This is a genomic window from Rothia uropygioeca (genome assembly GCF_004136585.1).
Lineage (GTDB): Bacteria > Actinomycetota > Actinomycetes > Actinomycetales > Micrococcaceae > Rothia.
The window spans coordinates 172,878-230,548 of sequence record NZ_NOIR01000004.1; the positions used below are offsets into that span (position 1 = coordinate 172,878).

Consider the following 57,671-nt stretch of genomic DNA (forward strand, 5'->3'; position numbering starts at 1 on the left):
CGGGTGAACTCCCTCGACGTGGACCGAAACCAACCCCGCTCTTTCGCGTCCAGGCGCAGGACCGAGCAGGCGAACGCCATCGATCTCGGAGACCCCTTGGGCGAGGCGACGGCCGAGCTGAGCTTCCCACGCGTGAACGTTCTCCATCCCGATCCCATCGAGATATCGCACCGCCTCAGCGAGAGCGACCGTTTGGGATACACGTTGCGTTCCGGCTTCGAAACGCATGGGTGGTTCCATGAACTGTGCCGCGTCCATGGTGACCTTGGTGATCATGGAACCACCGGTGAGGAACGGCGGCATGGCTTTGAGGAGTTCGTGGCGCCCGTAGAGCGCCCCGATGCCGGTTGGTCCCAGCATCTTGTGACCCGAGAAGGCCGCAAAATCGACGCCCAATTCCACAAAGTCAACGGGCATGTGAGGAACCGACTGACAAGCGTCCAGAACGGTCACCGCGTCGTGCTTCTTTGCCAGGGCGACTAACCGCGGCACATCCGTGATAGACCCCAACACATTGGACACGTGAGTGAAAACAAGGACCCGCGTTTTGGGCCCGACGATGCTTTCCGCGGCTTCTTCGTCGAGCAGCCCCTGGTCGTTGAGCGGGATATAGCGCAGCGTTGCACCGGTCCGGGCGGCCAGTTGCTGCCAAGGAATGAGGTTCGCGTGATGTTCGATCTCGGTCGTCACGATCTCGTCCCCAGGCCCCAGCGCAAAGCGCTCCGACTCAGGCTTTCCCAGCCCAGCCGAGGCGTTGGAGAAAGAGTAGGCGACGAGGTTGAGCGCCTCGGTCGCGTTGGAGGTCCATACCAATTCGTTCTCGTCCGCACCAACGAATTGGGCGACGACGCGTCGCGATTCCTCGAAAGCATCGGTCGCGCTGACGGCGAGGCTGTGGGCCCCACGGTGCACGGCCGAGTTCTGCTGCTCGTAGTAGTCCCGCTCCGCATCAAGCACCTGAACCGGATTCTGGCTCGTCGCCCCCGTGTCGAGGTAAACCAGGTGGTTCCCGTCCACTTCGTGGGAGAGAATGGGAAAGTCTCGGATCAATCGCTCGACTTTGGCATCATCGAGTGGACCTGTGGCTGCAGGAGAATTCCGATGGGTCGAATTACTCATGATTTCCATCCTAGGACCCGCCGACCCGCATATCAGCGGGGCTGCCTTTCGGCTTAACGTGCATGGAATTTCTGTTGCGCTTCGGCAAGCCCCTGCGTCATGACCATTTCGACGGCATCCGCCGAATCTTCCAGGAGCAGCGGGAGTTGCTTGGTCTCGGAGGAGGCGAAATGCTTCAAAACATAGTCGGCCGTGTCCATGCGTCCGGGTGGCCGGCCGACGCCGACCCTCACCCGCACATAATCCTTGGTCCCCAACGCCTTGGTGATGTCGCGCAGCCCGTTGTGGCCGCCTTCTCCCCCGCCCTTTTTCAATTTGATGGTGTCGAACGGAATATCGATCTCATCATGCACGGCGATCACGTGATCCGGATCGACGTCGTAGAATTTCGCGAGCGCAGAGGTCGGGCCACCGGAGGTATTCATGTAGCCCGTGGACTTGGCCAGCACCACACGCGGTCCGCCGATTCCCAAACGTCCTTCGACCACCACGGCGGATGCTTTGTGTCTCTTGAAAGTCGCTCCCATGCTTCGGGCGAGGGTGTCCACGACCATTTGACCGACATTGTGACGCGTGTTGGCGTATTGGGGACCGGGATTTCCGAGTCCCACGACCAACCAAGTTTCAGCCACGCTATTCCTCCTTCAGTCCGAACCACCCGGCGTCGACGATTCTCTTTCCATTCTTACCCGCCCGAGCACCTCTTCGTACCGGCAGGCAAGGGAAAGGCCCGCCGATTTCAATCGACGGGCCTTTCCTTTCGACAGGACGAGTATTACTCGCTGTCCTCCTCGGAGGATTCCTCTTCGGAGGAACCTTCGCCTTCTTCGGCTTCGGCCCCTTCCTCGGGCTCTTCGCCAAGGTCCTGCTCGACCTCTTCGGAGATGTTCACAATGATGAGGTCTTCCTCTGACACAAGGTTGACGCCCTCGGGTAGCTCGAGGTCCGCTGCAGTGACGTGCTCGCCATCGCCACGGCCGGCGAGGTCAACGAGGACTTCCTCGGGAACGTCCAAAGCGTCGGCGTCGACGACGACGACCTGCTCGGGCTGGGTCCACAGGTTACCGGGGGCAACCTCACCCTCGACGGTAACCGGGATTTCAACCTCGACGCGCTCGCCGCGGCGAACCGTCAAGAGGTCAACGTGGTAGATCTCGGGACGGATCGAGTGACGCTGGATGTCCTTGATCATGGCCAAGTGGCTCTTGCCTTCGATGTCCAGGGACAAAACAGCATTGGGGTTACGAGCGGCCATCATGGTGGCGTGACCCGGGAGAACGATGTGGATGGGATCTTCGCCGTGTCCGTAGATCACGGCGGGAATCTTGTCCGCGCGACGGATGCGGCGGGCCGCGCCCTTACCGAATTCGTCGCGGGATTCCGCGGAGATCTTTGTGCGGTCAGCCATGCTGAACCACCTTTCGTATCGGAACTAGTTCTTCAGTGCGCCAAGTTGATTCGAACTGGCGCGGTTCCATACGGGCAATTGCCCACGGTGTTTCGCTGACCAGCCATCGTCGATTACGGAGGATTGCCCCTCCCTCGCCTTGGCATACCTATCTATTATGCGGTGCCCGAACGCCTGGTGCAACCTCATCGCGACCCTCCTCACCGCGGCCGAGGTACTCCCGGAGGGCTAAGCGGTGATCGCGGGGCGAGTACCCGGTCGCTTCGAGGACCGAGAGATCCAATGCCGAATTCCCGGGACGCGGTGCATGCGTTGGCTCCTCAGCGAAGTAGGCGGCCGTGGTCGTGGGAGCGACCTGACCTCGATCATGTCCCGTCAGCTCAAAGACGTCTGCGGCGAGATCGGCCCAGCTGATCGCATCGCCGGAATTGGAGAAGTGGTAAACGCCGTACTCGGCATCGATGTCCAGCAGATGCAGGATCCCCTCGGCCAGATCCGCGGCGAACGTCGGTCTTCCATATTGGTCTGCGACAACGTTCGGGCCGATACCCCGCTCGGCCAAGGAGCGCATGGTTTCGACAAAATTCTTGCCTTCTCCGATGACCCAGCTCGTTCGCACAATGTAATGCCGGGGGGCCGTCGCTGCGGCCACTTCTCCAGCCGCTTTCGATTGCCCATAGACGGACAGCGGAGCCAAAGGGTCCGCCGTCCGGTAGACCTCTCCTCGAGGCTTGCTACCGTCGAAGACGTAGTCCGTAGACACCTGCACGAACGGAATGTCTGCTTCCCCGGCCACGCGCGCGAGGGCTCCGACGCCGGAAGCGTTGGTGGCCCATGCCTGGGTCCGGCCTTCCGGGGTTTCGGCGGCATCGACCGCGGTGTAAGCCGCCGCGTTGATGATTCCCCGATATCCCCGCCAATGGAAGACGTCGACCCATTGATCAGGCCGTGCGAGGTCGAGCCGGTCCCGTCCAACCGCCTCATATGCAATGCCACGGTCATTCATGATCTTTTGGAGCGCACGGCCCAGTTGCCCCGTGGCACCCGTTATCAGGTACGGCGCGGGCCCCACCGGGGTGATCTCTCCGAGACGCGGATGCGCGCGGTCCTTGCCCGAAAGCTCGGCCTGGTCCAATGGGATCGGCCAATCGATCGCGGCGGTCTCATCGGCCGCATTGAGGAAAGAGTATTCTTCCTGAGACTCAGCCGACCAGTGATCGTTGACCAGATACGTGTAGGCCGTGTTCTCCAGCAGAGATTGGAAAGCATTCCCAACACCTCGTGGCACGAATACCGCTCTCGAGGGATCCAATTCGATGGTGAACGTCATTCCGAACGAGGGGCCCTCGCGCAGGTCTACCCAGGCGCCGAAAATCGATCCCGTTGCCACCGAGACGAATTTGTCCCAAGGCTCTGCGTGGATTCCACGGGTCGTTCCGCGGGCAGCGTTGAAGGAGATGTTGTTCTGGACCGGCCCGAAGTCGGGCAGACCTGCTGCGATCATTTTCTGCCGCTGCCAGTTTTCCTTGAACCAGCCCCGGGCGTCCCCGTGGACCGGAAGATCGACGAGGAGCAATCCAGGAATCGGTGTCTTCGTCACGCTGAGGTCTTTGGGCTGATTCACGGTCCCGCCTCGGCATACTGACGCTCAACGGTCTCTTTGTCGTCAATCCACCAGGTCCGATTCTCCTCGTACCAGCGGATCGTGTCCGCAAGGCCCGACTCGAAATCCGCGTATTGGGGCGACCATCCCAGCTCCTGTCGTAGGGGCGATCCGTCGATCGCGTACCGGAGGTCGTGACCTGCCCTGTCTCTGACATGGTCGAATTCGTCTTCGGGTCGGCCGAGGAGTCTCAAGATGGTCCGCATGACCGTCAGGTTGCTCCGCTCTCCATCAGCACCGATGAGGTAGGTCCGGCCAATTTCCCCTTTGTTCAGGATCAACTCCACAGCCGAGGAATGATCCGACGAATGTATCCAATCGCGGACGTTGAGGCCCTCGCCATAAAGCTTTGGCCGACGCCCGGACAGAATGCTCGTGATTTGACGTGGGATGAACTTCTCGATGTGCTGATACGGCCCGTAGTTATTGGAACAGTTGCTGATCGTGGCTTCGATGCCGAAGGATCTCACCCAGGCCCTGACCAATAGGTCCGAACCGGCTTTGGTCGATGAATACGGAGACGAAGGATTGTACGGAGTCGATTCCGTGAATTTGGCGGGATCGTCCAATTCGAGATCACCGAAGACCTCGTCGGTTGAAATGTGGTGGAATCGCACGCGGTGACGGCGTACTGCCTCCAGGAGCGTGAAGGTCCCGAGCACATTCGTTCGGACAAAAGGCATCGGGTCTTTCAAGGAATTGTCGTTGTGGGATTCCGCGGCATAATGCACCACGGCGTCGACGGCCCCGACGAGGTCCCCCACAACCTCGGCGTCGGCGATATCTCCACGCACGAGTTCTACGCGGTCTTCAGGCAAACCGGAAAGCGAAGCCTCGTTGGCCGCATACGTCATCTTGTCCAGGACTATAACGCTGTGGTCAGTGCATTTGACCAAATGATGAACGAAATTCGAGCCGATGAAACCGGCTCCCCCAGTGACCAGAATTTTTCCCATGGGCAAGATTCTAAGACAGAACGTGGTTTGTCCTTATCAGCTGCGGATATGTTGTCTTCGGTTGACGAGAACTCGCTGGGAAACGAGCCCCGCGCCTGCCGCAGCTGACGAAGGGACACCGTGAAAGGCATTATTCGTGCCGGAAGACGGGAAGCTGGCTTCACCCGATCCCACTCGGTATCAGCAAGCAGCTGACTCCCGTGCATGACAAGCCGATGAGCTATTCCCCGTTGTCCACGCTCATGCTTGCGGGCATCCGTGACGTTCTGATCATCAGCACGCCGCTTGAAACGGAGCCATTCCGCCGGCTCTTGGGGACGGCGAGCGCTTCGGCATCGAACGCAGATACGGAAACTATCTCCTCGAGTTTCTCGGTCCGTAGCTTTCGGCGGCCCCGTCCGCCGGACCGGACCTCTGCGCTTGAATCGTCTCGGGATTCCTTGCCCAAAGCTTGTGGATTAACCAGACGAGCGCCAGACCCACCGCGGTTCCAAGAATTCCGCCCACCGAGTTGAACACTGCGTCGATGGGGTCGAATTTACGACCTGGCAGAAATGCATACTGAAAGACTTCGATGAAGCTTGATCCGAAAATTGCGACAATCCACCAGACCCATATTCTGATTCTGGGAAATGCTAATACGAGGCACGCCGTCAAAGGGACAAACACTATGGCGTTCATTCCCTGCTCCACACTCGCCGGTGAAATGTGCTCACGGAGCCACGGTGTCGGGGTGAGGAACAGCCAGATGTTGATCAGGATCTGACCAATATGTGCACCGTTCGGCCAGAAGAAGCACACTGCCGCGATCAGCACCAGCACAGCGAACACGGTGACCGCCAACCTCCGGAGCGGACGCATCAATCCAGTGTGCCGAAGGCCCTGACGAATTCCGGGCAAGAAGACTGGTTCAGACATGTATCTTCCTTCATCAGTGTTAGATTAGTGACTGCCAATTTGCGGGTCTGGGGTCTATTCATGATGTTACGCGACCGGCCTTCGTAGAATTAGCGCACGAAATCACTTTCAGGGCGACTACTGGGGCTACTCTCAAGGAATCTTATGACGTTACTGGACTTTATTAGGATGACTAGGGCAAACCTTCGGTTCTGAGGCAGGATCCGATGGCACAAACTCTCGAGACTCTACATATTGAGCGAAAACACGAAGGGGGACTCGTGGACGCTTATGAACTGGGCGACCGCATCAAGCTCGCCCACGCCAGCCTCCAAGCCGTTGCGGACTCATGCGGTATCGACATACTGCATGTCAAAGGTTATGCGGCCTTGGACGGTTTTTACCCGGCGTCGCGTTTCAGCACCGATGCGGATATTCTGGTTCGTCCGAGCCAAGTCGACGACTTGATCGGCCACTTGGTCAGACGAAAGTGGGAAAGGGTAGCGGACTTCACCTCAGGTTCCGCTTTCCAGCATGCCGCTACCTACCGTCATTCCTGGTGGGGAGCGGTGGATATTCACCGGAATTTTCCGGGAATTCAACGTGCCCCGGAAGACGGATTCGACCTTTTGTGGGCCGGCCGGCAGACGGCGCCTATTGCCCATTTTCCGTGCACCGTGCCTGCCTACCTTGACCAATTGCTGATCATCCTTCTGCATGCGGGCAGGGACGGTTACCGAGGCACGCAGGACGCCGCTTATATCCGCAGCATCCTCTCAGACGCTGACATGGAAGATATTCGGCGGCGTGCTGTACAGCTCCGCGGGGAGGTCGCTCTGGCGGCGTCTCTAGGAGAGCTCGAGGAGTACCGGAGCCACCCCGACTACCTGCTATGGAAGTTCATGTCCCAAGGCGGGTCCCGGCTCGACGAATGGGTTGCCCGCTGGACTGCGGCAAGGACCATGCGCGGCAAGATTGCGGTTGTGACATCGGCACTCATGGTGAACAAAGACCATTTGGCGATACGACTCGGGCACAAACCTTCCAGACTGGACATCGCTTCGGAATGGATGGCCAGGAACCGTCATGCGGGGAACGAGGCTGTGCAACGCCTTGTGAAGATGTGGGGACAGCGATCGGGGGATGAGGACAATGGTCAGAATCGCGGCTGACGTAGCTTGGGTACGATCTACCGGACCGGCTGACGATTACTGCCTATTGGCCCGCGTCCCGGAACAGAAACCGATCCAGCTTTCCGGTTCCGCCGTAGACCTGTGGCTGTGCTGGGCTGATGGGCAGAGCCTGGACCAGGCGGTCGACTTCCTGTCATCCATTTATTCCGTGCCCGCCGCACAGATACGCTCCGAAGCCGGCAAACTCTTTCGGAAGCTGGTGGATGAAGGTTACCTGGAGACCCAACACCCTGTGACCAGGGGCTAGAAATCCTCGCCGAACCTGTCGAGAAGTTCCCTGAGTTGCCTCTCGAACCTGGACAGACCGAAGGATCTGGCATGTTGCTGGATACGAGTCGGCTCGAAATCGGAGGGTGAGAATTTGTCCATTGCCCGCCGGATCGCTTCGGGCTCTGGTGTGTCAATGAATTGACCTGTGACGCCGGGTTCGATCGTGTCCAGAAAACCACCGGCCCGCAGTGCGAGAGTCGGTTTTCCGTAGGCCGCACCCTCCAACGGAGTGATGCCGAAATCCTCATAAGAGACCGCGAGAACGGCTGAGCAGTGCGAGTACGCCCACCGCATCTGGGCGTCATCGAGATTGCTTGTCAGGCGAACGTTTTCGGGAGCCGTTGCACGCAGTTGGCTTTCCATCGGACCTGCGCCGATCACGACCAGCCGGTGCCGTGTTCCACGGACTGCCTCGATGGCGTGCTGGACGTTCTTGTAAGGAAGCAACCTCGAGACCACGAGGAAGAATTCATCGCTCCCCCAGTCGATACCGGGAATGCTTGTGCGGATGGCGTTCGTGTCCACGCTGTGGGGCGGGTAGATGATGGGAGCTTCCAGACCGTAGACGGACCGGATCCTTTCCTGAACCACGGTGGAATTGGCAATATACGGATGACCATCCGAGGTGGCGGCCCACTGGTCCCACCTCGTGAGGGCAGGCTTCAAGAGGTCCAGAACCCGGGCCGTCAGAGTACCTGCGGCTCTGTCTCCCATGTACTGGTCACTCCGATAAAGCCAACGTGCCGGGCTATGGCAGTAAACCACCTTCTCTCCGGACACGTTGAAACCGTGCGCCCAGCCGGTCGATGACGCGATGGTCAGCTTGGCGGGCACCCGGAACAGCGTGGCGGCGAGGGGAAGAAACGGTAGTGCGATCCTGTGCCTTCTTCGAAGGAAGCTGATTCTGTTCAGAGGGGATGTGCGGACGTCGGCTTCTTTGAATTCCGGAAACGTGGCTTCGGGATCGTACAGCGTTGTGTATATGGGTGCTTCCGGAAAGATTTTGTGCAATGCCAGGACTACACGCTCTGCTCCCCCACGCTGCGTCAGGTAGTCGTGGGCTATGGCGATCGGAAAGTCCCGGGCCGAGCTCCTGGTTGTCAGACAATGGGCCACTTGGGCGATGATCTTGTACACCGGTCCCCTAGAAGATCTCTCTTGCGCGTTCAGGATACCGAATCCGGGAGAGGCCCGCGGTCTCGACGCACAATGTCACCAGTATTCTTCCCGCCGCCCGGGGTACGAACGGGAGGACCCGGTCGACCGCGCCGCCAGCCACGAGGCGTTCGCGCGTGACCCCCGTCAGGCGAAACCCTAGAGCTAAGGCTTCCCGGCCATACCGGCGACAGCGCTCGTCATATCCTCCGACAAGGTCGTAAGCCTCACGTGCAGCCGAGCAATTGGCCACCCAACATTTCCACCGCTCCGACGCGGGAAGCTGAAGCGCTGATTCCCGCGACTTCGCGTCGGCGTCCCTCCCGTATGCGGCCGCGGAGGGGCTATCCGGACAATGATCGGCAGTCAGGCCGGCTGCGGAGGGAATTCTCAGATCCCCATGCGCAGCCACGTGCCGTTCAATGAAATCTATCCGGGGTTCGAGGTCTTCGTCGCAACGGATGATGATTCTTCCTGGTGCCGGTTCAATTCCCTTGTTGAGGGCTTTCGACCGTCCCTGGTTAGTTTTGAAGATGTGATACTTGAGGTTGTCGAATCCGTTCTGGATGTATTTTTGAAGAATTTCTTCCGTGGCGTCGATATCACCATCGAGGATCACGATGACTGCGAAATCCGAATAGGCCTGATTCTTCAAGGCATCCAAGGCGTGATGCAGGCGGTCTTTTCCACCCTGGGTTGGAATAACGACCGAAGCGGCGAGAGAAGAGCTCATAGGTTCTCCTTGTAAGGGCATTTCAATCGATGGAGTCAATCGTCTCGAGGACCTCGCGGGTTCTTGCCAAACCTGTCGCTGGCGAATAGAGCCTCTGCCAACGGTTATGGGCCGTTGCGGTCAAGGAGTCGACGCACTCCGGGGATTCGGTGAGCGCCGTGATTGCTCGACGAAGCATCGCTTCCAATGCGTCGACGTCACCGGAGGGGAAAGTCCATGGGTAGTCCGGCCCCACGACCTCCGGCAATCCGCCGTCGTCGCTGACCACAAGCGGCACGCGCGCGCTCATCGCTTCGGCGGCGACGAGCCCGAAGACTTCGCCCCACTGAGAAGGAACCACGAGTACATCGATCATGCTCAAGAAGGTCTCGACCGGCAGGACACCATGCCGGAACAGACGGGATTCGGGAAACTTGCTCAGGGCGAGCTCGACCTGGTCCGTATTGTCCCGAGCCACATGGTCGCGGCCGCCGCCCAAATGAAGTTCGAGGTCAGTTCCGTCTGCCAAGAGACGTCGACACGCGTTTCCCAGAGTCACGACACCTTTGAGCGGAGACATACGGCCGATGAAGCCGACCCGAACCGGTCCAGAAAGGCGAAGCGTTCGTTTACCGGTTTGAATCTCCGGTACCCAATTGTGGAAAGCGCACGTGCCCGCTACGCGATCCGCGGCGAACTGGGAGGGAACCAATCGGGAGGCAGCCGCTCGCAGGGCAATACGGGCCAGAAACGCGTTGACTCCCACGGGTATTTGGTGGAGATGCACAACTTTGCGCCGATGGGCGCCGAGGGCGAATGAAGGTACCAGCCCGTTGCACCAGATCCATTCGGAACGATGTTTCATTCCGAAATAGGCCAGCCCAAGAACATACTGCCATCGGGAGCGGGCCTGGATCTCCTGGCGCATGAAGCCTTCTTCGAACGCCCGTTCCAGAACGTCCCCTGGTTCTGTGGGCGCCACGATGACGACTTCGCGCCCCATGCTGCGGACGGCGCTAGCCACGGAAAACATCATATTCTCCCCGCCGGAAATATCGCCATTGTTGGTCGCTATCAAGAGACGAGAAACCGTCATTGAGGACCCACCTCTCTTATGCCGAAGCGGCGGTCGATTCTGGCTCGAAGGCACAAAAGCAGTTCCTTGGTCTGACGGCTTCCCCTCGTTTCTGCCGTGTAGTGCAGCACCGCCGCGTTCAAGCCAACCACCACGAAGGCAATACACATTGCCAGTGGACGGCCAACGGAATCGACGGTCCAGTGGATCACCAGATTTCCCAGGATCACGTGGCCGATGTACAAGGAATAACTGATCGTGCCGAACCATTGCACGGGGCCCAAAAGGAGAACCCTCGTCTTCCGGCGGGCGACAACGGCCAGGAATATCAGTACCACACCGAGCACCCACACACTCTCGGTCCAACCGTGCAGGGTGGCGTGCATGAGTACCGCGAACGCTCCGCCCAAACAGCTGAGAGCCCAAAATTTGCCGGCATCGGGACCGGAACTGTATCTCGCCCGGAAGGCGAACATTCCGGTGATAAAAAACGGTGCCCACTGGACTACAAAGACGTTGAGGAGCATCTTGACCGGCACCCAGACGAGCTGGGGGTCGAGGCCTCGCGAGTATCCCCCGAAGACGAGGGCAATGCAGAATGCAACCAACAGCCAGATACCAGAAATCCAGTAGAGCAGTTTGTCGGTCAACCTGCACCGAGTGATCCAGAGAATCACGAATACCAAGATGTAGAACTGCATCTCAATAGCCAGCGTCCAATAGACCTCGTCCACGTTCGGGACCAGAAATAGACGCTGAACCATCGCAAAATTCAGTATTCGGTTGACCCAACCGATGTCGGTATGGGGAACGGCGAATGCCACTGACAAAACAATTGACTCGCAGAGCGCGAGCCAGTAGGCCGGGTACAGCCTCGCGGCTCTCGATATGACGAAATCGCTAGGCCGACGAGATGTGCATCCGCTCATGAGGATCACAAATCCACTGATCAGGAAGAAAAGCTGAACCCCATAAGCGCCCCAGTACATATCAAAGCGAAATGGCTCACTCGCGACGTACTTGGAATCGTACCCGCCCGTGAAATGACTGAATACAACGAATAGCGCCGCTATGCCCCGCAGACCGTCAAGTTCCTTGAATCTATCCCGCACGGTGGAGTCCCCTATTTCTCGAAGGGCTCGGTATCCAGGCGGCCTCTTTCCGCTGGATAACCCCTGTCGGGGCACCTGCATAGGTGACCGGCATGGCAACCGGCGATCCAGGAACGACGGTTCCGACGCGAACCATCAGCACACCCATGAGGAATTCGAATAAATGCAACCTGCCGGCCGATGCTGTAGCCCGGTCTGTCTGCCGGACGATGCCCGCCTCGAATGGAACCACCACTTCCGGCGACTTCTTAGATCCGGTCATTTGTTCGCCTCATTGAGTCACTCGGCGGATAGAGCTTCGTGATGGAAGCGGTCATAGTCTTGAGGTTAGGCAATGGCCGTGCGCCGGAGTCAGGCGTGGAGCCAATGACCGGGTAACAGCCTCTCATTTTCTCCACAAGATCATCAGTCGATACGGGTGAAGCAAGAGTGTCTCCGCCCACGATCTCCCGGTTCCCACCGACATCATTGGTCACCACAGGAACTCCGGCTGCGACGGCGTCCAAGAGAGTGTACGAGTAGTTCTCCCACTCGGAGATCTGCACCAGAACGTCCGCCTGAGCTAAGGCCTGGTACGGTTCCACGAAACCGGGAAACGTGACAGCCTCCTCCAGTTCCATTTCGCTCGCCAGGGCCTCGAGGTCGGCTTTCAGAGGCCCCTCCCCTCCGACAACGAGCGTTGCTTCACGATCAACCTCGTGAACCGCGGCGAACGCACGGATCACCGTATCGATGTGCTTCTCAGGCGCCAACCGGGAGAGCGTCAGAAATCGCGTTCCCTCGCTTGATTCGTGCTTCTCCCTGTGGTGCCCGACGGCCTTCTGGACCGCGTCGACGTCGACCCCGTTGCGGACCACGTGGACATCACGGGCATGCCATTTCGTCTCCATGACGCACTTGGTCGATTCGCACACGGCGATTGCCCGGTCAGTGATTCTGAGCCGGCTCGAGTGAACGATGTTCATGACTTTCGCCCGCACCGGCGAGGGTTGGTATGTGGAATCCTCTGGTGCGATTCCGTGTTCCGTCGTAACCAACAACGGTGCTGCGGAGGTCCCCGGCAAACGACCCATCACCTGACGGAGACCCACAACCGTTGCGGACACGACGTCCGCGAAGGCCAAATGAGAATGTACGACGTCAGGTCGAAGCCGCCTGATAGCACGTTCGAGCGTCCGGGCCGATCTGAGAAGGCCGAATTCGGTTCCGAACTCATCGGTCTCCACGTGCGAGCCTTGGGCACGAAGTCGCCGGGCCAGCTCACCGGCGGGGCAGAGAACGTGAAGATCCCAGCCCGGCAGACCCGCCCGTGCCACGTCAAGGACGTGGCGGGCCACTCCCCCGATATCCGGGACGGGGACGAGCCACAATGCTCGCGGCCGAGAATCTACTAAAGCCACTTTTCCAAGCGCTCCCATGTAGCAGTGGAGCAGCTTTCCCCATTGTTCACATGCCCCTGCCATATTTCCGGAATCAACGAGGCGGCCCGCATTCCAGTACTCGCTGCGGAGCCGAACCGACCGTTGGAGTCACGCCGAATCACTGTGCACTCGGGTATTGCGCGCGGACATGCTTCAGGAGAATGATCATCGACCACAATGATCTCGGGGGGCTGCTTAGCCGAAGGCCTCATCAGACGAAAGAAACCGCTCCAATGCCAATGTCGGTTGTGGATTTCCGCAATGAGGAATAACTATCGAAAATGAATTCACAGAAACCTCGTTCCGAGGTTGAATTCATGGATTCCCCGGGCCGCTGAGCCAACGGTAACGGGCTCGTCAGCCGTCCGTGTCCCCCACACGGGCAGAGTTATCATCGCTTTGTATCTCCCCCAAATGATCCAGCTCTTCTTCGGCGGCCCAGACCGATAGACCGGGCCACCGGATGAAGTTTAGCCCACGCCGCCGAAGAGGCTCGTGACCGAACCGTCTTCGAAGACCTCCTTGATGGCCCGGGCAATCAACGGCGCAATCGAAAGCACCGTGAGATTCTCGAACTGGTGCTCCTCCGGGACCGGAAGCGTGTTGGTCACGATGACCTCGTTAGCACCGGACTTTTCCAATCGCTCACAGGCAGGTCCAGAGAAAACCGGGTGCGTAGCGGCGATGATCACGTCTTTCGCCCCTGCCTCCTGCAGGACCTTGACAGCTCCGGAGATCGTGCCGCCAGTGTCGATCATATCGTCAATCAGCACGCAGGAGCGGCCTTCGATATCCCCCACGACCGTCTTGGAAATAGCCTGATTGGGGACCGAAATGTCGCGCGTCTTGTGCACGAATGCCAAGGGTGCGCCCCCGAGCAATTCCGACCATTGTTCCGCCACGCGGACACGGCCGGTATCCGGGGACACGACGGTCACGTTATTCAGATCCACGCGAGTCTTCACGTAGCCAACAAGCAGCGGGATAGCCATCAGGTGATCGACCGGGCCGTCGAAAAAGCCCTGGATCTGCGCCGTGTGGAGATCAACGCTCATAATGCGATCCGCACCAGCGGTTTTGTACAGATCCGCGATCAAGCGAGCCGAAATGGGCTCACGGCCCTTATGCTTCTTGTCCTGCCGCGCATAAGGATAAAACGGTGCAATAACGGTAATCCGGCGAGCCGAGGCGCGCTTGAGAGCATCGATCATGATGATCTGCTCCATGAGCCACTGGTTGATCGGCGCTGGGTGGGACTGCATCACGAAGCAGTCAGCACCACGCACGGAATCCTCGAACCGCACATAGGTCTCACCGTTGGCGAAGTCGTAGGCCGAGGCGGGGAGCAAATCGCACTCCAGCTCCTCGGCCACGGACTCCGCGAGCTCGGGGTGGGCCCGTCCTGTCACCAGGACCAGCTTCTTCTCCCCTGGGTTGGTCATGGTCTGGGTCATGGACTAGCCTTCCTCGCCGCTGTTTTCAGCATCTACACCGCGTGACTTCCGGGCGGCTTCCGCCGCTGCCGTGCCCGCACGTTTCTTTTCGACCCAGCCCTCAAGATTGCGCTGGGGAGCTTCGTTAATAGCCAACGCGCCCGCCGGAACGTCCTTGCGGATCACCGTTCCGGCGCCCGAATAGGCTCCGTCGCCCACCTGAACGGGGGCGACGTACATGTTGTCGGAGCCCATGCGGACGTTTGAGCCGATTACGCTGCGGTGCTTGTTGACGCCGTCGTAATTGACGAACACCGAAGCCGCCCCAATATTGGAATTCTCGCCGATTTCCACATCACCGGCATAGGTGAGGTGTGGAATTTTTGAGCCGGCACCAATATCAGCGTTCTTGGTCTCGCAGAAAGTGCCGATCTTGCCGTCCTCGCCGAGAACGGTCCCGGGCCGGAGGTAAGCGAACGGTCCCACGATTGATCGGGGCCCAACGCGAGCACCCGAGCCATGCGTGCGAATGACGGTTGCGTCTTCACCGATTTCGACGTCGGTGAGCGTGGTATCCGGCCCTACGGTCACGCCGGTCTCGATCACGGTCTTGCCGTGCAACTGGGTACCGGGAAGAATCGTGACGTCGTTGGCGATGCGCACCGTGGTATCAATCCACGTCGTTGCAGGGTCCACGATGGTTACGCCGTTACGCATATGATCTTCGGCGATGCGCTGGTTGAGAACCTTTCCGAGCTCAGAGAGCTGGATTCGGTCATTCGCCCCTTCGACTTCCCATCGGTCGTCGATCGTCAATGCGGAGATTCGACGACCGTTTTCCCGGGCAATGGACAAAACGTCCGTGAGGTATTTCTCACCCTGAGCATTTTCCGTGGTCACGGCGCGCAGGGACTCGCGGAGAGCTTCGGCATCGAAAGCATAGATTCCCGAGTTGACCTCGGTCAGAGCAAGTTGTTCGGGGCTGGCATCCTTGGCCTCGACGATGGCGGTGACCTCTCCGCCTTCATTGCGAATGATGCGTCCGTACCCACCCGGTTCGTCCAGGTTGGTCGTCAGGACAGTGGCAGCATTGCCCTGCTCCCGGTGATACCTGGTCAGATCACTGATCGTGGAAGATGTCAGGAGAGGAACATCACCATATGTGACGATCACGGTACCCTGGATGTGCCCGTTGCCGAGGTTATCCAGTGCTTGCACCGCGACTTCGACGGCCCGGCCAGTACCCGGGACGTCATCCTGGTCGACGATCAGCGCTTGGTCATCAAAGGCGCTGACGTGCTCGACCACACGTTCCCTCTGATGGCGGACCACAACGGCCAAATATTCGGGTGAGAGTTCGCGAGCGGTCGAGATCGCATGTTCAACCATCGACCGGCCACCGATCGAGTGCATCACCTTGGGCAACGAGGACTTCATGCGGGTTCCGGCGCCCGCGGCCAAGACGATGACCGCTGAGGGCGCTTCCTGAATACCAGAGGTCAAGAGAGTAAGACTCCTTGCTGTGGATGCTGCCAGCGCGGGTGCGCCAACTCGTTCCGCCTCTAGGATTCGAACCTAGACAAGCGGCTCCAAAGGCCGCTGTGCTGCCATTACACCAAGGCGGATCACCCGTCGGGGTCACATGCCCCACGAACGGTTACCTATCGTATCAAAGCATGCGACCGGTTCTGTCCGCGAGTCGGTAACACGTAGGCTAATGCTCGTGGCACATCTACTCGGCGGCGAATCGCTCTATATTCAGTTTCCTACCCGCACCGTATTCGAGGGAGTCACGGTCGGCGTTTCCGAGGGAAATCGCATCGGAATCGTCGGCAGGAACGGTGATGGCAAGTCGACTCTCTTGTCATTGCTTGCCCAGCGGATCACACCCGATGCAGGACGCGTCACTATTCGTTCCGGCGTCCGCGTCGGGTATTTGGACCAATCCGACGTCCTCAACGATGACCATTCCGTCGGGTACGCGTTGGTCGGAGACACTCCGGAGTACGAATGGGCGTCCGATCCAAAGATCCGAGACATTATTTCCGGTCTGGTTCAGGACCTCGACTGGTCGGCTCCGGTCAATTCGCTCTCAGGCGGACAACGACGACGGGTCGCCCTCGCGGAACTCCTCGTGGGCGATTGGGATGTCCTCATGCTGGATGAGCCGACCAACCACCTCGACGTCGGGGCGATCACCTGGCTCGCACAACACCTCAAGAACAGGTGGCCGAAATCTCAAGGCGGACTCCTCACGGTCACGCACGATCGCTGGTTCCTGGACGAAATCTGCACCGACACCTGGGAAGTGCATGACGGCATGGTGGATCCCTTCGAGGGAGGCTACGCCGCCTACGTCCTGCAACGAGTCGAACGCGACCGCCAAGCAGCCGCCGCCGAAGCCAAAAGACAAAACCTCATGCGCAAGGAGCTCGCGTGGCTCCGACGAGGCGCGCCGGCCCGCACGTCCAAGCCGAAGTTCCGCATCGATGCCGCCAATGAGCTCATCGACGACGTCCCACCGGTTCGTGACAAGGTCGAGCTCTCGCAAATGGCCGTTTCACGACTGGGCAAGGACGTCGTCGACATCGAGGACGTCTCCGTCTCCTATCCCCTGCCCTCCGGCGGGGAGAAGTCCGTGCTGAACCACGTGACGTGGCGAATCGCACCAGGTGAGCGCACGGGGATCCTCGGAGTCAACGGGGCCGGTAAATCGACATTGCTGGGACTCGTCACCGGCGACGTCACACCTTCGGACGGTCGGGTCAAACGCGGCAAGACGGTGCGGGTTGCGACGTTGACGCAGCAACTGGACGAGCTGAAGGACGTTCTGCACGAGCGGGTCTCGGAAGTCATCGGCCGCAAGCGGACCAGCTATATCGCCGATGGCAAGGAGATGACGCCCGTTCAGCTCCTCGAACGTCTGGGCTTCACGAACGCGCATCTGTCGACCCCCGTTCGCGACCTTTCGGGCGGTCAAAAGCGCCGTTTGCAGCTCCTGCTGATCCTGTTGGACGAGCCGAACGTGCTGATTCTGGACGAGCCTTCCAACGACTTGGACACGGACATGCTGGCGGCCATGGAGGATCTGCTGGATACATGGCCCGGCACCCTCCTGGTGGTCTCCCACGACCGTTACCTCATGGAGCGAGTGACGGACCAGCAGTATGCCGTCATGAACGGTTCTTTCCAGCATATGCCCGGTGGCGTCGACCAATACCTCGAGCTGCAGGGCCGAGCCGAAACCGTGAGTCGGGAGAAGCGGGCAACTGCCGCGTCCGAGGCCACCGCCGCCTCACGCACGGACGCTACTCATTCCGGAGCCGAAATCCGCGAGGCCCAGAAGGAGATCAAAGCGATCGACCGCAAGCTCTCAAGGCTGAGCGAGACCAAACAGAAGCTCCACGAAGAAATGGCCGCGCACGACCAGTCCGATTACGAGGGCCTGGCCGAATTCGGCCGCAAGGTCCAAGAGATTCAGAACGAAGTCGACGAGCTCGAAATGCGCTGGTTGGAGCTGTCCGAGATCGCAGGGTAGACGACGCAGAACCGGAGAAGAGGCAGCAAGCCAGCGTTGACCGTAGACCCGGATACCCGAATTCCAGTCAATAAGAGCTTCCTTGCCGCCACATCCAGGCGTCTTGCGACAATCGGTGCGGGGTGCGCATAACCCGGTAGCCTCTCCCCTGCGAACCAGCACCGTCGGTAGGCGAGTTCTAAGACCTATACCGTCCGAAATCTCCACCCGGCCGAGCTAGCGCTCCACGCTGGGTTATTCCGCGCACCCTCATCCTCGGTCTTCTCGGTCCACGGGCGCGCCACAGGCCTGCTCGAACCATGAGCGGAAAGGTCTGTTCGGCTCATCGGCGGGATCTCGTGGCTCGTCCGTGCTGTGCCAATCTTTTCCTCAATCGGCAATCCAATGTCACCCTGGCCTCCGAATACCTTGTGTAACCCGGCCATGAAGCCCTTTCGACGAATCGATCAGGCCAATGGCACTCACACAATTTATGGAGCACAACATGCCGTTAACCGCCCTGTTCACAGCTGCCGGTAACGTCCTGCAAACCGCCTTGGACCACCTAGCGCTCACACCATTGACGCTCGTCAACGGCCCGTTAGTGGATTTTGGGGGCCTCCTGAACGGCCTACAAATAGGGCAGTTCCAGTAATAGTGCCTCGACCTGCAACCGAATAACCGATTTTGGAGTATATCCGTATGTCACCTGGGACGGCTCAAGCCAATTTTCCGCTCACCAACCATGAGCGGATGAAATTGACGCCCGCTCAGTACGGTATTTGGTATGCGCAGCAATTGGACACCCAAAATCCTCATTACCAGATCGGGCAGTACCTCGATCTGGACGGAACCCCGGATCCCAGCGTTCTCGACATCGCCATAGCGCGATCCATGCGAGACATCGACGCGCTGTCCATGCGTTTCCACGAGGACGACCGTGGTCCTTTCGCGACTATAGAGCGGCCAGAACCGCTGGCCGAGGTTCTCGACGTCGTCGACTTGCGCCACATGGGTCAGTCAAACGCGATAGAGCGAGCCAAAGAGCGCATGGACCAAGAAATGAACACCCCCAGGGATATGACCGGCCCCGATCTCTTTGGAACCACCGTGTTCGAATTGCCCAACGGCCGATCCATGTTTTTCCTCCGCGTACACCACATCATGGCCGACGGTTATTCAGCCGTGATGATCCTGAAGCACCTCGCTCAGGTCTATTCGGAGATTTCCCAGAAATTCTCATCCGGGCAAATCGATGAGAAAACCCTGAGGGACGACTCCCGTGCGGCAGGAGAAAATCAGCGCGTATTCCCGAGCCATGACGATTTATTGGAGTCTCTGGACGAATACCAGAATTCCGACCAATACGAAGAAGACAGGGATTTCTGGCGCGAAGAATCGAGCAGAGACGTTATTGCGGAGGGACTGGAAGGCACAGTCAATGGTGTCGCTCATGAGGTCACCCGAGCGACGATTCCGCTGTCCTCTGAAGAGAGCCAACAGCTCCGAGACCTCGGCAGGGATCTGCCCAAAACCATCATCAGTATTATTGCGTTGTATATTTCGCAGCACACCGGACAGGGACGCGTCTGCCTAGGCTTGCCCGTGACGGCGCGTTCGGGACGAGTGACCAAATCCACCCCGGCGATGCTCTCCAACGTCCTGCCGCTCTTCGTGGACGCTTCAGCCTCATTGACTCTCGAACAACTCTTTGCGACCACGGGAACGGTCCTGCGCAAAGTGCTCAAGCACCAACGTTTCAGGTTGGAATCGTTGGATTCCGCGCCCCCTCGTACCGGCCCGTCGGTGAACCTTCTCCCCATGATCGGTGATCTGCGTTTCGGTCAGATCACAGGTTTGGTTCATATCCTCTCGACGGGGCCCGTCAACGACCTTTCAATAGTTCTTGCGGGGTTGGACAGCGCAGCAGCGGAACCAGCGCTGATTCTCGAAGGCGATGCGCAGTTGTACTCGCCCGAGCTCCTGGCCGAGCACGGATCAGCCTTGCGTGATTTCATTGCCCTCGCCCTGCGCACTGCCCAGGACGACGTCGTCGGGCGGATGCGAAGCACCGATCCCCAAGGGACCAGCGAACTGTTGTCACAGGGTCAAGGACCGGCCCAGCGGGTGGAACCACGGCCCGTCATGGACTCGTTTGCAGAAGCAGCCAGGGCACAACCACGCCGAACCGCGGTTACCAGCCCGGCAGGCTCGCTGACCTTCGGTGAGCTGGAATCGAAGTCCACCCAATTGGCACACTATCTGCGCAGTTCGGGTCTTCACACGGGCCAACCCGTGGCGGTGCGTATTGAACGCGGTGTACTGCTGCCCTTACTCATCCTTGCTGTTCTGAAAGCCGGCGGTGCCTATGTGCCGATGGACCCGGAGTACCCCACTGAACGGGTCCACGGAATGCTTGAGGACGCGAACCCAGCCCTCCTTCTGACCAGCCAAGAACAGGCCTCTGCGGATCATGAGTCCGGCGCTCCCTGGGATCTGCCGACCGTGATCGTGGACTCCGACATTTCATGGAAAGACCAAAGCGCCGATGCTCGCGGTCTGCCTCGGGTATCTGCCGACGATTTGGCCTATGTCATCTTCACTTCGGGCAGTTCCGGTCACCCCAAGGGCGTCGGAGTCGGGCACCGGTCCCTAGCAAACCTGCTCTTACAGCACCGTACCGAGTTGTTCGACCCGACTGCGCACAAACTTCACCGGCATGCCCGGATAGCCCACACTGCCGGCTTGTCCTTCGACGCCGCATGGGACCCGATGTTGTGGTTGTTCGCGGGGCACGAGTTGGTCATGGTCGATAACGAAACCCGCAGGGACCCGCAGCGGCTGGCACAGCACCTTCACGATCTGCGCATCGACTTCATTGAAACCACGCCCACCTTCGTCCAGGCCCTGTTGGATACGGGACTCTTCGAAAGCGACGGGCACCCGACAACGGTGGCCGTCGGCGGCGAAGAGATCAGTGCCTCACTGTGGGACCGCTTGGCCGCTTTGAACAACACCACGGCTTTGAATCTGTACGGCCCCACCGAAGCAACGGTTGACAGTATGCTGACCGTCATCTCCCCGGGGGAAGAACCCCATCTTGGCACGTCGGTAGGCAACTCCAGGCATTACATCCTGGATGCCAACATGAACCTCTCTCGACCTCACGCAACAGGCGAACTGTATCTGGCCGGCCTCAACCTGGCCCAGGGATACGTGGGGCAAACCGGGCTGAGCGCCTCCCGTTTTGTGGCGGACCCCTTCTGGGCGGATGGTTCCAGGATGTACCGTACGGGCGACCTCGTCCGACGTCGCCCCAACGGCACAATACAGTTCTTGGGGCGAGCCGACGATCAGATCAAGATCCGGGGGTACCGGGTCGAGACCGGAGAGATAGAAGAAGCGCTTCAGAATGTCCCCGGAGTCGCCCAGTCAGTCGTGCTGGTCAGCAACTACGGCGAAGACGTTCGGCTGGTCGGATATCTGGCGACCGGGCCCAGAAGCGATACCAAGATGTCGCTGGATGTCCGAACCGTCAAAAATCACCTTCATTCGACTCTGCCCGGGTACATGGTCCCAGCCCAGATCGTCATCGTGGACGCCCTCCCCCTGACCTCCAATGGCAAGCTCGACCGTCAGGCCCTGCCCTCCCCGGAAGCAACGGAACCAGCCTCGACTCGGGAGGCACGGACTGCTTCAGAAATGGAACTGGCAGAAGCGTTCGGACAGATCCTGGGCCTCCCGGCCGAGTCTGTCGGAGTGGACGAGGATTTCTTTGCCGCCGGCGGACATTCATTGTTGGCAACTCAGCTGGCGGCACTGATTTCGGACCGGACCCAGGTTCCGGTCGCGGTACGAGACATTTTCGAGAACCCGACTGTTCGGCGCTTGGCGGCACAGATCGAGGGTGCCGAAGCTAGCACTGGCACGCCGGCTTTGCAACGAGAGGAGCACCCAGAGACTATCCCGGTTGCACCGGCCCAGCGACGCCTGTGGTTCCTCAGCCAGCTCGAACCCTCGTCAGCGGCATACAACGTTCCCGTTATTCTGCATTTGACAGGTCCCGTCAACGTCAGGGCTCTCAAGGAGGCCTTGTCGGACGTCGTCGTCAAGCATGAGCCGTTGCGCACTGTATTTCCCTCGCCCGAGGGCGAGCCGATCCAGCATGTGCTCGACGGAGAATCAGGACGGCCCCGGCTCACGAGCGTAGAGATCCCGCCTCAACAGCTCGACCACGTCATACACGAAGAATCAACGAGGCCCTTCGACATCGCCAACGAAGTTCCGTTGCGGGCCGTGTTGGCAAAAACTGGAGAAAATCGCCATACGCTGATGGTGGTCATGCACCACATCGTCACGGACGGGTGGTCCCTCGCACCATTCGCCCGAGATTTGTCCACCGCATATTTCACGCGGAATTCCGGGAAGAATGACCCGCTCGTTTCGCCCACAATCAGCTACTCGGATTTCAGCTTGTGGCAGCGGAAACAGTTGGGTGACCCCGCCGATCCTGAGAGCACGGCTCACGAGCTGGTGCGGTTCTGGGTATCCGAGTTGCGCGACATGCCTGAGGAAATGGCTCTCCCCCGGGATCGGCCCCGGGCCCCGGGCCTGACAGGTTCTGCGGCCAGTGCGGCCGACCACGATGCCGAAAACCAGAGCACCTCGAACGGCGTCGGGGAGTTGCTGTTGCGAATTGATGCCCAGCGGCATCACAACCTACGAAAAATCGCCGCCGAGAATCAGAGCAGCCTGTTCATGGTCCTGCAAACGGCCGTCGCGGTCGCGCTGAGACAATACGGGGCCGGCGACGACATCGTTTTGGGCACCCCGGTCGCCGGACGCACCGATCCGCAGGTCGAGGACCTCGTGGGGTTCTTCGTTAACACGATAGCTTTGCGCACGAGATTTGATCGGGACCCGAGTCTTTCCGAGGCACTCCAACGTGTCCGGGAGACGGATATCGCCGCGTACGCCCATCAAGACCTCCCGTTCGACACCGTGGTCGATGCGGTCAATCCGCGGAGGGACCCGCAACGGCACCCGATTTTTCAGGTGCTGCTCACGATGCAGAACACTCCGGCTGCCGCAGTGGACCTTCAAGATATCGAAGTGACCGTACCACCCCAACGCGTCAGCGCTGGAGTCAAAGCGGATTTGCTCTTTGATTTCAGCACCCCGGATGGAGAGTCCGGAGACATACATGCCGTCCTGGGGTTTGACGAATCGCTGTTCGACGAGTCCACGGCCCAACGCATCATGGATGCCGTGGATCTGGTGTTGGCCACGCTCGTCGAGCATTCGCACTACCGGCTCTCCGAGCTCACGGCTCTTGACGCCGAAACCACGAGTTGGATGGAGAATCTCTCACACGGTCTGAGAACGCCCGCTCATGAATCTGTCTTCGAGTTATTCGAAAACACCGCACGGCAATACCCAGGGCATCTTGCGGTGGCGGATCGCTCCGAACACATCACCTATGTCCGGCTGGCCGGGGAAATCCGCCGTGTAGCGGCTGCACTGACGGCCCACGGTATTCAACGCGGTGACGCAGTGTTGATCGCTCTCCCACGCGGCGTCGGTTCCATCATTGCTCTGCTCGGTGTCGTGCGGTCCGGTGGCGTGGCGGTCCCTATAGACGTTACCTACCCCGCGGCACGCATTGCTCGAATCGAAGAGGCCTCAAAGCCTCGGCTCATCATCACCGAAAGCAATGACGCTGCTCCGCTCGTGCCGGAGGCGGGCAGTTCCAGTCTGACGGTTCCATCACGGCAGGTAACCATAGGTGACCTGCGCGACAGTGACGAGACGACTTTGCCTCCCATGCCTTCGCCCGAGGACGTGGCATACCAGGTGTTTACCTCGGGGACCACCGGGACTCCGAAAGGGATCCAAGTCCCACATCGGGCCCTGAATAATCTACTGACCCAACATCACAAGGGCCTCGTCGGAGCTCACCAGCGCGCGGTGGCTCCACGATTGCCTCGCGTCTTGCACGCCACGGGTATGGGATTCGACGCGGCCTGGGACCCTGTTATTTGGCTCATCTGCGGGGCTACCCTGCTGATTCCGACCGAGGCCCAGCGAGTGGATGCAGAAATGATCCTGGATGCGCTCGCTCGAGATTCGGCAGCACCGGCTACCCCTCGCCGTGCAGAGGCTGATGCGAAACATCGAGCTGAGGATACGAGCGAGGTCTTCGACAAGGTCGGTGGCGCGGACATTCTGGAAACTACGCCTTCCTATGCGCAACAATTACTTGCGCTCGGCCTGGAAGCTTCCGTGGAGGCCCAAGGGAAGCAGGTGACTCTCGCTCTCGGGGGCGAGGCCGTATCCGATTCCTTGTGGGCACAAATCGCCGAGGCTCCGTCCATCCACGGCTGGAATCTCTACGGGCCCAGCGAGTTCACGGTTGACGCGTTGCTGGGAGAAATCGCTGGTCCCCACCCGCATCTGGGCAAGCCCATCAACAACGTGAGCTATTCCGTGCTCGACCATACGTTGGCACCTGTTCCTCCGGGCGTCGAAGGAGAACTGTATCTCCACGGGGATTCAGAAGCTCACGGATACGTGGATCGGCCGTCCGAGACCGCCTCGCGTTACGTTGCGGATCCCCGAAGCAACGGCACACGGATGTACCGCACCGGCGACGTGGTGCGGCGAAAGGCCAGCGGAGCTTTGGAGTTCCTGCGACGCGAGGATGATCAAGTCAAGCTCCGTGGTTACCGAGTCGAAGTAACCGAGGTGGAATCCGTGCTCCAAGACACGGAGGGCGTCCAGGCCGCGGTCGTACGCCTTGTCACTCCGGGGGATTCCGAAACCGCTCAATTGGCAGCGTGGATAGTGGGCGAAGGGGACCCTGAGGATATTCGCCAGCGGATTCTGGCTCAACTGCCCAACTACATGGTTCCCACACGGATCCAAAATATCGCGTCAATTCCACTGACCTCTCACGGAAAAGTAGACGTCGCTCGTCTCCCCCGGCCCCAGACCCATCACGGGGCTTCCCTTCCACAAACGACAAGGGAACAAGCCGTATGTGCCCTCACGGCACAGGTACTCGGCGTGGATGCCGTCAGCCTCGACGACGATTTCTTTGCCATGGGCGGTCATTCACTGTTGGCTGTGACCCTGGTCGGTCGACTCAAAGACGAACTCGGCCTGCAGATCCCCCTGAGGGAGGTCTTCGAAGCGCCGACGCCCTCGCAATGGCTGACTTCTAACGGACCAGCCTCACCCCACGCAGCCATTCGGGAAGGCAACATACCCGCCGAGAGCGGGTCAGCGAACATCCACCAGTCGGCTGGATTGGGTGCTTGGGTCGATGCCCACCCGCGGGATCATGCGACGGAGGTGCCGCTGACTCTGGGGCAATCGCGATTGTGGTTCCTCAACCAACTGCACCCTGAGTCTCCGGAATACAACGTCCTCCTGCGTGTCAGGCTCGAGGGCGACTTGGATACCGCAGCACTCACCGGAGCGATCAGCGATGTCGTTCAACGTCATGAGATTCTTCGAACCACATATCCGAAGGTCGCGGGCAACCCCGTTCAACGCGTGCACCAAGTGCCCGAGGATCTGGTCAGCGACCGGCCGCTGGACTACGGCTCAGGCTTCGACCTGGCAAGCGAGCTTCCGATCCGTGCCGCTGTCGTGCCCACCGGAATGAACACCTGGCGCTTGGAACTGATCATCCACCACATCGCAACCGATGGGGCTTCCCTGCGACCGTTGACCGATGATCTTTCTCGGAGCTACAGAGCCCGGGAAAGCGGAACGGCCGGCGTGCAGTCTCGGAAGGACCTCCAGTTCTCCGACGTTGCACGCCGTGAGGCCTCTGATCAGGCACAGCTTACCCGCAACGGCAGGCTGCAGCTTCCGGACCTGAGGCGTTGGGTCGAGCGCTTGGCCGGAGCGCCCGCCGAACTGTCCCTCCCGTCTTCGGGCGCTCGCCGCAACAGTGCCGAGCAACCAGCGGACCAACTCCATTTCGAGATGCCGGCCACGCTGGCTACCAGCCTCGCCGAGGTGTCCACCGCCCAGTCTGCGAGCGATTTCCACGCATGGCTTGCCGCTTTGGCCACCTACCTGCAACGGATAGGCGCCGGCGACGACGTCGTGATCGGAGCGCCATCAGCCGGCCGCACAGACCCTGACGTCGCGGACCTCATGGGGTTTTTCGTCAATACGCTTCCCTTGCGGATCAGGACCGACCCTGAGGAGACCACGTTTGCGGACGCCGTCGCCGCGGCGAGAGAAGTGACGCTGGAGGCTCTGGAGACAGAGGACGTGCCGTTTGAGCAAATCGTTGAGGCGCACAACCCGGAGCGCCAGCTCGGACGTCATCCCTTGTTCCAGACCATGCTTTCGGTCGAGCAACCGGGTGAGGTGACGCTGGATCTTCCCGGCGTTACCGCAACCGCCCTGGAATCAGAAACCACTGGCAGCGCCAAGGTCGATTTGTCGTTTACTCTCCGGCCCCGAGCTGACAGGACCGCGGTAGACGGAGTGTTGGAGTACAACAGCGCGATGTTCACGCCCAATGCGGCTCGACGGTTAATAGATCAATGGAGGACCTACCTGGAGGAAGTCACCACGGACCCGGACAGGAAAATCAACGCCGTGTCGTTGGACGGAACCGCGACGGCCTTGGCCCCCTGGCCAACCGACGAATCCGCAGTTTCCGTGGTGGAAACGTTCGCGGAGACCGTCCGAAGATTACCGCAAGACACGGCGATCGTAGCCGGATCGAGGTCGATGACTTATGCGGACTTGGACGAACACGTCCGCAGCCTCCGGAAAGGCTTGCAAGCCCACGGTGTGACTCCCGGGGATGTCGTCGCGATATGCCTTCCCCGGTCGATCGATACCGTGGCCGTCCTGCTGGCCATCTGGCAAGCCGGCGCGAGCGCATTGCCCGTGGACATCACCATGCCGGATGCGCGCATAGCGGAAATGCTCACCCGTTCCGGGAGCAGTCTGGTCCTCCGCACCACGGACTCGTCCCACGAGGACGCCGCATCATCCGGAAGAGGTCTCGGCAGTGTCTTTGACGCCGGCTCGACGTCGTCCTCGACAGACGCTGCAGAGCGTACCTCGCCCCGGTTGATTGACGTGGCAGAGCTTCTTGACCTTCGGCATCGAGTCCCGGTCTCTGAGCCCCGCAACCTTTCGAGTCAGGACCGGACTGCTTATACGGTCTTTACCTCCGGAACCACGGGCAAACCCAAGGGAGTACAAGTTCCACAGTCGGCCCTCTCCCGCCTGCTTGCTTCACATCGCTCTACCGTCTTGCCACGGCAGGGTTCCGGGAGAAAACGGATGGCGCACACGACCGGAGTAGGGTTCGATGCCGCCATGGATCCGGTGCTCTGGATGGTTTCGGGCCATGAGTTGCACATGATTGACGATTCCACGCGCCGCAACCCACAGTCATTGCTCGAATATTTCGCCCAACACCACATTACGGCTTGGGAAAGCACTCCCAGCTACATCACCGCTCTCACCGGGGATCAAGACCTGCAAAAATACCTCGACGGGCACGGGCTCGACGACCCGTTCGTCTTGTTGCTCGGTGGTGAACCTATAGACCCGGGACTGTGGACGTGGCTGAGGGAGCGTCCCTCCACTCATGCGTGGAATCTCTATGGTCCTACTGAAGCTACTGTCGATTGCCTGGTCGGCGCCATCACGGAGGCGCCCTGTCCATATCTGGGTCCGCCGACAGGTGCCACTGCGGCGTATGTCCTTGACGAACGCCTGCGGCCCGTTCCGGACGGTGCTGTAGGCGAGCTGTGGATCGCCGGTGCACAGCTGGCTCATGGATATCTTGGTGATCCCCAAGCAACCTCCGCGGCTTTCGTTGCCGACCCGTTCACATCCGATGGCAGCCGTATGTACCGGACAGGAGACCTGGTAACCGTGCGTGAGTCGACCGAGGATGATCAACCGCGCATCAGGGTCCGCGGTCGCTCGGACAGCCAAGTCAAGATCAGAGGCTATCGTGTGGAACCGACGGAAATTGAATACGTGCTACGGTCCAGTCCGTTGGTCTCACACGCGGTCGTCCGGGCTCGATCTTCGGCCCGGGGCACGGTTCTTCTCGCTTGGGTTGTTCCGGATGCCGGCAAGCGCCCAGAGCGCACCGATTCCCAGCTCGAAGTCGAGCTGATCGCTGAGCTCCGTCGCCAGGTACCTGACTACATGGTTCCCGGCGCCGTGAAAGCGATCGACGAAATTCCGTTGACCCCCAACGGCAAAATCCATGATCAGGCGCTGCCGGAGCCTCGTACCCGCGCTAGCGTGGGGCGTGCTCCTTGGGGGCACGCTGAACGGGTCGTTGCGGCAGCCTTCGGCCACGTCCTTGGCACAGAACATATTGCTGCAGACGACTCGTTCTTCGAGCTCGGAGGGCATTCTTTCGTCGCTCAGGCGGCAGTCGATGCAGTGAACAAAGCCCTACGGACTGAGCTTCCAGTTCAGGCTCTCTTCCAAGCACCGACCGTAGAATCCCTGGCAGCTCTCGCGGACTCGGGCGAAACCTCTTTGCAGAAGAGTCTCGGTCCGGTCCTGCCGCTACGGGATTACGGTGTAGGCGAACCGCTCTTCGCGGTGCATCCGGCCAGCGGCTTGAGTTGGTCTTACTCGTCCTTGATGACGCATTTGAGAATGAAGAGACCGATTCTGGGTCTGCAGATGCCGGGGATCGCACCAGAGCGTTCGGAGGAGTTCGAACCCGTGTCCGCCGACGAGTTGATTGACAGTTACGTTCGTCGAATCCGCCAAGAGCAGTCCACTGGTCCTTACCACCTCGTCGGATGGTCCTTTGGAGGCCGTCTCGCGCAGGCTATTGCAACCAAACTTCAGAAGGACGGCGACGAGGTGAGAACACTGGCGGTACTGGATGCCTACCCTTCGTCGGATTCCATGGCCAGGCTGACCGACCGAGACGACATGTGGCGCGGCTTCCTGTCGGCCAATGGCATCACGGACCATCTCCCTCGGGAACTGTCAGCTGGCACGGTCCGAGAATGCTTCCGGCAGCACGACCACCCATTCGGTTCGTTGCCCGAGGAAACCATGGAACTTTTGCTCCAACGCTTCCATCGCGCCGCGAGTCTCCTGGACGAGGCGGAGATCGATACCTTCTCGGGAGACATGTTGGTCTTCGAAGCCACGAAGGACGTCCCCGGGGACAGGCCGTCCCCGGATGATTGGGGCCCCTTCGTCACCGGTGAATTACGGATCCGACCCGTTCCGGTTACCCACGGTCAGATGCTCAGTGAGCACGCGCTGCAGGTCATGAGACCGGATTTGGATCTCAACTTGTGTGTCACGGAGCCGTCTTTCTAGTGAACCAACATGCCTCTACCGCCCGGATCTTTTGAGAACGTGCCGATTGCGCACATCGTCGGATCGGGGCCTGACGCGAAAAACAACCCAAATATTTGAACAGAGGAGCAACAACATGACGAATCCTTTCGATCGCGAGGACTCGAGTTTTCGTGTTCTGGTCAATGATCTCCAGCAGCACTCGCTGTGGCCGGAGTATGCAGAAGTGCCCCACGGATGGGTAGTGGTCTTCGGACCCGCGCCGCGTGCTGACTGCCTGAGTTATGTGGAGAAGAACTGGAAAGACATCACTCCGCAACCGACCTCCCCATTGGGCGAATCATGATTTCCTTACGCCAGGTCACCAAAACGTTCGGCACGTTTCGCGCTCTGGACCGGGTCAGTCTGGAGGTCCCTGCCGGTACGATTCAGGGTCTGCTTGGACCGAACGGCGCTGGTAAAACGACGATCGTGCGAATACTGACCACTTTGTTGGTTCCGAGTTCCGGAGATGCATACATCGATGGCAAGGACGTGAATCGACAGGCGCAAGCGGTACGAGCTCGATTGGGTGTTTCAGGGCAGTACGCAGCTATTGATGAAAAGCTCACTGGCTTCGAGAATCTGCAGTTGGTGGGAGAGCTTTATGGAATGGCGCGACGACAGGCACGTTCGAGGGCCAAAGAACTTCTGAAGCAATTCCGGCTCGATGACGTTCCCACCGGCCAACTGGCGGGGTCCTACTCAGGCGGAATGAAACGCAGGTTGGACCTGGCCGGGGCCATCGTTGCTCGACCGAGGGTGGTCATCCTGGACGAACCCACTACGGGCCTGGACCCTCGTGGACGTCGCGATACATGGCAGGCTATCTCCGCTCTGGCATTGAGCGGAGCAACTGTGCTGTTGACGACCCAATACCTTGAAGAGGCTGACGTGTTGGCCGATTCCATCGCGGTCATCGACAGCGGTCGGATTGTGGACCAAGGTACCTCTGAAACGCTGAAAGCCAAGGCCGGAGGTCCGAGGATCGACGTCCGGTTCTCCCCTCAGCAAGCTTTTGGTCCGGTCCGGCAAGCCTTCGCCGAGTGCGGCTTGGAGGGTTCATTTGATGAGAAGGCACTCAGCGCCACGGCGCCAGCGCCTCTGGGCACTGAGAGCCTCCGTTCCGTACTCCGTATGCTGGGCAAGCGCTGGGTGGACGTCACCGAAGCGGGACTGCGTCAACCCACACTCGACGAAGTATTTCTGCAAATAACGGGCAAGCCCACCGACGCGCAGTCTCCCGCTGACACCCTCGGCGAAGACCCTATTCGAAATGAGGTCCTTTCATGAGTGCTCTCGCAGCGATCCGCGACGGCAAAACGATCGCTCGCAGGAACCTCACGACTCTGAGGAGAACTCCAGGCGCCCTGGTTACCGGCTTCGCGCAGCCGATCATCTTCGTACTGATCCTGGCTTTCGTCTTCGGTGGGGCCCTCGGCGGGAAGGACTACCGGGAGTTCCTGATCGGCGGGATACTCGCTCAAACCTTGACGTTCAACTCCTCGTTCACGGCCGTGTATCTTGCCAAAGATTTGCACCAGGGCATGGTCGATCGCTTCAGGGTCCTGCCGATGTCGAGAATCGGTGTCATCCTGGGTCGAGTCTGGGCAGATTTGATGACCAGCATGGTGTCGATCATGATCATTCTGATATGCGGAACGGCTATCGGCTGGCGTATCAACGGCGATCCCCTGCACATTGCCCTGACCCTGTTTTTGCTGGTTCTGTACACATTCGCTATTTCATGGGTGGGAGCCGTTATTGCGATGACGGCCCGGAGTGTCGAAGTCGCCCAGAGCCTGGGTCTGCTGTGGCTCTTCCCCGTCTGTTTCATATCCGGAGCATTCGTGTCGGCTGATATGCTGCCTGCCTCCTTGCAAGGCTTCGCACAGTGGAATCCCGTGACCGCGGTCGCCACGGCGGCCCGTCATGGGTTCGGAAATGTGCCTCCGGAGAACTTCCAAGTTGCCACCGGCTGGCCCGCCCAGAATTCCATGTTGTATGCGTTTGTGTGTTGTGCCGTGATCATCGCGGTCTTCGCGCCTATTGCCTCGGCACAATATCGCAACATCAGCCGTCGATGATCACAATCCTGCGGTTCGACTGCGAAAAATTGGCTCGGGGTTCTTATCCCTGGGGCGGCCTGTCCCCCGACGAGCTGGAGGAGGCTGCCTCTGCGGAGGATCGGGAATATGCGGGCCGGCGTCGTGATCCATTGGACCGCTTCCGAACGCTCAGTTCACGGGCATCGCTGCGCCTGCTCGCCGCTCACCTGCGCGGCCAATCCTCACGGGAGGCACCGATCCTGCCCATTGATCGTTCATGCCACCGTTGCGGGGGCCCCCACGGACAACCATCCGTTGCGGGTCTCAGCTTGAGCACATCCAGCTCAGCATCCTCCGTGTTGGTTGGGGCCGACGCTTCGGAAGCCCCTCTGGGCGTGGACGTCGAAGCGGTTCCCATGACTTGTTTGCCGGCTTCGACGATCACGTGCTGCACCCTACTGAGAGCATGGCCTGCGTGCGAGCAGGTCGGTCGACTGCAGATTCGCAGTCCGCACGCCTACGTAGCCGTTTGGCGGTGTGGGTTGCCAAGGAGGCGGTGCTGAAAGCCGCCGGCATCGGTCTGGAGCATCCCATGAACAGAGTTCTCCTTGAACCTTCGGACAGGACGACGCTCTGGAGGGACAACCAGCTCACAGGCGAACTGATGTGGCAGCTCGTCACCGAGGCTCAGAGCCCGAATGTTCGAGGGCTTTTCGTGTGCCTTCTACCGTCGGCGGGCGGTCCGGTGAGCGCCGTGGCGACCAACGCGCCCGCGGATGTCCACGACATCGCCCAGAACTTGTTCCAAGGTCGACGGGCCTCTGTGGCCCCGGAACTACGGTCTACACCAAATGCTTCGTCGAGGTCTCCGGGGCGTACTTGATGGTGAAGAGCAGACCGATCAAGAGCACGAGGGCCAGGGCAAACATCGACCACGAGATGCCCCAAGCCGTCAACATGATGGGCAGAATGAAAGTTCCCGCCGCGGAAGCGATTCGGCTCAGAGCATTGAGCAGTCCTACACCGGTCGCGCGCAACCTGGTGGGGAACAACTCGGCCGGATACACCTGCGTCAGGTTCGACGCCGCAGACATCACGAAGGTGTAGACGACGAACGGGATCATGAGCACGGCGACGGAGCCGTCGGCCAGCAGACCCAGAAGCACGAGCGAAACCGTGAGGATCAGGAATGAGATGATCGTTGCACCTCGCCGCGAGAATTTCTGGACGAACCACAACCCGGCGCTCCCGCCCAAGAGGAGGAAAATGTTCAAGACCACTTCCTGCACGTGCCCGTCGGATACCTCGAGGTTCTCGAAGATCGTCGGCATGAACGTGTAAATGGCGAAGTAAGGAAGGACGAGCGCGCTGTAGAACACAATGCCGAACCAGGTGTACTTCGCTTGACCCGAGGCAAAGAGTTCGCGAAAACCATGGCTCTCCTCGGGACTGGCGTTTGCGGCCAAATCCGTCGCCGAGATATCTGCCTTGAGATATTTGCCGACGATCTTTTGCGCCTCCTCGATACGACCCTTGCTGATGAGCCACCCTGGAGATTCCGGCGCACCGATTCGGACCACCAGGACGACGAAGGCGGGGATGGCACCGCTGGCAAGCAGTACTCGCCATGATTCTTCCCCCGTGAGGAAGAGACTTCCCAAGACGTTGGCGGCGACGTATCCGACGGTCCACATGACGGTCAGGGAAGACAACATCATGCCGCGAGACTTCCTCGGAGAAAATTCCGAGAGCAGCGTTGGTCCGACGGCGTAGTCCGCGCCGAGCCCGAAGCCAATGATGAGGCGCAGAATGAAAAGGCTGAGAAACCCGTCGGCCCAGAACTGCAGGACCGAGGCTACCGTTATGATCACGAAATTGAGGACGAAGACGCGCTGACGCCCGATGAGATCGCCGACGCGGCCGAGGACCAGACTGCCGAAGAACAAACCGATGAGCGCGGAGCTGGCCAGCAGTCCGGATTCGAGACCGCTGAGGGACCAGCCCGCTGTCAGGGCGGGCAAGAGGGCCCCGATCATCCCCAGGATGTACCCATCCGTGAAATTGGCACCGAAGGTCATGACGGTTACTCGGAGATGAAATCTGTTGAAGGGGATCTCGTCTATGGCCTGCGTCGTGGGTGCGTCCGATATCTTTACCATTCGAATTCCTGATCGCTCGTCCGGGCCCGCTACAATTCAGCGGGAAGCTATGTGATGCTGGCCAGTTCTATTGCGACGAGGTTCGCAATTTCCTGGAAACTTCGGAGGCCGCATGCTGCAGAAGTGCCCCGCAGCTTCTGGTCTTCTGTTTGGTCGATCTGTAGGTGGGGACCAGGATGCTCATGGCCGCAATGGGTCTGTCTCCTCCGTAGACGGGTGACGAGATGGCCGTGACGTCTTCCTCGACGATGTTCTCCGAAACCAAGTAACCCTCCTCCGGGGTTTTTCCCTGGAGGACGCTTCCGGCGGCGGATCCTTGCACGGGGATCGTGTGGCCGACCCAGCTGACATGCCGCACCGAATGGTTTCCCTCGACGATGCTGATGTACAGGACCGTGTCACCGTGTGCCTCGACGCTCAGGTAGACGGATTCGCCCGTCTCGGCCGCCAAATCCTGCATAGGCTGTCTGGAGAGCTCTGCCAGGGAATCGTCGCTGAAGGCTTGGGCACCGACTTGGATGAGACGAACCCCTGGTCGATAAATCCCGGCATCATCCCGCGTGAGCCATTTGCTCGCCTCAACGGTCCGAAGCAGCCGCAGGGTGGTGCTCACCGGCAGTTCCGCTTCGCGCGCAGCCTCGGCCAGCGTCATCGCGCCCTTGTCGCAGACGATCCCCAGCAGATCGAGGGCTCTCTCAACGGTTCGGGTCGAAGTCTCGGCCATGGGATCCTCTCGGTCTCTTGGGTGATCCGGGTAACAATTTTATCCAGTGAAACATTAAAACCGTCTAGTGAAAACCTTAAATTTGAGGCAGACTGTGCTGCATGCGCGAAAATGAGCAGTCCGATCTCCAGCAATTTCGAGGCGAAGACCATCAGGAATCCGACCATTTCGGTCATACGGATCCACCCGTCCAGGTGGACGGAACCGGACTGAGAATTGCCGATCTCGACAGGATTGCCAATGGTGCCGGGGTTCGTCTCGCACCGGATTCCCTTGACCGGCTCCGTCGGCAGCACCGACAAGCCCGTGAGATCAGTGAGCGGCAACCCGTATACGGCCAGTCCACGGGTGTGGGTGCAAATCGGTTCGTCGAGATAGACGAGCATGACGGCGAGCACGGCCTGCGACTGCTCCGGAGTCACGCCGCCGACGCCGGTTCCGACGTTCCCGCGGAAACGGTCCGAGTTATGTTGGCGATTCGCTTGTCTCAGCTCGCGGCGTCCGGAAGCGGGATCAGTCCGGACGTTGCCCAAGGCCTGGAACAAATGCTCCGGGACGATGCTTTGCCCATTATCAGGACCATAGGAGGCATCGGGACAGCCGACTTGGCGGCGTTGGCCTCCACTGCACTGGCTTTGAATGGGGAACGCTCAACCACAAGGCCATTGTCCGTAACCGTGTCCTTCGGTCGAGACAGCGCTTTGCCGTTCATGAGCAGCAGCGCGCTGACATTGGCTCGGACGGCACGCTGCTTGGCGCGGCTGCGGGAGCTCGAGCGTTCCTCGCGCGTTGTCGCTGCTCTTTCGGCCACGGCTGTCCGGGCCAACCGGCAAGCTTTCTCGCGCCAAGCAGGCCGCGCCGCCGTGCTTCCCGCGGTGGCCCGGGTCGCGGAAGAAATGCGTGGTCTCCTCGAGGAAGAATCGGAGCCGGCCCGAATCCAGGATCCATTCGGCCTGCGCGCCTACATACAGTCGCAGGGTGCCGTGGTGGAAGCCATGGACCGACTGCTGAACCTCGTCGAAGTCTTGACCTCGACGGCCCAGGAGAATCCGCTCTTCGATTTCGAATCACTAAGCGCAGTGCACCACGGTGGATTCCACCAGGTTTCATTGGGCCTCGCCACCGACGGGTTGAACCTCGCCTTAGCCCAAAGCGCGCCCCTGGTCATGTCCCGCATCACCATGCTCCATGACCCGATGTACACGGGTGCGCCTTCATTCTTGGCCGACGGAACGGATGGCTCCTCCGGCCACATGATGCTCGAGTACATCGCAGCCAGTGCCATGGCGCAGTTGAGAAATACCGCCCAACCAGCATCGATAAACACCGTCGTGCTCTCGCAGGGTGCCGAGGAAGACGCCAGTTTCGCAACTCAAGCGGTCGATCAGCTCGAGCGGGCCGCGGACAGCTACCAGATGATGCTCTCCATCGAACTGCTGTCCGCGCACAGAGCCCTCGATGTGCTCGACAGAACGACATCTTCCCCGCTCAACCGCGCGATACTGCACATGCGGGAGGTTATCCCCGTCGTCACCGCAGACCACGACCTGCGCCCGGACATCGACTCGGCCAGCCGAGCACTCCCGGGTCTGGCTCACGGGATTCTTCCGGAGGCCTGAGGGCCTCTTATTCCGTCCGTCGCCCTGCCTCAATTCGGCTTTCGTCACGGCCCGCGTGCGTTGTGGATCATCCGGCAGATAGCACACCAAGGGCTGCTCGTCGTCAGAAGAACAGAGACAACAAATAGGCGAAGATCAACCCGAAGACGGAAACCAGGGTTTGGACCATCATGTGGGTTTTGGTGGCCTGCCCAAGCGTCATGCCGAAGCTTTCTTTTACAAACCAGAACCCTGAGTGGTTGACCCAGTTGAGGCCGATGGTTCCAGAACCGATGGCTATGACTATGAGCGCGGTATATGGATCCGAATATCCTTCGACAAGCGGTGCCAGCACTCCGGTGGCGGCGACGATACCCGCAGTGGCTGAACCGGTACAGAAGGACAGAAGTAGGCCGATGAACCAACCCAGGAAAATCAGGTTCAGCTCTAGGGACGAGGTGATATCAACAATGGCGTCACCGATGCCTGAGTCCTGCAAGGCCTGGTTGAACGCACCCCCGCCTGCGACGATCATGACGACGCTAGCCACAGACCCCATACTGCTGGTCAAGGATTTACGGATCTGCTTGCCGGAAATCTTCGCCTGGTAAGCGACAACCACGGATGCGAAGAGGACACCGACCAGCATGGAGACCGCAGGATTACCAAAAGCTTCCGTGATGGTGTCCAGACGAGAGTCGGGGGCAAAGAGCAAGACCACGGAGTTGACGAGCATCAAGATGACCGGAACCAAGATACACACGACCGCCAGTCCGCTAGGCATGCTTTTGACCGGCGATACCTCGACGACCGCCGTGGCCACCTCTTCCGAGGGTTGTGCTGCCACCGACCCTGTTGACTTCTTGGACGATTCAGCGGCAAACGCTTCTTCGAGGTCCGTGCCGGTGAATTGCTTGACGAGGTGCTCTGGCGGCTCAAGTTTTATATGGGGTGCGACGAGTTTGGCGTAGACCGGCCCCGACAGTATGACGGTCGGTACCGCACATACCAGCCCGAGCAGGATGGTCGTGCCGATGTTGGCTCCGAGCCCGTCGACGGCGATGACCGGACCTGGATGGGGCGGGACCATTCCGTGCAAACAGCACAGCGCGGCGATGGCCGGCATCAAGATTCTGAGGTACCACATCTTTGGGCGACCGGACTGGACCTCAAGGCGCAAGGCCACTGAGTAGATCACCGGCATCAGGACGACCAGCCCGACTTCGAAAAACATCGGAATGCCGACCACAAAAGCGGCCAGAGTAGTGATCCATGGCGCAGCCCTCGGGGAGCTGTGGGAAAGAATGGTGTCCGCGATCTGGGCTACAGCCCCGGAGTCTGCCAACAGCCGGCCCAACATCGCTCCGAGGAAGATCACGATTCCGGTTTCGCCCAAGATGCTTCCGGCACCGTCTGTCAATGTTTTCGGGATCTCACTCAGCGGTTCACCGGCAGCCAGCGCCGTCAGGAACGCGACGACGACTAGTGCCAGGAATGGATGCAGCTTGGTGCGCCAGTTGATCAGAAAGATCAACACAACGATGGCACAGAGCAGGACCGCGACAAGGTATGCGGGTGTATCAGTGATCATGAACACACCGTACAGTCGAGTCCACTTGTTGGCTAGAGAATACTACCGAATCCTTACATACAATTATTAGTACTGCTGTATTCTTGTGGTTCGCTTAGTATACGCTTGTACTTCAATAGATACAGGCTCGTCATGAAGGGTGGTAGACAGTGTCCGGGACGGAACAAAAGTACGAGGCAGACGTGATCGTCGTCGGTGGAGGCAACGCGGGTTTCACGGCAGCCCATGCGGCGGCCAAGAACGGCCGCCGAGTACTTCTCTTGGAGAAGGGCCCCAGCGACGATGCTGGTGGCAATAGCTTCTACACGGCCGGCGCAACCCGGATTACGCATCAGGGGCTCGAAGATCTCAAGGATTTCATTGAACCCGACGCACGTCACGCAATGACCACGGTCCCGCCGTACACTTCTGAGGACTATGCCGCCGATCTTGATCGGGTCACGGAAGGTCGCAATGACAAAGAACTGACCAAAGTGCTCCTCGACGAAGTCACCGAAACCCTACGATGGTTGCATTCGCTGGGACTGAAGTACCGGCTGATGTACGAACGCCAGTCGTATCAGAACCCGGACGGAACGTATCTCTTCTGGGGCGGGTTGCACGTCGGAAACGTCGGCGGCGGTCAGGGTCTGATGGCCGACCACACACGTGTTGCGGGCGAACTGGGTATCGAGATCCAGTACGGAGTCCGCGGGAAGGAACTGCTCACCGAAGACGGCAGTGTAATAGGCGTGATGGCAGAGGTCGCAGGGAAGGAGATCAACTACTCGGCCGAATCCGTCATACTGACAGCCGGCGGTTTCGAAGCTGACCCAGAAATGCGCTCCCAGTACCTGGGCCAACGGTGGGGTCACGCTAAAGTGCGTGGAACGCCCTATAACACTGGAGACATGCTCAACGCGGCCCTGGCCGTTGGGGCCGCACGTGGCGGCGACTGGTCTAGCTGTCACTCGGTACAGTGGGACGCCTTTACTCCCCACAATGAGAGCAATCGGGAGCTGACCAACAGGCTTACCCGCCAGTCCTATCCTCTGGGCATACTGGTCAACAAAAACGGCGACCGCTTTCTCGATGAGGGCGCTGACTTCCGCAATTACACCTACGCCAAGTACGGCAAGCGCATCCTCGAGCAGCCGGATGCCTTGGCTTTTCAGATTTTCGATGCCAAGACCCGTCCGATGCTGCGTGAAGAAGAATACGAGATGCCTGAGATTTCGGAGGTGACTGCCGAGACGGTGGGCGAATTGGCTGAAAAGCTCGGTATCGATCCCACCCAGCTCCAAAAAACCGTCTCTGATTTCAACTCCCGCATTAACGTCGACGCCGATTTCGACCCCAATGTTAAGGACGGCCGCAGAGCTGACGTGGAGCCGCCCAAAAGCAACTGGGCGGAGGAGATCGACACTGCGCCGTTCTATGCCTATCCGGTCACTTGCGGTATCACCTTCACCTTTGGAGGTTTGAAAACCGACACCCATGGCAGAGTTCTCGACCAGCGCGGGCAACACATCAAGGGACTCTACGCAGCAGGAGAGATGCTCGGCGGGCTCTTCGCCAACAACTATCCTGGGGGTTCTGGCTTGGCGGCCGGTTGCGTCTTCGGCCGCAGGGCCGGACAGATCGCGTAGCGAGACCAAACGACTCCCCTGTATCCTCAGTCCAGACGACGACCGTGCTGCGGTCGGTCGGATCGTTATGGACTTGGGTTTCCGGAGACATCGAACAGACGAGGGAAGAAATGGCACGAGGGGCGGCGAACGGCTTCGATCGCAACGCTATTTTCGAGCAACTGCGTCAAGAGATCATCGAAGGAACCTTGGAACAAGGCTCGCCCTTGAAGGAATCTCCACTCGCAACCCGGTTCGATGTCTCCCGCACCCCGGTCCGAGACGCATTGATGCGGCTGGAACAGACCGGTTTGGCGGTACGGGGGAATCGTGGGCTTGCGGTGAAAAGTATCGATCCGCAGTCGGTCGTACAGGTCTATCGGCTTCGTATTCTGCTCGAAGAAGAGGCCGCCGGACAGGCAGCAGAGAACCGAACGTTCAATGACGTGATCAGCTTGCAGGCCCTCATGTCTCGAGACAAGGAAGTGGATCAGGAAGACGAGCAGGCTCTGGTCCGTGCCAATCTGGATTTCCACGAAGCCGTCTGGCAAGCGACGCAAAACAACCTACTGATCTCATTGCTCAACGAAGTCACAGGCCAGGTAGTACACGCTCCAAAATCTACGCTTTCGGTCGGAAATCGCTGGAGCGAAGCGCTGGAAGAGCACGAAGCGCTGGTGAAGTCCATCGAAGACCGAGACATTGCCTCGGCACGCCGGATAGCCCGCCAACACTTCGAACAAGCCCTGCACATTCGGATGAGCCTGCTCAGAGAATCCGTACGTCAACGCATCGACGGTTAAAAGGATTCGGCGGCGTCGGTCGTGCGGCCGCTGGGGCGCTGGCACAAGCGGGAGCATGTGTGGTCCTCGCCGTCCGCTAGATACGCCGCGTCCAGTTGCGTCGGCACTCATCGTCGATGACGGCGTGGTCCGTCAGGCCGCTTGCTCGAATTCTGCCTTCATTGTCGTCAACGTGCGTTGGATGTTTTTCCGTTGGAAATCCGAGAACGGCTTGCCGCCGGTGACGGCTCGGTCGAACACACCGGCCAACCAGTCGGGCCACTTCGTTCGCTGATCAGTCCAGGTTTCGGTGACACGCGTGCCGCCGTCGACTTCTTCGAAATCGTAAGCCCACCGGGCGATCCCGCCGCGCAGAATGGGCGAACGAGGCCCAATCTTGCGCACTTCGAAGGCAAAGCTCTTCCCCGGTACGGATTCGGTCACGACGCACTGGGTGATCCAGCGGGCCCTGCCGCGATGGTTAGTGCCGTCGAAAACCTCACTATCGTGCAATGGCCGGCCACCCTCCGGTCCCACGGCCCCAGTATTCTCCGGGCTCCATCGGGGCATCTGCGTTGGATCAGCGACCTGGTTCCAGATCGTCTCAGCTTCTGCTTGGATCACCACGCTGTCGCTTACCTGCATTGTGCGGTTCATTCGGGTCCTCTCCTCAATTGACTCCACACTAGGCCGCCTTCCTCGGAGGTGTATACCTCGCCTCCCGGATAGCGTGCTGGAGAAAGCAGAGGCACCGGGGGTCGGACGGCCAACCGAGCCCTCGTACGCGGCTCTCTGCCTCTCAGCGAGCCCCACCTGCAGGGTCACGGCTGCTCGATGGCATGGACTTTTCGGGGCGCGGTGCTCATACTGACCGCATGGCTATTGATCCAGACTTTGCGCCCGATTTACTGCCCGATGAGGTAGCTCTGCTGGTTATCGGCAGTGGGCCGGCAGGGATGACCGCGGCGCGGAGCTATACCGAGGGCGGCGGACCCGGAACGGTTCTGATCGTCACCGCCGACACGGACCCGCCCTACGAGCGACCCCCACTGAGCAAAGAGATGTTGGCCGGCGAACAGGCAGTCCACCCGCAGCCCATCGATGAGGATCCGTTGCCTGATCAGGTTATGTTGCGGTTGAAGTCCGAGGTCACCGGCGTGGACCGCGAAAGACGCACGGTGCACTACGACACCGTGGACGGGCGGCGCAGCGTTCGGTACTCACGGCTAGTGATAGCGGTCGGTTCCCGGCCAAAGGCGCTGCCCGGCGCCGACGACGACGCCCAGGTCTATCTGCTGCGCTCGTTGCAACAGGCCCGGGAATTGGTGGACGCAGTCGATGCAGCCCGCTCTGCAGTGGTGGTCGGGTCTGGATTCATCGGCTGTGAGGCGGCAGCATCTCTGGCCGGTCGCGGCGTACAGACGACCATGGTCACTCCGGAAACCGCCCCTCAGGCTGCTCGATTGGGGCGGACTGCCGGAGACCGTGTGAGCGTCTGGTTGCGGGAGGCTGGGGTCGAGCTCCGCACGGAGGTGCAGGTCGAGACGGTGCGCGCGCCGTGCACGGTGCATCTGGACGACGGTACGGCGCTCACTCCCGACCTGGTACTCGCCTCCGTCGGGGTCGAGCAGAACGGGGACATGTTCGCCGATGCCGGGTTCCGTGTCGAGCAAGGCCGCCTGATCGTGGACGAGCAATTGCGTACCGGCCCAGCGGAGTGGGCGGCCGGCGATGTCGCACAAGCCCAGCACGCGGTGGCCGGGCGGCAACTCGCCGTCGAACACTGGGGAGACGCGCTGTCTATGGGAGAGATTGCTGGTCGCAACGCCGCGGCGGCAAGCACGGGCGTCGGAGAGCCACGAGTATGGGACGCGGTTCCCGGATTCTGGTCCGTCATCGGCGGGCACACGCTCAAGTACGCGGCTTGGGGCGACGGATACGCGACCGACCACCCGGTCGAATACGAGAACGGCTTCACCGTGTGGTACGCGGATAGGGACGGTACGCTCGTCGGAGTGCTGACGCATGAGGCAGACGCGGACTACGACCGCGGCAGCGAGCTGATCAAGCAGAAACGCCCAGTGCGTGAGGTCGCACGTTGAGGTCAAGGACTCGTGAGCCTGCGGTCTGTCCTTGGTCGCATCCCCTGCGATGATGCGCGGACCACACACGAAAAGCGTTGGGCCGGTCCGCTCCTCCCCGTACCGCTTGGCTTCACCGTGCAGACCAGTGCTATCGCCTTCAATTCGGCTCCGTGAGCATACGCTACAGTCACTTTTCATCAGGGCAAGCCCCCCCCCGGGAGCCCGCTCTGTTGATACCGTTGTATCAGCGTGCTCTGTGGCCAAACAGAGTCTCGGCGGAGACAGGCTTCATAACCTGCCTTCCCGCGCGTAGTGTGCGGATATGGGACTTCAAGACTTGAGAAGCTTTGGAACCGGGCTCGCCGCAGGGATCGGATCGGCGCCAGCCGTTCTGATGGGCAGAACCGTGGAGACCACCGTCAGGACAAGCAGGGGCAATCCTCGAAACACCGAATTCTCGACTTGAGCTCGAACCTGCTTCAGAAAAATATCCTTGAGGAGCTCCTCCACGAACGCGACCGCCGACTCGGCATTTCCACACCGCACCAACGTGACAAACGCCAGGACATTCCCACTCCAGAGGTAGCTAGTGAGGCGAACTCCTGGCAGAGCGGGCGCACCGTGCAAACGACTCTGCACCAGGTGGATCTCAGACGGTAGGCAAGACCCGACGAGACCCCATTCAACCCCACGAAAGCGAGAACACCATGGTCAGTTCACAGGACCTCACGCTCGAAGAAAAGGCCCAGCTGCTCAGCGGCAAGGACTTCTGGACCACCAAGAACATCGACCGAGTCGGTGTACCGTCCATCATGCTCACGGATGGCCCCCACGGCCTCCGCAAGCAGGCCGGCTCCAGCGACAACCTCGGTATCAATGAATCCGTTCCCGCAACTTGTTTTCCGCCCGCCGTCGCGCTCGGGTCCGCATTCGACCCCGACTTGGCAGAACGGGTAGGCCAAGCATTGGGCATCGAAGCAGCCATTGAGGACGTCTCGGTACTTCTGGGCCCTGGCGTGAATATCAAGCGTTCGCCCTTGTGCGGCCGTAATTTCGAGTATTTCTCCGAGGATCCTTACCACGCGGGGACAGTTGCCGCGGGGCTTGTGCGAGGTATCCAGTCGCAAAACGTCGGTGCTTGTCTCAAACACTTCGCGGCGAATAATCAGGAGGAAGACCGCATGCGGGTTTCCGCAGACGTCGACGACCGCCCGCTCCGGGAAATCTACTTCCGCGCTTTCGAAAGAGTCGTCAAAGAAGCCAAGCCGTGGACCGTGATGTGCTCCTACAACAAGATCAACGGCACATACGCTTCGGAACACTCCTGGTTATTGACGGACGTGCTGCGGGAGGCCTGGGACTTCGATGGAATGGTGGTCTCCGACTGGGGTGCTGTTCACGACCGTGTTGCGGGCGTCAAGGCGGGAATGGATCTCGAGATGCCGTCCTCGGATGGCATTACGGATGCTCAGGTTGTCGACGCGGTGCGTGCAGGCCGGCTGGAGTCAACCTGGGTCGACCGGTCGGCCCAGCGCGTTCTCAATCTGGTCGAAAGGTCCGGCCGGCGGGTGAAGCCATCGGGCCCGCTCGACGCCGAGGCTCATCACCGCATCGCCCGCGAGGCCGCCACGCGGTCGGTAGTCCTGCTCAAGAACGACGGCCAGACCCTTCCCCTGGAGGATGGACAGAGCATCGCCCTCATCGGGGAGTTCGCACGCACCCCACGTTTCCAAGGCGGCGGTTCCTCTCATATCAACCCGACCCGTGTGGACACGGCTCTCGACGCTTTCCGAGAGAAGGTTGGCGAGCAGGTCGACTTCGCGCCGGGTTTCACCTTCGACGGGAAAGGTTCCGAGGCGCTTCGCGCCGAGGCCGTTGAACTCGCTCGCACAAAGGACGTCGCGGTCGTGTTCCTGGGACTGCCCGACGCCGCCGAATCCGAGGGCTTCGACCGAACAACCCTCGATATCCCGGCCGATCAGTTGGAACTCCTGGGCGAGGTCGTTGCGGCCAATCCCCGAACCGTCGTCGTGCTCTCCAACGGCGGCGTCGTGGCTCTGCCCTTCGCAGATTCGGTTCCCGCCATTGTGGAGGGCTGGTTGCTCGGCCAAGCAGGCGGATCGGCGGTCGTGGACATCCTGACCGGCGAGGCTGCCCCTTCAGGACGCCTCGGCGAAACCATTCCCTATCGACTCGAGGACACCCCAGCCTTCGGGAACTTCCCCGGGGAGTTCGGACACGTCCGCTACGGGGAGGGAATCCACGTCGGCTACCGCTGGTACGACAAGAGGAATTTCGAGGTAGCTTTTCCTTTCGGGCATGGGCTTGCCTATACGAACTTCGAGTACGGCTCCCCCACGGTTTCCGTCAACGACCACGACGACATCGAGGTCCGCGTGCGTATCACCAACACCGGCCAGCGATCCGGCCGTGAGGTAGTGCAGGTTTATGTCGGACCGGAGAATTCAGCCGTTGATCGCGCTCCTCGGGAGCTGAAGGCTTTCGCCTCGGTCGAGGCCGCTGCCGGCGAGTCACGCGACGTCGCCCTGACGATCGACCGGGAGGACCTCGCCTACTGGGACATTCGGGTCGACCGTTTCGTCGTCGAGGCAGGCGTATACCGGGTCGAGGTCGGAGCTTCCAGCCGGGACATTCGAGGCGAAGCCACCGTAGAGCTCAACGGCGACGAAGTACGCCTCCCCCTCACCTCGCAGTCGTCGCTGGCGGAAATCCTCGCGCATCCGACCGCTGGTCCCACGATGCGAGAACATCTGACTACCTTCTTGGGTTCGACCCCGGACGGCGCTGCGTCAGGAGAACAAGACATGGAATCACTGATAGGTTCCCTCCCGGTGGGCCGGCTGGTCAGCTTCGGCGTGCCGAAGGAGCAAGTCAAGAAATTGATCAACCTGGCCCAGCAATAATCCGCTTTCGGTGCCGGCGACCCGGCAGAACTGAGGCCGGCAGACCCAGCGGCGTCAATGGTTGCTGAGACTTCGGCGAGTTGCGAGGAAGGTCAGGCGGCTGCGACCTGCACCTGCACTTCCGGAACCGGGCTCAGTCCATCCGTGTCTGGGCCGCCTGGGCGATACGGATGAACTCGTGGATGTTGAGCCGCTCGCCGCGCAGTGAGGGATCGACGCCTGCGGCCTCGAGAATTTCCCCCGAGAGGGCCGAGGAACCGGCCCACCCGGCGAGCGCTGCGCGCAATGTCTTGCGGCGTTGGGCGAATGCGGCGTCGATGGCCGTGAAGAGGACTCCACGATCGACCTCGGCCAGTGGCTGGTCCCGGCGGGTGAATGCGACGAGGCCCGACCGGATCTTCGGCGCAGGCCAAAATACGTTTGTGCCGATCACCCCGGCCTTGGTGACATCGGCGAACCACGCTGCCTTGACGGAGGGCACGCCGTAGATTTTGGATCCGGGCTGAGCGGCGAGCCTGTCGGCCACCTCGTCCTGAACCATAACCAAGCCATGTTTGATGGAGGGGAACCGGTCCAATAGATTCAGCAGAACCGGTACCGCAACGTTGTATGGAAGATTGGCCACGAGTGCATCCGGTGTTTCGGGGAGCTCATGCACTTTCATCGCGTCCGAAAGCACCACATCCAGGCGAGCTGCGCCCTCGGGCCGAAAACGCTGAACGGTTTCCGGAAGCTGCCGTGCCAAAGGCGGATCAATTTCCACGGCGACGACGTGCCTCGCGGAGTCGAGAATGCCCAGGGTCAGCGAACCGAGGCCCGGCCCAACCTCAAGGACCGTCTCGTTCGGCTGGATCTTGGCCGTCGCAATGATCCTGCGGATCGTATTCGGGTCGATCACAAAATTCTGACCGAGAGTCTTGGTCGGCCTAATACCGGCTCGCTCCGCGAGGTCTCGGATCTCGGCGGCACCCAGAAGAGCTGTTTCCATCACTTCACGAATTCTACAGGCGCATGAGCTTGGCTTTATCGGTCACGGGAGAATCCGGGGATGCCCCATGAGCCGTAGACGTCCATCGAGTTCTCCCGGATTTGCGTGCAGAGGTCCGCCAGATGCTCTTCTCTCCGTTGAGCCATGTATCGAACCGTGTAATTGGTCATGTATGAGGCGTTCGGACGTCCTCTGTATGGGTGCGGGGTCAGGAAGGGCGCGTCGGTCTCCGCGAGGAGCAGTTCTGCTCGGGCACGTTCCAGGGATTCTTGGACTCCGTGAGAATTCTTGAACGTCACGGTTCCGGAAAAGGACATGTACCAACCGTTTCGGTTGCACACGTCGGCCAGTTCCGGCCCACCGGAGTAACAGTGAAAGACGGTACGCTCGGGGGCGCCTTCGTCCTCCAGGATTGCGACGACGTCCTCATGCGCATCACGGTCATGAATTTGCAGGGCAAGTCCTAGTTCCTTGGCCATTCGGATGTGCCGCCTGAAACTGTCTTGTTGTGCCGCGCGACCGTCTTCATCGGTCCGGAAGTAGTCCAGGCCCGTCTCGCCTATGGCCCTCACCCGCTCGGAGGCCGCCATGGCTTCTAGTTCGGCGAGGGCATCATGGAGCTTTCCGGCTTCAGCCAGACGGGGCGCTTCGTTGGGGTGGATCGCGACCGCGGCCAGAACACGTGCATCGGCCTCGGCTGCGGCAACGGCGTAGGCGGAGGAGGTGAGGTCGCAACCGACTTGCACGATAGCGCCGATTCCAACGGCTTCGCCCGTATCGAGCGCATCCTTGGCCGAGATTTCGACTTCTCCGTCCAGGAGGTCCATGTGCGTGTGGTCGTCGACGACTGGGGAAGGAAGCGGTTCGGGTGCGGGCGGAAACACAAGGTTGCGAGAGCGACCGTCGCCGCCGGCGGTGCCCCTTCGGCGAGTTCCTTCCCCGGACTGTTCCCCGGTGATCCCCGTGTATCTCTCAGCTTCGTATGCCGGCGGCGTCTCTCCGGTGACGACCTCGGGACGGCGCATGGGATCGGTCCACAAGGAATTCATCAGGTCGACGGCGTCGGGGGCAAGTTCTCGCCACGTGGCGTTGGGATCCGTGCACATGGGTGTATCTTCTCCTGAAATGTCTGGAGGTGGAGTGATTCTATTCTTCGCCCTCGGAGCGTTGGGAAAGCACCGCTTCGTACAGGTCGCGTTTGCTGACGTGGTGCGAGGCGGCCAGTTCGTTGACGGCCTGCTTGAGCCTCATGCCGCCCGCGACGAGTGCCTCGACCTCGTCGGTCAAGCTTTCAGGGCTTTCCGCCTCGGGCTCGGGAGCCCCTTCGACGACGACGGCGATTTCACCACGCACCTGGTGCTCATCGGCCCACATGAACAGTTCTCCGAGCGTTCCGCGAATGACTTCTTCGTGAAGTTTGGTGAGTTCACGGGCGATCACTGCCCGCCGCTCGTCGCCGAAACTCTCGATCAGCGCACCGAGCATGGGCGCCAATCGGTGCGGGGCTTCATAGAAGACCATGGTTCGGCGCTCGGCAAGGAGTTCGGACAACCTGGCCCGGCGTTCGGAGACCTTTCGCGGGATGAAGCCTTCGAAGACGAACCGGTCCGATGGCAGGCCCGATACCGCGAGCGCGGAGAGGACCGCCGACGGTCCGGGAGCGCAGGAGACCGTGAGGCCCTCCTGAACGGCGCGCTCGACGACGCGGAACCCAGGATCGGAAACCGTGGGCATCCCGGCATCGGATATCAGAAGGACCGTCTGTCCGGTGTGGACGGCGGTGACGAGCTCTTCTGCACGACGGATCTCGTTGTGCTCGTGGTTGGTCACAATGCGTCCGCTGACGGTGACCCCCAATCCGGAAGCGAGGGTACGCAATCGCCGCGTGTCTTCGACCGCGACGACATCCGCGCTGGCGAGATACTCCTTGAGCCGTTCGCTGGCATCTTTGAGATTTCCGATCGGGGTCGCCGCGAGGACGAGCTTTCCTTCGTCGGCGGGCCTGAGGGCTTGGTTGGTTTCCGGAGTCGAGTTCACTCATCCAGACTAGCCGTTGCCGGCCCAGAGGTTGTCGCCGGACGCCGACGCTGCCGGGCCGGGCCCTCCATTTCCCGGTCCTGGTGCTCCGGAAGTTCGTAACGGATCTTGTTCTTGATCTTCAGAACCGGCGTCGAGAACCGGTCGCAGACATGGCGGTAGGCTTCAAACCGTTCGGAGAGGACGCCGCAGAAAAAGCCTCGTAGTAGCCGTAAAAGACCGGCTGATAAAGAGTAGTGTATGGCCTCGGCTCACGCGGAGAGTTCCTTGCCCGTACAGCCCGTCGGCACCACGGCTGAACTCCCCGGCAATAACTGCGTCTTTACCCCCGCTCACGACGTGTACGCGGTGCGGCACCGCGACGTGTCGACGACCGATCAGTGTATCCGGCGGCCAAGACACCGCTGTCAGGTTCTGCAAGGCAACTTGTTCCCTGTCTTTACGGCGGCTCCCGTAGCATAGGACGAGTGAGAACCACCGATACAGCGACCCCGGATTCTGGCTCCAAGACCTCCTCGGCGCGCCGTTACGGCAAGAACGGCCCGAGGTTTTCGCCCGGCGCATTCCGGCTCGATGCACTCCTGGACCGTCTGCGCGTGGCACCCGTGGCTCTGCCTCGGTATTGGTGGGTTGTCCCAGCCCTGGTGATGGTCCTGGCCGCGCTCCTGCGACTCACGAGCCTGGCGCATCCGAATGCCATGGCTTTCGATGAAACCTACTACGCCAAGGACGGCTATTCGCTGTTCCACTTCGGCCATGAAAGGCAATGGTCCAAGGACGCGAATGCGTCGTTCATCGCCGGGAATCCGGTCCAACCCTCCGAGCAAGCGGAATACGCGGTTCATCCCCCGCTCGGCAAATGGATGATCGCGCTCGGCATGCTGTTATTCGGTGACGACAACCCATTGGGGTGGAGATTCGGGGCAGCACTGTTCGGAACGCTCTCGATCGCAGTGATCATGTGGGTCGCGTGGATGATGTTCCGCTCGATCACGCTGTCCAGCATCGCCGGCTTCCTGATGGCGATCGATGGCCTTCACATCGTCCAATCCCGCCTCGCGCTTTTGGACATCTTCCTAATGTTCTGGTTGTTGCTCGCCTTCGCGTTCCTGGTGGCCGATCGCATATCCGCCCGGAGAAAACTCGCGCGTTTGGTGAGTCAGTCCCGGGGTCGGGGGCCCTCTCAGGCCCCATCGCCCGCATTTCTCAAGTACGGTCCCTGGCTCGGAGTCCGATGGTGGCGGATAGCGGCGGGAATCTCTTGCGGCGCAGCGGTAGGGGTTAAATGGAACGCGCTCTTCTTCGTCGCGATCTTCGGAATCTTGACTGTTCTCTGGGATATTTCGGCACGCAGGGTCGTGGGAATACGAAGTTGGTTCACCGGCGCGCTCCTCAAGGATTCCTGGCCGGCCGCGATATCGATCGTCGGAATCGGGCTGGTCACCTACCTGATCACGTGGACCGGATGGTTCGTCTCCTCGGACGGATTCGACCGTCATTGGGCTGCGGAGCACCCGGGCGAAGGCGTCTCGTGGCTGCCGCCTGCCTTGAGAAGCCTGTGGGCCTATCACGAACAGGCGTACAGCTTCCATACACACCTCGATTCACCGCACACCTACATGTCACCGGCGTGGCAGTGGCTGATTCTGGGACGGCCGACTTCCTACTACTACGAGTCGTACGATTCCGGACAAGCCGGATGCTCGGCGGCGCGGTGTTCGGAAGCGATCCTCAACGTCGGCAACCCGTTGATCTGGTGGGCTGCGGCCGCCGCCATGCTGTTCGTGTTGATCTGGTGGATCATCAAGAGGGATTGGCGCATGGGAGCCATTTTCTTGGTGTTCGCGGTCAGCTACCTCCCTTGGTTCGCGTACCCGCATCGCACGACTTTCTACTTCTACGCCTTGTCCTTTTTGCCGTGGCTCATTCTCGGCTTGACGGCTGTACTGGGCCTGGGCCTCGGTCGACCGGGTGATTCGGTGCGACGCCGCCGACTCGGCTTGGCCGTCGTCGGCGTCTTCCTGATCGCGGCATTGCTGATCACCAACTTTTTCTGGCCGATTTGGACAGGTCACATGATCCCGTATGACCACTGGCGATGGCGTATGTGGTTCGATGCCTGGATCTAGTCCGAGGCTTTCCTTCCACCGGAACAGGAGGCATGAGTGACCAAGCCCGGAACCGAGACTCCTCATGTCCTTGCCCACGCGGCAGCGACCATTCCCTATGGGGTTTTTCGTGCGCACCGGGAACTTCGCACGGTCGGCGTCGGCGGAGACGCTCGCACGCGGGGTATCTCCGGGTCGTCCTCACTGGTTTCCGCGGGTGCGGGTACGGCGGGCCTCGCAGGGTCCGGAGAGGCTTCAGATGTAGATGCCCGGCTGATCAGCAGAGGTGCCGCCATCGGAATATACCGTGCCCAGCAGCTCACGAGGGACATTGCAGACGGCGCTGATCTCATCCTCGCCATGGGACCCCCACCGTCGCTCATGGATTCTGGACGAATGGTCGGCCGAAGCGCACAAAACACATCTCCTGAATCACGTCGCAGCTCGATTGCCCTCCGCGCCCTCTTCAGATTCCGACGTCGATCCCGCCCTGCGGATGCGAAAGCAACGGGGTCCGGGCCCGTAGGGAAGATGCGGTCAGGGATCCATTCCGCAAGGGACCGGAAGCAGCCTGCCTCGCGGTTTCCGGCATTGAGGGGGGCGTTCAGAATCTTGCTCCCCCGGCTGGAGCCCTGGGGTTCGGAACGCGCTCAGTACCTGCGGCCCGGAAGGGGTTAGCGGCTCAAACGCTCGCGAATCTCCTGCCGGTCATGAGCCGCCTTGAGCGCCCGTTGCCGCCGGAATGCGGTCGGCCATGCGCTGATGAGAAGCACGGCGCTGACGAGGACGCTGAAGAGACCGATACCTACCGCCGAATCGACCCAGAACTGCTCCGGGAACAACCGGATCAAGCTGTCCGAGACGCGGAAGGCCCAGTTGCCGCCGGAGAAGAAGATCTCATGGAATCCCGTGAAAAATGATTCCCAGCCCAGGGCCCCGAGTATGCCGAGCACGGCCAGTACACCCAAGGTCAGCCACGCGCCCCAGAAAATGCTCTTTCGGATCGCTCCTGGGGCTCGGAGACGGAGACCCTTCATGCACAGTACCGCGATCAGAGAGAATACCGCGATGACGAGGAGAGCCCACAGCATCACATGCTTGACATCGGTCATATGGGAGACCTCCGCCGGGGTGAAGACCGAGTCGCCGTCGGGGGTGGCCACATCGGCCAAGTACCGGGCGGGTGCGAAATTCAGGATGTAATTCAGTCCGTAGGACCCGTAGGTCATTCTGTCTTCCGTGGAGAATCCGAAGGAATCCCCCGGGAATCCGGGGCGGTGGTATTCGAACCACAGGAAAACGGGAGTCGCAATCAACCGGATCCCGACCATCAACGTCGCCAGAGGGACGGCAACCGCGATGACTACTTGACGCAACCGCAAGGCCTTGGGCCGATCCTCCAGCGCCGCCTCACGCGCAGAGACCCTATCGGTCTTCTCGTTCCCATCTTGCGCACGATGCCCCGATCTCGAGGGTGCACTCACCGCGCCGGAACCGGTTGCGGCCTTGCCCGGTACGCCAGGCGACGAGGCCGTCGACCCGCTGTAGGAGGGCTGTGCCGTCTCGGTCGTATCCGACTCCGGAGAGGCCTTCTCCGCGGAGGTTTTCGGAGCGACGTCGGCTTTCACCGCTGGAAGGAGATTGTCCCAATCTTGTTGCGGAGACTCCGCCCAGGGAGTCTCATGATCATCGGGGCGGGAAGGGACGGGCATGCTTCTCCTCACTCAGAATGCGGCGCCGGGCCGCGAAGTACGCCACGGACCCAGGCCAAACTGGGCTACCGTGACGTCATTGCGGTCGGAATCACCAATTGCCGTGCCAGCTGGTGTCCGTGTAATTCTCCCAGGGAATGTTCCAGTCACCGTATCCATTATCCGGATTGGCCTGGCCGTATCCCGTGTTCTGGGTTTCCACGACGTCGCCGACGGTGAAAGTGTCGAAGAAGAACAGTGCGTCATCGGGCAACAGACCGATGCAACCGTGGGAAATATTGGCCACGCCCACCGAGCTGTATGCCGAGGGCTCGGCCTGGTGCACGAACGCACCACTGGCCGTCAAACGGTTGGTGTTCGTGGCTTCGAAGGGTTCGTACCAGTGTTCGTCGCCCTTCTTCAGCCCCAAAGTCTTGGCGTCGAATTTGTACTTCTTGGACTGCTCCATGATGACCAATTTTCCGGTTACGGACGGCCAGTCCTTGTCCCCCAAAGTCACCGGCGCCTCGCGCACGAGCTGGTCGTTGACGTACATCTTCATGGACTTGGTGTTGTTGTCCACGAAGGCATAATGCTTTTCCGCCGTGTTGAAGGTGACCTGGTAATTCTGATTACCGATCTGCCCGTTGCCCAGATTCTTGCCGAGAATATCCGCGTTGATGGTGACCTGCGAACCAGGCGCCCAGAGATCCTGCGGACGATACCTGACCATGGTGTCCGAGTACCACCGGAACCGACCCGGGCCGGCACCTCCGCCAGTCACGGTGATGGCTGCTTCGATATCAGCTTTATTGGTTACAGGCTCCGAGAAGTCGAACTGGATCACCTGACCCGTACCGTAGGTCTTGCCGTCTCCCACATTGATCTTGGCGTCGGCTTCGTTGGCGGCGACGACGGTCGAGAATTTGCTGTTTCCCTCGTGCCTGGAAGGTCCCTTGGTCACGGTGTAATTGACCGTGTACTGCGTATCGAATTCGAAGGGCCCCTGAGCAGTCCAGGTCAGACCGTCTTCCGAGACCTGGCCCTCGACGGTTTGGGAACCGCCTTCTATCGTTACTCGCTCGAGCCGACCCTCCTCCGTGGTCACGGTGACGGGATCCACGGGATTGACTTCATCGGTATCGGCCGCAGGTTTGACAGTAACTTGAGGAGTGAAGTCATTCGACGACGATGCCGACCCCGAGGACGGAGACGCACTCGAATCGTCGGTATTCGAACAGGCTGTGAGGATGGCCGCGCTGAAGATCCCGAGCGCGCCTCCTGCTACAGCTTTGCGGCGAGTCAGGCCATGTGGTGTTCCTTCTCCCTGACCGGCCAGGCCGCGAATTCTTCGAGGGCCGGCCGACCGGTGGTTCTGTGGAGTCGGTTCGGTCACTATGCAGTATTCCTTCCAATGTGCGGCATACAAGGGCAACCGCGTCCCCCGACGCGGACCTCAAGGCAATTATGAGCGCGGGCCGAGCCCGCGCAAGAAGTGAAGATTGGTGACGTTGTCCGGCACCGCAGGTGATTCTTCCGGCTCTTGCTGCTGCGCCAGAGCACCAGCGCTTTCCCCAGCCGGTGCCATCAACGTATCGTCAACGTCCAAACGAACTATATCCCACCCTCGTGGGGCAGTGAGCCGTGCAGCGTGGAAGGAGCACATGTCGTACGCGTGAGGCTCGACTCGGGTCGCCAGCGGTCCGATAACCACGGTGGATTCCGAATACGCGTACGTCAGGGTATAAGTTGCCTCGCGATGACACATCATGCGCGAGCACATACGAATGTTCTCAGTCATGGGATCCCAAGATTACTACCGTCGGCTGTGAGGACGGTGTGCGTAGGCTAGCTGGCGCGTTTGCGCAGACGACGGCGTTCACGTTCGGACAGGCCGCCCCAGATACCGAATCTTTCGTCCTTGGCCAGCGCATAATCCAGGCATGCTTCACTGACAGGGCATTCCGAGCACACGCGTTTGGCGTCACGGGTTGAACCGCCTTTTTCCGGGAAAAAAGCCTCCGGGTCGGTCTGAGCGCACAGAGCATCGGCCTGCCAGGCGAGTTCACCTTCTTCGTCATCCGTGCCATACTGACCGGCGGCTGCTTGCCACATCTTGAGGACGTCCGGGTCCGAGGAGAACAGGTCCACACGGTTCTCGTGGGAATCGTTCGACGGACCGGTTTTCTTCTCGCGGTCATCGGCCGCGGCGAGAAAAGCAGTTGCTTGGTCTTCCAGGGAGCTCATGGGCTCTCGACCTAAGGCGGAAGGATCGGCAGGATCGACGTACCAGTCGACTGGAACGGAAGGGCTGATACCCCTTCCATCGGACGCGGGTGATGTGCTCCGGCGCCGCACTGCTTCGCCCATGCTCGTCCTTCCTTGCGCTCCCTGCCGCGCGGTGGTTTTGAAAATTCCACTCATAATTACAACCGTGTAAGCCGCTGACGTCAAGCTCGAATGTGATTCAAAAGTCAAGGACCGACGCTGTTTCCCAACTCACGCCGCATGTCGCGTTCGTCTCACATGCCGGTAGACTCGGCCCATGACGCACACGCCCTCACCCCAGAATTTCGCGAATCTGGAGACATTCAGTCGTTTTCTCGCCTCATCCTCGAGGCCGGCGCTGATTTGGTACGGGCCCGATTCCGAGCGGATCGAACTTTCCGGCAAGGTCACCGAAAACTGGATTGCCAAGTCGGCCAATCTCTTCGTGGATGAGCTCGACGCCGCTCACGGGGATTCCTTGGACATTGCGGCACCTCCGCACTGGAGGAGTATAGCCGCGACCCTCGGCGCATTGCGCGCAGGATGCGTGGTGAATTCGGATAACGAGGCATCGACCTTCTGGCTCGGTTTCGACGTCGACGATCGCGCGGCGGAGGCGGAGACCGCCGTTTTCATGGCCCGCGGCGCCCTGGCCATGAGCTACGACCAGGAGGTCCAGCAGTGGCCGGATGATTCGCTCGACTACTGCGCCGAGATCAGATCCTTCGGTGACCTTTTCGATCCGATCGATGCGGTCATGGGGTCGCACAGAATCGGCCGCGCCGTGGTGAACGGCGCCTACCAGACGGTGACACTGAACGAGTGGCTCGAACTCGCCTCGTCGTGGTGCGACCGGGTTGCCCAAACGGACGACGACCGCCAAGGCATCATGGTCGATGCGGGCAGCCAGCCGCTGAACTTGGATTTCTTGGCACGAGTTTGCGGGATCGTGGCGGCCGGGAAGGCACTCGTGCTGGTGGATTCCAGCGTCGGTCGCCACGAAGAGCGGCTTGCCACCATCGCCTCTGAGGAGAAGGCAGAATTCTTGGACTGAACAGGCGGGGCAAGTCTCAGGGCGTCGGCGAGGAACCGGATGAACCTCGCCCTCGCGAGCGCCGCACGACCTCGTCCGCGTCCAGGGTTCCCGTCACAATCTCGGTGGCCTCGGTGACGAACCGGCCGACTCGTTCTTCTCGCGTCATGTGAGCCTGCTCGTCCGAGATTTCGGCCTCGTTCTGTCCGCCGTAGACCCAGAATCGGTAAGCGAAGTATCGAACGATCGTGCCCAAGACGGTGCCGACAATTGTTCCGGATATGAACGAGGCCTCTTTCGAGGTCAGCCCCAAGATATAGAACGTGAACATCACGCAACCGGATTCGACGGCTATGCCGATGAGGTTGACGACCGCGAATTGAACGGCCTCCCGAACTTTGTTGTCCTGGCGCTTGTCGCGGAAAGTCCAGAGACGATTGACGATCCAGGAGAAGAGAGTCGCCACGACGCCGGCAATGAACTTTGCTTTGGCGTGCCCTTCGTCCTGGAACCAGGTGTTCATGAGCAGCAACGTGACAGACGCGTTGACGACAAAGGCCAACGCACCGACGATCCCGAACTTCAGGACCTCTTTCAGGAAGAGATCCCACAGCCCACGGACTTTCTCAGCAACGGTCGACACTCATACTCCACGAAATCGGGTATAGGGGACGCCGCAGCGCCGCTCGCCTCCTGTTCCAGTTGGCGACCGCGGAAGGGCGCATTCGAGGCCGAAGAATAATCGCTCGAGAAGAACCCCTACGGCTCAGAGTGAGTCTACCTGTGCGAGCCCCGATTCGAATGCACAAATCCACGAAATCTGTCACCGTGACCGAGATCAACAGGTAGCCTGAAAGGGTGATTTTTCCCAAGACTGGTCCCATTGTCGGTGTAGTAGGTGGCGGGCAGCTGGCCCGCATGATGGCGCCCGAGGCGAGTGAACTCGGTATCGAATTGCGTGTCCTCGCGGAATCGCCCGAGGTGTGTGCGGCGGCGGTCGTTCCGCGGTCTCCGGTCGGTGATTACACGGACCTGAGTACTCTCCGGGAATTCGCACGGAGTGTCGACGTTCTGACTTTCGACCATGAACATGTCCCGACCGACCACCTTCGTGCGCTCATTCGTGACGGCGTTGCGGTCCACCCAGGACCCGGGGCCCTCCTGCATGCGCAGGACAAGATCGAGATGCGCCGCGCCGTCGACCGTCTGGGTCTGCCCAACCCCCAGTGGGAGGCCGTGACGAGCCCCGACGAGCTGCGTGCATTCGGCGAGAGGGCGGGGTGGCCGGTTGTCCTCAAGACGCCTCGCGGTGGTTATGACGGCAAGGGGGTCATGCTTGTGGAACCGGCCGACGTCGGCTCCCCCGAGGTCGCCGACTGGTTTGCGAAGGCCGGTGACGCCGGTTGGACCGACGGCGCTCTTCTGGTCGAGGAAAAAGTCGATTTCTCGAGGGAACTCTCGGCGTTGGTCGCTCGCCGTCCCGGCGGCGAGACGTGTGCCTGGGACGTCGCGGAATCCATTCAGGTCAATTCGGTGTGTGATGAGGTCATCGTTCCCGCCCCGGACATCGACTCTCAGACTGCCGGCTCAGCCCAGCAAGCGGCTTTGCTCCTCGCATCAGAGCTCGGCGTCACCGGGGTCATGGCCGCTGAGCTCTTCGAAACCCCTGGTCGTGGCCCCGGCTTTCTGGTGAACGAACTGGCCATGCGCCCGCACAACTCGGGCCACTGGACTCAGGACGGCTCGGTGACCAGTCAGTTCGAACAGCACCTCCGCGCCGTTCTGGATCTGCCCTTGGGCTCGACCGACCGCCTCGCTCAGGTGACCGTGATGAAGAACTTCCTGGGCGGAGAGAACCAGAATGTGTTCTCGGCGTATCCGGCCGTCATGGCCGAATATCCCGGGGCAAAAATCCACACCTACGGAAAATCGGTGCGACCGGGGCGCAAGGTCGGCCACATCAATGTGACCGGTCCGTCGGATGAGCTCACGCGCTTGCGTCAACTCGCGCACGGCGCCGCTACGGGCATACGAGATTACCGAGCACAAGGTCAGGTCTAGGGGCCACACGGCCTCATCAATCGTGAAGGAGCACAGAATGAGCGATACGCAAGAGACCCCACTCGTCGGGTTGGTCATGGGATCCGATTCCGACTGGCCCACGCTCGAGGCGGCGGCCGATGTTCTGGAGGACTTCGGCGTGTCCTATGAGGCCCAGGTGGTCTCGGCGCATCGAATGCCCGAAGAAATGATCGAATATGGCAAGAGCGCCGAGGAGCGGGGGTTGCGAGTGATCATCGCGGGTGCCGGTGGTGCGGCACATCTGCCGGGGATGTTGGCTTCGGTCACCTCACTGCCTGTGATCGGCGTTCCCGTTCAGCTCAAAACCCTCGACGGCATGGACTCTCTACTCTCGATCGTTCAGATGCCGGCCGGGGTTCCCGTTGCGACGGTATCGATCAATGGGGCCAAGAATGCTGGGCTGCTCGCGCTCCGAATCTTGGGGTCCGGGGATTCGCGCGACGCGCGCGAAATTCGTACGGAGCTCTCGGAATTCGCCGAGAATCTCAAGCAGAGTGCACAGGACAAGGGGGCCGCGTTGACCCAAAAAGTCGAGGAACGCCGCCAGGAGCGCGACGAAGCGAATTCTCCCTCGAGGCCCCGCCGGCCGTCCGTTCCTGCCGAAGAGCAAGTCGACGACCCACCCGCCGGTTACGCACCGTAACCC

At 60.4% G+C, this 57,671-nt stretch carries 43 protein-coding genes, 1 tRNA gene and 1 pseudogene (1 of these 45 only partly in view); 18 read left to right on the forward strand and 27 right to left on the reverse strand.

The window, feature by feature from the left end:
- The 5 genes from EWR20_RS10810 to rfbB all read right to left on the reverse strand — a co-directional run.
- Nucleotides 1-1,119, reverse strand: the 5' portion of a protein-coding gene (locus EWR20_RS10810; protein ID WP_129360679.1) for a SufS family cysteine desulfurase. 192 nt of this gene lie to the left of the window's left edge; 1,119 of the gene's 1,311 nt are visible here — the first part of the coding sequence; the start codon lies at nucleotides 1,117-1,119; its stop codon lies off the left edge, out of view.
- 53 nt (nucleotides 1,120-1,172) lie between these two features.
- Nucleotides 1,173-1,751: an aminoacyl-tRNA hydrolase gene (gene pth / locus EWR20_RS10815; protein ID WP_129360680.1), complete on the reverse strand. Its 579-nt coding sequence runs from the start codon at nucleotides 1,749-1,751 to the stop codon at nucleotides 1,173-1,175.
- A gap of 143 nt (nucleotides 1,752-1,894) precedes the next feature.
- Nucleotides 1,895-2,527 (reverse strand): 50S ribosomal protein L25/general stress protein Ctc, encoded by a 633-nt coding sequence (locus tag EWR20_RS10820; RefSeq protein ID WP_129360681.1) that lies wholly within the window; start codon nucleotides 2,525-2,527, stop codon nucleotides 1,895-1,897.
- A 148-nt stretch (nucleotides 2,528-2,675) separates the two neighbouring features.
- Nucleotides 2,676-4,151 (reverse strand): dTDP-4-dehydrorhamnose reductase, encoded by a 1,476-nt coding sequence (gene rfbD / locus EWR20_RS10825; RefSeq protein WP_129360682.1) that lies wholly within the window; start codon nucleotides 4,149-4,151, stop codon nucleotides 2,676-2,678.
- Complete coding sequence (gene rfbB / locus EWR20_RS10830) at nucleotides 4,148-5,146, reverse strand: dTDP-glucose 4,6-dehydratase (protein ID WP_129360683.1); 999 nt, start codon at nucleotides 5,144-5,146, stop codon at nucleotides 4,148-4,150. The genes rfbD and rfbB overlap by 4 nt, the downstream gene beginning before the upstream one ends.
- 120 nt (nucleotides 5,147-5,266) lie before the next feature.
- On the opposite strand from rfbB, the pseudogene EWR20_RS12970 reads away from it, so the two are divergent.
- Nucleotides 5,267-5,495: pseudogene (locus tag EWR20_RS12970) on the forward strand (sugar phosphate nucleotidyltransferase); the annotation flags it as partial.
- A gap of 5 nt (nucleotides 5,496-5,500) precedes the next feature.
- On the opposite strand, the gene EWR20_RS12975 reads toward EWR20_RS12970, so the two are convergent.
- A complete protein-coding gene (locus EWR20_RS12975) occupies nucleotides 5,501-6,064 on the reverse strand; it encodes a VanZ family protein (RefSeq protein WP_129360684.1) in 564 nt (187 codons plus the stop codon).
- A 206-nt stretch (nucleotides 6,065-6,270) separates the two neighbouring features.
- Between EWR20_RS12975 and EWR20_RS10845 the strand changes: the two genes are divergently transcribed.
- Nucleotides 6,271-7,215, forward strand: a complete 945-nt coding sequence (locus tag EWR20_RS10845; protein WP_129360685.1) for a nucleotidyltransferase family protein — start codon at nucleotides 6,271-6,273, stop codon at nucleotides 7,213-7,215.
- On the forward strand, nucleotides 7,196-7,483 hold the full coding sequence (locus EWR20_RS13150; protein WP_165001023.1) for a PqqD family protein: 288 nt from the start codon (nucleotides 7,196-7,198) through the stop codon (nucleotides 7,481-7,483). The genes EWR20_RS10845 and EWR20_RS13150 overlap by 20 nt, the downstream gene beginning before the upstream one ends.
- On the opposite strand, the gene EWR20_RS10855 is transcribed toward EWR20_RS13150, so the two are convergent.
- The 9 genes from EWR20_RS10855 to EWR20_RS10890 all read right to left on the reverse strand — a co-directional run bounded on the left by EWR20_RS10855 (nucleotide 7,480) and on the right by EWR20_RS10890 (nucleotide 16,039).
- Nucleotides 7,480-8,643 (reverse strand): glycosyltransferase, encoded by a 1,164-nt coding sequence (locus EWR20_RS10855; protein ID WP_238147712.1) that lies wholly within the window; start codon nucleotides 8,641-8,643, stop codon nucleotides 7,480-7,482. The genes EWR20_RS13150 and EWR20_RS10855 overlap by 4 nt on opposite strands.
- A 7-nt stretch (nucleotides 8,644-8,650) precedes the next feature.
- On the reverse strand, nucleotides 8,651-9,394 hold the full coding sequence (locus EWR20_RS10860; RefSeq protein ID WP_165001024.1) for a glycosyltransferase family 2 protein: 744 nt from the start codon (nucleotides 9,392-9,394) through the stop codon (nucleotides 8,651-8,653).
- 22 nt (nucleotides 9,395-9,416) lie between these two features.
- A complete protein-coding gene (locus EWR20_RS10865; protein ID WP_129360688.1) occupies nucleotides 9,417-10,469 on the reverse strand; it encodes a glycosyltransferase in 1,053 nt (350 codons plus the stop codon).
- Entirely contained in the window at nucleotides 10,466-11,560 is a 1,095-nt protein-coding gene (locus EWR20_RS10870) for an acyltransferase family protein (RefSeq protein ID WP_165001025.1), read from the reverse strand. The genes EWR20_RS10865 and EWR20_RS10870 overlap by 4 nt, the downstream gene beginning before the upstream one ends.
- Nucleotides 11,550-11,822, reverse strand: coding sequence for a hypothetical protein (locus EWR20_RS12695; protein ID WP_165001026.1), 273 nt, complete (start codon nucleotides 11,820-11,822; stop codon nucleotides 11,550-11,552). The genes EWR20_RS10870 and EWR20_RS12695 overlap by 11 nt, the downstream gene beginning before the upstream one ends.
- Nucleotides 11,809-12,960 carry a glycosyltransferase family 4 protein gene (locus tag EWR20_RS10875; RefSeq protein WP_165001027.1) on the reverse strand — a complete coding sequence of 384 codons (1,152 nt, stop codon included), beginning with the start codon at nucleotides 12,958-12,960 and terminating at the stop codon, nucleotides 11,809-11,811. Before EWR20_RS10875 ends, EWR20_RS12695 begins: the two co-directional genes overlap by 14 nt.
- Nucleotides 12,961-13,451: 491 nt before the next feature.
- Nucleotides 13,452-14,435, reverse strand: a complete 984-nt coding sequence (locus tag EWR20_RS10880) for a ribose-phosphate diphosphokinase (RefSeq protein ID WP_129360691.1) — start codon at nucleotides 14,433-14,435, stop codon at nucleotides 13,452-13,454.
- 3 nt (nucleotides 14,436-14,438) lie between these two features.
- Complete coding sequence (glmU, locus tag EWR20_RS10885; RefSeq protein WP_129360692.1) at nucleotides 14,439-15,917, reverse strand: bifunctional UDP-N-acetylglucosamine diphosphorylase/glucosamine-1-phosphate N-acetyltransferase GlmU; 1,479 nt, start codon at nucleotides 15,915-15,917, stop codon at nucleotides 14,439-14,441.
- A gap of 51 nt (nucleotides 15,918-15,968) precedes the next feature.
- Nucleotides 15,969-16,039, reverse strand: a tRNA-Gln gene (locus EWR20_RS10890).
- A gap of 98 nt (nucleotides 16,040-16,137) precedes the next feature.
- Between EWR20_RS10890 and EWR20_RS10895 the strand changes: the two genes are divergently transcribed.
- The 6 genes from EWR20_RS10895 to EWR20_RS13155 all read left to right on the forward strand — a co-directional run bounded on the left by EWR20_RS10895 (nucleotide 16,138) and on the right by EWR20_RS13155 (nucleotide 32,232).
- Nucleotides 16,138-17,952, forward strand: a complete 1,815-nt coding sequence (locus EWR20_RS10895) for an ABC-F family ATP-binding cassette domain-containing protein (RefSeq protein WP_129360693.1) — start codon at nucleotides 16,138-16,140, stop codon at nucleotides 17,950-17,952.
- Nucleotides 17,953-18,684: 732 nt separating this feature from the next.
- On the forward strand, nucleotides 18,685-29,283 hold the full coding sequence (locus EWR20_RS10900; RefSeq protein ID WP_165001028.1) for a non-ribosomal peptide synthetase: 10,599 nt from the start codon (nucleotides 18,685-18,687) through the stop codon (nucleotides 29,281-29,283).
- A gap of 115 nt (nucleotides 29,284-29,398) precedes the next feature.
- Nucleotides 29,399-29,608: an MbtH family protein gene (locus EWR20_RS10905; protein ID WP_129360695.1), complete on the forward strand. Its 210-nt coding sequence runs from the start codon at nucleotides 29,399-29,401 to the stop codon at nucleotides 29,606-29,608.
- Complete coding sequence (locus EWR20_RS10910; RefSeq protein ID WP_129360696.1) at nucleotides 29,605-30,594, forward strand: ATP-binding cassette domain-containing protein; 990 nt, start codon at nucleotides 29,605-29,607, stop codon at nucleotides 30,592-30,594. Before EWR20_RS10905 ends, EWR20_RS10910 begins: the two co-directional genes overlap by 4 nt.
- Entirely contained in the window at nucleotides 30,591-31,388 is a 798-nt protein-coding gene (locus tag EWR20_RS10915) for an ABC transporter permease (RefSeq protein ID WP_129360697.1), read from the forward strand. Before EWR20_RS10910 ends, EWR20_RS10915 begins: the two co-directional genes overlap by 4 nt.
- Before the next feature lie 238 nt (nucleotides 31,389-31,626).
- The gene (locus tag EWR20_RS13155) at nucleotides 31,627-32,232 is read left to right on the forward strand and encodes a 4'-phosphopantetheinyl transferase superfamily protein (RefSeq protein ID WP_129360698.1); all 606 of its coding nucleotides are present in this window, start codon (nucleotides 31,627-31,629) and stop codon (nucleotides 32,230-32,232) included.
- Here the strand turns inward: EWR20_RS13155 and EWR20_RS10925 are convergent.
- Together EWR20_RS10925 and EWR20_RS10930 are read right to left on the reverse strand one after the other, a co-directional pair.
- A complete protein-coding gene (locus tag EWR20_RS10925; protein ID WP_129360699.1) occupies nucleotides 32,192-33,508 on the reverse strand; it encodes an MFS transporter in 1,317 nt (438 codons plus the stop codon). The two genes, EWR20_RS13155 and EWR20_RS10925, sit on opposite strands and share 41 nt — an antisense overlap.
- Before the next feature lie 67 nt (nucleotides 33,509-33,575).
- Nucleotides 33,576-34,232: an IclR family transcriptional regulator gene (locus tag EWR20_RS10930; protein ID WP_129360700.1), complete on the reverse strand. Its 657-nt coding sequence runs from the start codon at nucleotides 34,230-34,232 to the stop codon at nucleotides 33,576-33,578.
- Between the two features lie 101 nt (nucleotides 34,233-34,333).
- On the opposite strand from EWR20_RS10930, the gene EWR20_RS10935 reads away from it, so the two are divergent.
- Nucleotides 34,334-35,851, forward strand: coding sequence for an aromatic amino acid lyase (locus EWR20_RS10935; protein WP_129360701.1), 1,518 nt, complete (start codon nucleotides 34,334-34,336; stop codon nucleotides 35,849-35,851).
- Between the two features lie 103 nt (nucleotides 35,852-35,954).
- Here EWR20_RS10935 and EWR20_RS10940 read toward each other — a convergent pair whose 3' ends face one another.
- A complete protein-coding gene (locus tag EWR20_RS10940) occupies nucleotides 35,955-37,421 on the reverse strand; it encodes a GntP family permease (RefSeq protein WP_165001030.1) in 1,467 nt (488 codons plus the stop codon).
- A 149-nt stretch (nucleotides 37,422-37,570) separates the two neighbouring features.
- On the opposite strand from EWR20_RS10940, the gene tcuA reads away from it, so the two are divergent.
- Together tcuA and EWR20_RS10950 are read left to right on the forward strand one after the other, a co-directional pair.
- Nucleotides 37,571-39,049, forward strand: a complete 1,479-nt coding sequence (tcuA, locus tag EWR20_RS10945) for an FAD-dependent tricarballylate dehydrogenase TcuA (RefSeq protein WP_129360702.1) — start codon at nucleotides 37,571-37,573, stop codon at nucleotides 39,047-39,049.
- 110 nt (nucleotides 39,050-39,159) lie between these two features.
- Nucleotides 39,160-39,831: a GntR family transcriptional regulator gene (locus EWR20_RS10950; protein WP_129360703.1), complete on the forward strand. Its 672-nt coding sequence runs from the start codon at nucleotides 39,160-39,162 to the stop codon at nucleotides 39,829-39,831.
- Nucleotides 39,832-39,963: 132 nt separating this feature from the next.
- On the opposite strand, the gene EWR20_RS10955 is transcribed toward EWR20_RS10950, so the two are convergent.
- On the reverse strand, nucleotides 39,964-40,467 hold the full coding sequence (locus EWR20_RS10955; RefSeq protein WP_129360704.1) for an SRPBCC family protein: 504 nt from the start codon (nucleotides 40,465-40,467) through the stop codon (nucleotides 39,964-39,966).
- Between the two features lie 218 nt (nucleotides 40,468-40,685).
- Here EWR20_RS10955 and EWR20_RS10960 point away from each other — a divergent pair, with 218 nt between their 5' ends.
- Nucleotides 40,686-41,912: an NAD(P)/FAD-dependent oxidoreductase gene (locus EWR20_RS10960; RefSeq protein WP_129360705.1), complete on the forward strand. Its 1,227-nt coding sequence runs from the start codon at nucleotides 40,686-40,688 to the stop codon at nucleotides 41,910-41,912.
- Nucleotides 41,913-42,601: 689 nt separating this feature from the next.
- A complete protein-coding gene (locus EWR20_RS10965; RefSeq protein ID WP_129360706.1) occupies nucleotides 42,602-44,818 on the forward strand; it encodes a glycoside hydrolase family 3 C-terminal domain-containing protein in 2,217 nt (738 codons plus the stop codon).
- A gap of 133 nt (nucleotides 44,819-44,951) precedes the next feature.
- On the opposite strand, the gene rsmA is transcribed toward EWR20_RS10965, so the two are convergent.
- The 3 genes from rsmA to rsmI all read right to left on the reverse strand — a co-directional run bounded on the left by rsmA (nucleotide 44,952) and on the right by rsmI (nucleotide 47,843).
- A complete protein-coding gene (gene rsmA / locus EWR20_RS10970; protein ID WP_178946327.1) occupies nucleotides 44,952-45,806 on the reverse strand; it encodes a 16S rRNA (adenine(1518)-N(6)/adenine(1519)-N(6))-dimethyltransferase RsmA in 855 nt (284 codons plus the stop codon).
- Nucleotides 45,807-45,841: 35 nt separating this feature from the next.
- A complete protein-coding gene (locus EWR20_RS10975; RefSeq protein ID WP_238147733.1) occupies nucleotides 45,842-46,855 on the reverse strand; it encodes a TatD family hydrolase in 1,014 nt (337 codons plus the stop codon).
- 97 nt (nucleotides 46,856-46,952) lie between these two features.
- The gene (gene rsmI / locus EWR20_RS10980; RefSeq protein ID WP_129360709.1) at nucleotides 46,953-47,843 is read right to left on the reverse strand and encodes a 16S rRNA (cytidine(1402)-2'-O)-methyltransferase; all 891 of its coding nucleotides are present in this window, start codon (nucleotides 47,841-47,843) and stop codon (nucleotides 46,953-46,955) included.
- Nucleotides 47,844-48,310: 467 nt separating this feature from the next.
- Between rsmI and EWR20_RS10985 the strand changes: the two genes are divergently transcribed.
- On the forward strand, nucleotides 48,311-49,972 hold the full coding sequence (locus EWR20_RS10985) for a dolichyl-phosphate-mannose--protein mannosyltransferase (protein WP_238147714.1): 1,662 nt from the start codon (nucleotides 48,311-48,313) through the stop codon (nucleotides 49,970-49,972).
- 653 nt (nucleotides 49,973-50,625) lie between these two features.
- Here the strand turns inward: EWR20_RS10985 and EWR20_RS10990 are convergent.
- The 4 genes from EWR20_RS10990 to EWR20_RS13050 form a co-directional block, all read right to left on the reverse strand.
- Complete coding sequence (locus EWR20_RS10990) at nucleotides 50,626-51,663, reverse strand: TIGR01906 family membrane protein (protein WP_129360710.1); 1,038 nt, start codon at nucleotides 51,661-51,663, stop codon at nucleotides 50,626-50,628.
- Nucleotides 51,664-51,754: 91 nt separating this feature from the next.
- On the reverse strand, nucleotides 51,755-53,038 hold the full coding sequence (locus tag EWR20_RS10995; protein ID WP_129360711.1) for a L,D-transpeptidase: 1,284 nt from the start codon (nucleotides 53,036-53,038) through the stop codon (nucleotides 51,755-51,757).
- Nucleotides 53,039-53,107: 69 nt separating this feature from the next.
- A complete protein-coding gene (locus EWR20_RS11000) occupies nucleotides 53,108-53,443 on the reverse strand; it encodes a DUF3499 family protein (protein WP_129360712.1) in 336 nt (111 codons plus the stop codon).
- Between the two features lie 47 nt (nucleotides 53,444-53,490).
- Nucleotides 53,491-54,012: a WhiB family transcriptional regulator gene (locus EWR20_RS13050; protein WP_129360713.1), complete on the reverse strand. Its 522-nt coding sequence runs from the start codon at nucleotides 54,010-54,012 to the stop codon at nucleotides 53,491-53,493.
- A 175-nt stretch (nucleotides 54,013-54,187) separates the two neighbouring features.
- Here EWR20_RS13050 and EWR20_RS11010 point away from each other — a divergent pair, with 175 nt between their 5' ends.
- The gene (locus EWR20_RS11010; protein ID WP_129360714.1) at nucleotides 54,188-54,964 is read left to right on the forward strand and encodes a TIGR03089 family protein; all 777 of its coding nucleotides are present in this window, start codon (nucleotides 54,188-54,190) and stop codon (nucleotides 54,962-54,964) included.
- A 16-nt stretch (nucleotides 54,965-54,980) separates the two neighbouring features.
- Here the strand turns inward: EWR20_RS11010 and EWR20_RS11015 are convergent, their stop codons facing one another.
- Nucleotides 54,981-55,586, reverse strand: a complete 606-nt coding sequence (locus tag EWR20_RS11015; protein ID WP_129360715.1) for a GtrA family protein — start codon at nucleotides 55,584-55,586, stop codon at nucleotides 54,981-54,983.
- 275 nt (nucleotides 55,587-55,861) lie between these two features.
- Between EWR20_RS11015 and EWR20_RS11020 the strand changes: the two genes are divergently transcribed.
- Together EWR20_RS11020 and purE are read left to right on the forward strand one after the other, a co-directional pair.
- On the forward strand, nucleotides 55,862-57,004 hold the full coding sequence (locus tag EWR20_RS11020; protein WP_238147735.1) for a 5-(carboxyamino)imidazole ribonucleotide synthase: 1,143 nt from the start codon (nucleotides 55,862-55,864) through the stop codon (nucleotides 57,002-57,004).
- A gap of 37 nt (nucleotides 57,005-57,041) precedes the next feature.
- Nucleotides 57,042-57,668: a 5-(carboxyamino)imidazole ribonucleotide mutase gene (gene purE / locus EWR20_RS11025; RefSeq protein ID WP_129360717.1), complete on the forward strand. Its 627-nt coding sequence runs from the start codon at nucleotides 57,042-57,044 to the stop codon at nucleotides 57,666-57,668.
- Nucleotides 57,669-57,671 lie beyond the last annotated feature (3 nt).

What these genes read in the sequence shown, in the direction of transcription:
- EWR20_RS10820 (WP_129360681.1), bottom strand. Translation starts at nt 2,527, where the DNA reads ATGGCTGACCGCACAAAGATCTCCGCGGAATCCCGCGACGAATTCGGT.
- rfbB (WP_129360683.1), bottom strand. Translation starts at nt 5,146, where the DNA reads ATGGGAAAAATTCTGGTCACTGGGGGAGCCGGTTTCATCGGCTCGAAT.
- EWR20_RS12975 (WP_129360684.1), bottom strand. Translation starts at nt 6,064, where the DNA reads ATGTCTGAACCAGTCTTCTTGCCCGGAATTCGTCAGGGCCTTCGGCAC.
- EWR20_RS10845 (WP_129360685.1), top strand. Translation starts at nt 6,271, where the DNA reads ATGGCACAAACTCTCGAGACTCTACATATTGAGCGAAAACACGAAGGG.
- EWR20_RS13150 (WP_165001023.1), top strand. Translation starts at nt 7,196, where the DNA reads ATGGTCAGAATCGCGGCTGACGTAGCTTGGGTACGATCTACCGGACCG.
- EWR20_RS10860 (WP_165001024.1), bottom strand. Translation starts at nt 9,394, where the DNA reads ATGAGCTCTTCTCTCGCCGCTTCGGTCGTTATTCCAACCCAGGGTGGA.
- EWR20_RS10865 (WP_129360688.1), bottom strand. Translation starts at nt 10,469, where the DNA reads ATGACGGTTTCTCGTCTCTTGATAGCGACCAACAATGGCGATATTTCC.
- EWR20_RS12695 (WP_165001026.1), bottom strand. Translation starts at nt 11,822, where the DNA reads ATGACCGGATCTAAGAAGTCGCCGGAAGTGGTGGTTCCATTCGAGGCG.
- EWR20_RS10880 (WP_129360691.1), bottom strand. Translation starts at nt 14,435, where the DNA reads ATGACCCAGACCATGACCAACCCAGGGGAGAAGAAGCTGGTCCTGGTG.
- EWR20_RS10900 (WP_165001028.1), top strand. Translation starts at nt 18,685, where the DNA reads ATGAAATTGACGCCCGCTCAGTACGGTATTTGGTATGCGCAGCAATTG.
- EWR20_RS10905 (WP_129360695.1), top strand. Translation starts at nt 29,399, where the DNA reads ATGACGAATCCTTTCGATCGCGAGGACTCGAGTTTTCGTGTTCTGGTC.
- EWR20_RS10910 (WP_129360696.1), top strand. Translation starts at nt 29,605, where the DNA reads ATGATTTCCTTACGCCAGGTCACCAAAACGTTCGGCACGTTTCGCGCT.
- EWR20_RS10915 (WP_129360697.1), top strand. Translation starts at nt 30,591, where the DNA reads ATGAGTGCTCTCGCAGCGATCCGCGACGGCAAAACGATCGCTCGCAGG.
- EWR20_RS13155 (WP_129360698.1), top strand. Translation starts at nt 31,627, where the DNA reads ATGCCACCGTTGCGGGGGCCCCCACGGACAACCATCCGTTGCGGGTCT.
- EWR20_RS10925 (WP_129360699.1), bottom strand. Translation starts at nt 33,508, where the DNA reads ATGGTAAAGATATCGGACGCACCCACGACGCAGGCCATAGACGAGATC.
- EWR20_RS10930 (WP_129360700.1), bottom strand. Translation starts at nt 34,232, where the DNA reads ATGGCCGAGACTTCGACCCGAACCGTTGAGAGAGCCCTCGATCTGCTG.
- EWR20_RS10935 (WP_129360701.1), top strand. Translation starts at nt 34,334, where the DNA reads ATGCGCGAAAATGAGCAGTCCGATCTCCAGCAATTTCGAGGCGAAGAC.
- EWR20_RS10940 (WP_165001030.1), bottom strand. Translation starts at nt 37,421, where the DNA reads ATGATCACTGATACACCCGCATACCTTGTCGCGGTCCTGCTCTGTGCC.
- EWR20_RS10950 (WP_129360703.1), top strand. Translation starts at nt 39,160, where the DNA reads ATGGCACGAGGGGCGGCGAACGGCTTCGATCGCAACGCTATTTTCGAG.
- EWR20_RS10955 (WP_129360704.1), bottom strand. Translation starts at nt 40,467, where the DNA reads ATGAACCGCACAATGCAGGTAAGCGACAGCGTGGTGATCCAAGCAGAA.
- EWR20_RS10960 (WP_129360705.1), top strand. Translation starts at nt 40,686, where the DNA reads ATGGCTATTGATCCAGACTTTGCGCCCGATTTACTGCCCGATGAGGTA.
- EWR20_RS10965 (WP_129360706.1), top strand. Translation starts at nt 42,602, where the DNA reads ATGGTCAGTTCACAGGACCTCACGCTCGAAGAAAAGGCCCAGCTGCTC.
- rsmA (WP_178946327.1), bottom strand. Translation starts at nt 45,806, where the DNA reads ATGGAAACAGCTCTTCTGGGTGCCGCCGAGATCCGAGACCTCGCGGAG.
- EWR20_RS10975 (WP_238147733.1), bottom strand. Translation starts at nt 46,855, where the DNA reads ATGAATTCCTTGTGGACCGATCCCATGCGCCGTCCCGAGGTCGTCACC.
- EWR20_RS10990 (WP_129360710.1), bottom strand. Translation starts at nt 51,663, where the DNA reads ATGCCCGTCCCTTCCCGCCCCGATGATCATGAGACTCCCTGGGCGGAG.
- EWR20_RS11000 (WP_129360712.1), bottom strand. Translation starts at nt 53,443, where the DNA reads ATGACTGAGAACATTCGTATGTGCTCGCGCATGATGTGTCATCGCGAG.
- EWR20_RS13050 (WP_129360713.1), bottom strand. Translation starts at nt 54,012, where the DNA reads ATGGGCGAAGCAGTGCGGCGCCGGAGCACATCACCCGCGTCCGATGGA.
- EWR20_RS11010 (WP_129360714.1), top strand. Translation starts at nt 54,188, where the DNA reads ATGACGCACACGCCCTCACCCCAGAATTTCGCGAATCTGGAGACATTC.
- EWR20_RS11020 (WP_238147735.1), top strand. Translation starts at nt 55,862, where the DNA reads ATGATGGCGCCCGAGGCGAGTGAACTCGGTATCGAATTGCGTGTCCTC.
- purE (WP_129360717.1), top strand. Translation starts at nt 57,042, where the DNA reads ATGAGCGATACGCAAGAGACCCCACTCGTCGGGTTGGTCATGGGATCC.